Annotated in this window: 59 protein-coding genes (2 of these 59 only partly in view); 26 read left to right on the forward strand and 33 right to left on the reverse strand. The window is 31.1% G+C overall.

Annotated elements, in window-relative coordinates; translation table 11 throughout:
* Positions 1–226, reverse strand: the beginning of a protein-coding gene (gene gcvP / locus ABNT61_RS17680) for an aminomethyl-transferring glycine dehydrogenase (protein ID WP_348744187.1). 2,630 nt of this gene lie to the left of the window's left edge; only the first 226 of its 2,856 coding nucleotides appear in the window; its start codon is at positions 224–226; its stop codon lies off the left edge, out of view.
* A gap of 352 nt (positions 227–578) precedes the next feature.
* On the opposite strand from gcvP, the gene ABNT61_RS17685 reads away from it, so the two are divergent.
* Positions 579–1,163 carry a hypothetical protein gene (locus tag ABNT61_RS17685; protein ID WP_348744188.1) on the forward strand — a complete coding sequence of 195 codons (585 nt, stop codon included), beginning with the start codon at positions 579–581 and terminating at the stop codon, positions 1,161–1,163.
* Positions 1,164–1,211: 48 nt separating this feature from the next.
* Here the strand turns inward: ABNT61_RS17685 and ABNT61_RS17690 are convergent, their stop codons facing one another.
* On the reverse strand, positions 1,212–1,772 hold the full coding sequence (locus ABNT61_RS17690; protein ID WP_348744189.1) for a hypothetical protein: 561 nt from the start codon (positions 1,770–1,772) through the stop codon (positions 1,212–1,214).
* A 100-nt stretch (positions 1,773–1,872) separates the two neighbouring features.
* Complete coding sequence (locus tag ABNT61_RS17695; RefSeq protein ID WP_348744190.1) at positions 1,873–2,607, reverse strand: hypothetical protein; 735 nt, start codon at positions 2,605–2,607, stop codon at positions 1,873–1,875.
* 165 nt (positions 2,608–2,772) lie between these two features.
* On the opposite strand from ABNT61_RS17695, the gene yaaA reads away from it, so the two are divergent.
* Positions 2,773–3,531 (forward strand): peroxide stress protein YaaA, encoded by a 759-nt coding sequence (gene yaaA, locus ABNT61_RS17700; RefSeq protein ID WP_348744191.1) that lies wholly within the window; start codon positions 2,773–2,775, stop codon positions 3,529–3,531.
* 8 nt (positions 3,532–3,539) lie between these two features.
* Here yaaA and ABNT61_RS17705 read toward each other — a convergent pair whose 3' ends face one another.
* Complete coding sequence (locus ABNT61_RS17705) at positions 3,540–4,964, reverse strand: L-serine ammonia-lyase (RefSeq protein ID WP_348744192.1); 1,425 nt, start codon at positions 4,962–4,964, stop codon at positions 3,540–3,542.
* Between the two features lie 92 nt (positions 4,965–5,056).
* A complete protein-coding gene (locus ABNT61_RS17710) occupies positions 5,057–5,398 on the reverse strand; it encodes a DUF2853 family protein (RefSeq protein WP_348713453.1) in 342 nt (113 codons plus the stop codon).
* Positions 5,399–5,615: 217 nt separating this feature from the next.
* On the opposite strand from ABNT61_RS17710, the gene ABNT61_RS17715 reads away from it, so the two are divergent.
* Complete coding sequence (locus ABNT61_RS17715) at positions 5,616–6,974, forward strand: tetratricopeptide repeat protein (protein ID WP_348744193.1); 1,359 nt, start codon at positions 5,616–5,618, stop codon at positions 6,972–6,974.
* A 42-nt stretch (positions 6,975–7,016) separates the two neighbouring features.
* On the opposite strand, the gene ABNT61_RS17720 is transcribed toward ABNT61_RS17715, so the two are convergent.
* The gene (locus tag ABNT61_RS17720) at positions 7,017–8,750 is read right to left on the reverse strand and encodes a sodium:solute symporter family protein (RefSeq protein WP_348744194.1); all 1,734 of its coding nucleotides are present in this window, start codon (positions 8,748–8,750) and stop codon (positions 7,017–7,019) included.
* A gap of 128 nt (positions 8,751–8,878) precedes the next feature.
* Here ABNT61_RS17720 and pfkA point away from each other — a divergent pair, with 128 nt between their 5' ends.
* On the forward strand, positions 8,879–9,865 hold the full coding sequence (pfkA, locus tag ABNT61_RS17725; protein WP_348744195.1) for a 6-phosphofructokinase: 987 nt from the start codon (positions 8,879–8,881) through the stop codon (positions 9,863–9,865).
* A gap of 34 nt (positions 9,866–9,899) precedes the next feature.
* Entirely contained in the window at positions 9,900–10,892 is a 993-nt protein-coding gene (gene gap, locus ABNT61_RS17730; RefSeq protein ID WP_348722080.1) for a type I glyceraldehyde-3-phosphate dehydrogenase, read from the forward strand.
* A gap of 189 nt (positions 10,893–11,081) precedes the next feature.
* Here gap and ABNT61_RS17735 read toward each other — a convergent pair whose 3' ends face one another.
* A complete protein-coding gene (locus tag ABNT61_RS17735) occupies positions 11,082–11,795 on the reverse strand; it encodes a hypothetical protein (RefSeq protein WP_348744196.1) in 714 nt (237 codons plus the stop codon).
* 27 nt (positions 11,796–11,822) lie between these two features.
* Complete coding sequence (locus tag ABNT61_RS17740; protein ID WP_348744197.1) at positions 11,823–12,293, reverse strand: outer membrane beta-barrel protein; 471 nt, start codon at positions 12,291–12,293, stop codon at positions 11,823–11,825.
* Between the two features lie 200 nt (positions 12,294–12,493).
* Between ABNT61_RS17740 and ABNT61_RS17745 the strand changes: the two genes are divergently transcribed.
* Positions 12,494–13,222: a hypothetical protein gene (locus tag ABNT61_RS17745; protein WP_348744198.1), complete on the forward strand. Its 729-nt coding sequence runs from the start codon at positions 12,494–12,496 to the stop codon at positions 13,220–13,222.
* Here the strand turns inward: ABNT61_RS17745 and ABNT61_RS17750 are convergent.
* The 4 genes from ABNT61_RS17750 to ABNT61_RS17765 all read right to left on the reverse strand — a co-directional run bounded on the left by ABNT61_RS17750 (position 13,202) and on the right by ABNT61_RS17765 (position 19,917).
* Entirely contained in the window at positions 13,202–16,000 is a 2,799-nt protein-coding gene (locus tag ABNT61_RS17750; protein ID WP_348744199.1) for a CHAT domain-containing protein, read from the reverse strand. The two genes, ABNT61_RS17745 and ABNT61_RS17750, sit on opposite strands and share 21 nt — an antisense overlap.
* A 55-nt stretch (positions 16,001–16,055) precedes the next feature.
* Positions 16,056–16,706 carry a hypothetical protein gene (locus tag ABNT61_RS17755; protein WP_348744200.1) on the reverse strand — a complete coding sequence of 217 codons (651 nt, stop codon included), beginning with the start codon at positions 16,704–16,706 and terminating at the stop codon, positions 16,056–16,058.
* An 87-nt stretch (positions 16,707–16,793) separates the two neighbouring features.
* Positions 16,794–17,177: a RidA family protein gene (locus tag ABNT61_RS17760; RefSeq protein WP_348722071.1), complete on the reverse strand. Its 384-nt coding sequence runs from the start codon at positions 17,175–17,177 to the stop codon at positions 16,794–16,796.
* 22 nt (positions 17,178–17,199) lie between these two features.
* Complete coding sequence (locus ABNT61_RS17765) at positions 17,200–19,917, reverse strand: putative LPS assembly protein LptD (protein WP_348744201.1); 2,718 nt, start codon at positions 19,915–19,917, stop codon at positions 17,200–17,202.
* Positions 19,918–20,008: 91 nt separating this feature from the next.
* On the opposite strand from ABNT61_RS17765, the gene ABNT61_RS17770 reads away from it, so the two are divergent.
* The 11 genes from ABNT61_RS17770 (at position 20,009) to ABNT61_RS17820 (ending at position 30,572) form a co-directional block, all read left to right on the forward strand.
* Complete coding sequence (locus tag ABNT61_RS17770; protein ID WP_348744202.1) at positions 20,009–21,424, forward strand: N-acetylmuramoyl-L-alanine amidase family protein; 1,416 nt, start codon at positions 20,009–20,011, stop codon at positions 21,422–21,424.
* 66 nt (positions 21,425–21,490) lie between these two features.
* On the forward strand, positions 21,491–22,456 hold the full coding sequence (locus ABNT61_RS17775; RefSeq protein ID WP_348744203.1) for an MlaD family protein: 966 nt from the start codon (positions 21,491–21,493) through the stop codon (positions 22,454–22,456).
* A 74-nt stretch (positions 22,457–22,530) separates the two neighbouring features.
* A complete protein-coding gene (locus ABNT61_RS17780) occupies positions 22,531–23,847 on the forward strand; it encodes a 4Fe-4S dicluster domain-containing protein (RefSeq protein WP_348713473.1) in 1,317 nt (438 codons plus the stop codon).
* Positions 23,848–23,913: 66 nt separating this feature from the next.
* Positions 23,914–24,693: a (Fe-S)-binding protein gene (locus ABNT61_RS17785; RefSeq protein WP_348744204.1), complete on the forward strand. Its 780-nt coding sequence runs from the start codon at positions 23,914–23,916 to the stop codon at positions 24,691–24,693.
* 10 nt (positions 24,694–24,703) lie between these two features.
* A complete protein-coding gene (locus tag ABNT61_RS17790; protein ID WP_348722065.1) occupies positions 24,704–25,324 on the forward strand; it encodes a hypothetical protein in 621 nt (206 codons plus the stop codon).
* 7 nt (positions 25,325–25,331) lie between these two features.
* A complete protein-coding gene (gene menA / locus ABNT61_RS17795) occupies positions 25,332–26,282 on the forward strand; it encodes a 1,4-dihydroxy-2-naphthoate octaprenyltransferase (RefSeq protein WP_348744205.1) in 951 nt (316 codons plus the stop codon).
* Positions 26,283–26,316: 34 nt separating this feature from the next.
* Complete coding sequence (locus ABNT61_RS17800) at positions 26,317–26,994, forward strand: metal-dependent hydrolase (RefSeq protein WP_348744206.1); 678 nt, start codon at positions 26,317–26,319, stop codon at positions 26,992–26,994.
* Positions 26,995–26,996: 2 nt separating this feature from the next.
* Positions 26,997–27,515 carry an SRPBCC family protein gene (locus ABNT61_RS17805; protein WP_348744207.1) on the forward strand — a complete coding sequence of 173 codons (519 nt, stop codon included), beginning with the start codon at positions 26,997–26,999 and terminating at the stop codon, positions 27,513–27,515.
* Between the two features lie 7 nt (positions 27,516–27,522).
* Positions 27,523–28,560 (forward strand): o-succinylbenzoate synthase, encoded by a 1,038-nt coding sequence (locus tag ABNT61_RS17810; protein WP_412766946.1) that lies wholly within the window; start codon positions 27,523–27,525, stop codon positions 28,558–28,560.
* 2 nt (positions 28,561–28,562) lie between these two features.
* Positions 28,563–29,501 carry a CPBP family intramembrane glutamic endopeptidase gene (locus ABNT61_RS17815; protein ID WP_348744209.1) on the forward strand — a complete coding sequence of 313 codons (939 nt, stop codon included), beginning with the start codon at positions 28,563–28,565 and terminating at the stop codon, positions 29,499–29,501.
* Positions 29,502–29,510: 9 nt separating this feature from the next.
* The gene (locus ABNT61_RS17820) at positions 29,511–30,572 is read left to right on the forward strand and encodes an AMP-binding protein (protein WP_348744210.1); all 1,062 of its coding nucleotides are present in this window, start codon (positions 29,511–29,513) and stop codon (positions 30,570–30,572) included.
* Positions 30,573–30,582: 10 nt separating this feature from the next.
* On the opposite strand, the gene ABNT61_RS17825 is transcribed toward ABNT61_RS17820, so the two are convergent.
* Both ABNT61_RS17825 and ABNT61_RS17830 read right to left on the reverse strand, forming a co-directional pair.
* Positions 30,583–31,182, reverse strand: a complete 600-nt coding sequence (locus tag ABNT61_RS17825; RefSeq protein ID WP_348713482.1) for a hypothetical protein — start codon at positions 31,180–31,182, stop codon at positions 30,583–30,585.
* Positions 31,183–31,314: 132 nt separating this feature from the next.
* Entirely contained in the window at positions 31,315–32,535 is a 1,221-nt protein-coding gene (locus tag ABNT61_RS17830) for a cysteine dioxygenase family protein (RefSeq protein WP_348744211.1), read from the reverse strand.
* A gap of 266 nt (positions 32,536–32,801) precedes the next feature.
* On the opposite strand from ABNT61_RS17830, the gene ABNT61_RS17835 reads away from it, so the two are divergent.
* On the forward strand, positions 32,802–34,865 hold the full coding sequence (locus tag ABNT61_RS17835; RefSeq protein WP_348744212.1) for a vWA domain-containing protein: 2,064 nt from the start codon (positions 32,802–32,804) through the stop codon (positions 34,863–34,865).
* 79 nt (positions 34,866–34,944) lie between these two features.
* On the opposite strand, the gene ABNT61_RS17840 is transcribed toward ABNT61_RS17835, so the two are convergent.
* The 19 genes from ABNT61_RS17840 to ABNT61_RS17930 form a co-directional block, all read right to left on the reverse strand.
* Positions 34,945–35,487, reverse strand: a complete 543-nt coding sequence (locus tag ABNT61_RS17840; RefSeq protein ID WP_348744213.1) for a hypothetical protein — start codon at positions 35,485–35,487, stop codon at positions 34,945–34,947.
* Positions 35,488–35,641: 154 nt separating this feature from the next.
* The gene (locus tag ABNT61_RS17845; protein ID WP_348744214.1) at positions 35,642–35,974 is read right to left on the reverse strand and encodes a hypothetical protein; all 333 of its coding nucleotides are present in this window, start codon (positions 35,972–35,974) and stop codon (positions 35,642–35,644) included.
* Positions 35,975–36,157: 183 nt separating this feature from the next.
* On the reverse strand, positions 36,158–36,541 hold the full coding sequence (locus tag ABNT61_RS17850) for a hypothetical protein (protein WP_348744215.1): 384 nt from the start codon (positions 36,539–36,541) through the stop codon (positions 36,158–36,160).
* A gap of 31 nt (positions 36,542–36,572) precedes the next feature.
* Positions 36,573–36,938 carry a hypothetical protein gene (locus ABNT61_RS17855; RefSeq protein WP_348744216.1) on the reverse strand — a complete coding sequence of 122 codons (366 nt, stop codon included), beginning with the start codon at positions 36,936–36,938 and terminating at the stop codon, positions 36,573–36,575.
* 17 nt (positions 36,939–36,955) lie between these two features.
* Positions 36,956–37,111, reverse strand: coding sequence for a hypothetical protein (locus ABNT61_RS17860; protein ID WP_348744217.1), 156 nt, complete (start codon positions 37,109–37,111; stop codon positions 36,956–36,958).
* Positions 37,104–37,358, reverse strand: a complete 255-nt coding sequence (locus tag ABNT61_RS17865; protein WP_348744218.1) for a hypothetical protein — start codon at positions 37,356–37,358, stop codon at positions 37,104–37,106. Before ABNT61_RS17865 ends, ABNT61_RS17860 begins: the two co-directional genes overlap by 8 nt.
* Positions 37,359–37,376: 18 nt before the next feature.
* A complete protein-coding gene (locus ABNT61_RS17870) occupies positions 37,377–38,102 on the reverse strand; it encodes a DUF6794 domain-containing protein (protein ID WP_348744219.1) in 726 nt (241 codons plus the stop codon).
* 16 nt (positions 38,103–38,118) lie between these two features.
* Entirely contained in the window at positions 38,119–38,427 is a 309-nt protein-coding gene (locus tag ABNT61_RS17875; RefSeq protein WP_348744220.1) for a hypothetical protein, read from the reverse strand.
* Entirely contained in the window at positions 38,417–38,797 is a 381-nt protein-coding gene (locus ABNT61_RS17880; protein ID WP_348744221.1) for a hypothetical protein, read from the reverse strand. The genes ABNT61_RS17875 and ABNT61_RS17880 overlap by 11 nt, the downstream gene beginning before the upstream one ends.
* 146 nt (positions 38,798–38,943) lie before the next feature.
* Entirely contained in the window at positions 38,944–39,498 is a 555-nt protein-coding gene (locus tag ABNT61_RS17885; RefSeq protein WP_348744222.1) for a hypothetical protein, read from the reverse strand.
* A 71-nt stretch (positions 39,499–39,569) separates the two neighbouring features.
* Positions 39,570–40,541, reverse strand: a complete 972-nt coding sequence (locus tag ABNT61_RS17890; RefSeq protein WP_348744223.1) for a thioredoxin family protein — start codon at positions 40,539–40,541, stop codon at positions 39,570–39,572.
* 63 nt (positions 40,542–40,604) lie between these two features.
* Positions 40,605–41,051, reverse strand: coding sequence for a hypothetical protein (locus tag ABNT61_RS17895; RefSeq protein WP_348744224.1), 447 nt, complete (start codon positions 41,049–41,051; stop codon positions 40,605–40,607).
* Positions 41,038–41,379, reverse strand: a complete 342-nt coding sequence (locus ABNT61_RS17900) for a hypothetical protein (RefSeq protein ID WP_348744225.1) — start codon at positions 41,377–41,379, stop codon at positions 41,038–41,040. The genes ABNT61_RS17895 and ABNT61_RS17900 overlap by 14 nt, the downstream gene beginning before the upstream one ends.
* A 108-nt stretch (positions 41,380–41,487) precedes the next feature.
* Positions 41,488–42,027: a hypothetical protein gene (locus ABNT61_RS17905; RefSeq protein ID WP_348744226.1), complete on the reverse strand. Its 540-nt coding sequence runs from the start codon at positions 42,025–42,027 to the stop codon at positions 41,488–41,490.
* 107 nt (positions 42,028–42,134) lie between these two features.
* Positions 42,135–42,842, reverse strand: coding sequence for a DUF1963 domain-containing protein (locus ABNT61_RS17910; protein WP_348744227.1), 708 nt, complete (start codon positions 42,840–42,842; stop codon positions 42,135–42,137).
* A gap of 81 nt (positions 42,843–42,923) precedes the next feature.
* A complete protein-coding gene (locus tag ABNT61_RS17915) occupies positions 42,924–43,547 on the reverse strand; it encodes a hypothetical protein (RefSeq protein ID WP_348744228.1) in 624 nt (207 codons plus the stop codon).
* Positions 43,548–43,777: 230 nt separating this feature from the next.
* On the reverse strand, positions 43,778–44,500 hold the full coding sequence (locus ABNT61_RS17920) for a YebC/PmpR family DNA-binding transcriptional regulator (RefSeq protein WP_348744229.1): 723 nt from the start codon (positions 44,498–44,500) through the stop codon (positions 43,778–43,780).
* A gap of 41 nt (positions 44,501–44,541) precedes the next feature.
* Positions 44,542–46,185 carry an acyl-CoA carboxylase subunit beta gene (locus tag ABNT61_RS17925; protein ID WP_348713523.1) on the reverse strand — a complete coding sequence of 548 codons (1,644 nt, stop codon included), beginning with the start codon at positions 46,183–46,185 and terminating at the stop codon, positions 44,542–44,544.
* A 58-nt stretch (positions 46,186–46,243) separates the two neighbouring features.
* Positions 46,244–47,728, reverse strand: coding sequence for a helix-turn-helix domain-containing protein (locus ABNT61_RS17930; protein WP_348744230.1), 1,485 nt, complete (start codon positions 47,726–47,728; stop codon positions 46,244–46,246).
* Between the two features lie 127 nt (positions 47,729–47,855).
* Here ABNT61_RS17930 and aceB point away from each other — a divergent pair, with 127 nt between their 5' ends.
* The 8 genes from aceB to ABNT61_RS17970 form a co-directional block, all read left to right on the forward strand.
* Positions 47,856–49,451 carry a malate synthase A gene (gene aceB, locus ABNT61_RS17935; protein ID WP_348744231.1) on the forward strand — a complete coding sequence of 532 codons (1,596 nt, stop codon included), beginning with the start codon at positions 47,856–47,858 and terminating at the stop codon, positions 49,449–49,451.
* 86 nt (positions 49,452–49,537) lie between these two features.
* Positions 49,538–51,160, forward strand: a complete 1,623-nt coding sequence (locus ABNT61_RS17940; protein ID WP_348744232.1) for an isocitrate lyase — start codon at positions 49,538–49,540, stop codon at positions 51,158–51,160.
* A 227-nt stretch (positions 51,161–51,387) separates the two neighbouring features.
* Complete coding sequence (locus ABNT61_RS17945; protein ID WP_348744233.1) at positions 51,388–52,728, forward strand: microtubule-binding protein; 1,341 nt, start codon at positions 51,388–51,390, stop codon at positions 52,726–52,728.
* A 78-nt stretch (positions 52,729–52,806) separates the two neighbouring features.
* Positions 52,807–53,853: a hypothetical protein gene (locus ABNT61_RS17950; RefSeq protein WP_348744234.1), complete on the forward strand. Its 1,047-nt coding sequence runs from the start codon at positions 52,807–52,809 to the stop codon at positions 53,851–53,853.
* A 6-nt stretch (positions 53,854–53,859) separates the two neighbouring features.
* Complete coding sequence (locus tag ABNT61_RS17955) at positions 53,860–55,815, forward strand: AAA family ATPase (RefSeq protein ID WP_348744235.1); 1,956 nt, start codon at positions 53,860–53,862, stop codon at positions 55,813–55,815.
* Positions 55,816–55,829: 14 nt separating this feature from the next.
* Positions 55,830–56,618 (forward strand): hypothetical protein, encoded by a 789-nt coding sequence (locus ABNT61_RS17960; protein WP_348744236.1) that lies wholly within the window; start codon positions 55,830–55,832, stop codon positions 56,616–56,618.
* An 83-nt stretch (positions 56,619–56,701) separates the two neighbouring features.
* Positions 56,702–57,175 carry an RDD family protein gene (locus ABNT61_RS17965; RefSeq protein ID WP_348744237.1) on the forward strand — a complete coding sequence of 158 codons (474 nt, stop codon included), beginning with the start codon at positions 56,702–56,704 and terminating at the stop codon, positions 57,173–57,175.
* Between the two features lie 77 nt (positions 57,176–57,252).
* Positions 57,253–57,671 carry the 5' end (the start) of an amidohydrolase family protein gene (locus ABNT61_RS17970; RefSeq protein WP_348744238.1) on the forward strand. It continues 1,363 nt past the right edge of the window, so only the first 419 of its 1,782 coding nucleotides appear in the window; the start codon lies at positions 57,253–57,255; its stop codon lies off the right edge, out of view.

A 57,671-nucleotide genomic window follows, 5' to 3' on the forward strand; every position in this document is an offset into this window, starting at 1 on the left:
AACTTTTGAAAACCTTATTTTTTGCACCTAATTCGTTAATATGATTTAAATACTCATATTCACTTAATGCTTCCGGTAAATCAAGTGAGTTTTTCAAACGGATATCGTCTGGAATTGTTTCGTAAATTAATTGGTCTAAACTGTCTACTCCAACAGTTTTTAACATAGTTTCTTGTTCTCTAGTTCTAGGACCAATGTGACGTAATTGAAACGAATTTGTATTCATTAATTGTGTTGTTGTATTTCGGTTAGCAAAAATAACTAAAACTTAAGGATTTTATAACAACTGAATTCTTAAATTATTAACTGAATTTATGGGTTATAAACAATTCAATTACCTTTGTAATGTGAAAGTATTGAAAGTAACTTTTGATTTTTATATCAATTCAAGTTTACACGTTGCGCTCGCCGTATACGCCCTGGTAAGAATTACGGAATTTTATTTTGGGTTATCTTATAATGAACCTCTTTGTTATTTCATTTTTTATGGAACTATAACGGGGTATAATTTTGTTAAATATGCTGGTATTGCCGGGCTACACCATTTGAGTTTAACCAAGAATTTACGGTTAATACAGATGTTTTCTTTTGTAGCTTTCTTATTGATGATGTTTTATGGATATCAATTACATCTAAATACGTTCACTTATTTTATTCCATTTGCTATACTCACTTTTTTTTACGCTGTTCCGGTATTTAAGAAGTTCTCGCTAAATTTAAGAAGCATAGGATCACTTAAAATCGTTGTTATTAGTTTGGTTTGGGGAGGAGTAACATTTTTTGTTCCGTTAATGGAAAGTAAATCAGAAGTAAATTCAGAATTTGTACTTGGTTTTATTCAACGATTTTTATTTATAATTGTTTTGACACTGCCTTTTGATATCAGGGATTTACGTTTTGATAAGAAGCAGTTAAATACGATTCCTCAATTAATTGGTATAGAAAGAACTAAGAAGTTGGGATTCGTATTGCTTTCACTAACAATGGTAATAGAGTTTTTAATTACTCCAAACAGCAGATTTAAGTTTGTGTATTTAGTGGTTTTTATAATGTTGTTGTTATTACTCCAAAGAGCTAAAGGAAAACAATCTAAATATTATGCCTCTTTTTGGGTAGAAGCAATTCCTGTATTTTGGTGGGTTGGTCTTGAGGTAATGCAATAAAAAAAGGCTTTTAAAAAAGCCTTTGAGATATTTTGAAATAGTGAAATTCTAATTATTGTTAATGCTACTTTTAGCTGATTTTAGAACTTTCTTTTTTCCTGATAATTTACATAAAGAAGAATACGTGATTTTATTATTACATGATAATTTTTCACCTTCACTCCAAGCATTTACCTTTTTATTTCCTTTGGTTGCAACAGCTTTAGATAAGATTGAAAGACAATTCATCTTTTTGATTTTACCAAGAGGAATTATATAAGAAAATTCTTTCACCCCAGAATTATGGTTTTTTCTATAAGTTATGGATTTTAAATCCGGACAACCATTTTCTTTTAAAGGTAGTTCACTTAAATCTCCAATAAATACTCTACTTTTTTCCAGCGTCCAACCTTTTTTCATTTTGAACGTAACTAGGAAATTAGTCCTATCTTTCGTAGCTATAGTTAAATTACCAACATGTTTATCTCCTCCGATCAATTTAGATTTAAAAACAACTTTTCCTTTTTTTAAATCAGGATTAGTAAAGACATCGTAATTAAATGGAGTAGTGTAGTTTGAAAAAAGTATAGTTAGACAGAAAATAAATAATAAATTTTTAACTTTTCTCATATTGTATTGATTTAATAACATTTACAAATATAACTTTTTATTACAAAAAATAAGAGTCATAGTAATTAACTATGACTCTTACCTATGCTTTATGAACTAATTAGTTTGTGTCAATCGGATCATCATCTCCTCCGCCATCATTATCACATAATGAAAAATAAGTAGCAGGACATCTTGTTCCTTCAAAATTGTTTCCGTCTCCCCATGCAGAATATACCCAACACCATCCTCTATAATAGATAGATAACTTAGAATGAGCTGCAATTGTAATACACTCAACACCTTTAAGATCTGCTAAAGGAATAGAGTAAGTATATTCACCTATACGAGATGTTCTATGACTTTCTCTGTATGGGAATTTTCTGTAATCAGGGTATCCATAATATAATGGGATACTATCCTTTTGTCCAACAAATAAATTTGTTTTCCAAAGATTCCAGCATCTGTTTGTTTTGTAAGTAACTAATAAATTACTTTTTCCCTCAATACTTACAGTTACAGTACCAGCTTTGTAACTTCTTCCGATAATTAAATCGGTAGTTTTTAAAACAGTTGATTTGTTAGCTGATTCTTTTGAACTAGTCTGTCTTTCTCGACTAGAAGACTCATTTGGTAATTGAATTTGAACTTCGGCAACAATGTCCTGTAATTCCATTTCCTGTTGTGGATTTAGAATAACTTCTGGTTGCTCAATAATTCTTTCTTGTGAATCAACAATTTGTTCTTGTTGTAAATTCGATTCTTGGTTTTCGATTGAAGATACGTCTTCATTATTATTACACCCCACGAAAGCTAATAATAAAGCCGACATAAAAACACAAATCTTTCCCCTCATAATTCTTGTTTTTATGGATTATTAAAAATATTTGACAGCAAATATAATTTATTTTTTTGAAGACAAAACTATTTTTAAAACTTTATGTATTCATAACGAATCACTTAACTTGTTTTATGGTTTCGCAAAACTATTGTAATTTTGTTGTGTAAAATTTAAGCTTTAATGAAGATTATTATTTCTCCTGCAAAATCATTGGATTTTGAATCTAAACCAAATGTAACAGAATTTACTGAACCTCGTTTTTTAGAGCAATCGCAAAAACTGAACAAAAAGTTAAAGACATTATCAAGAAAGAAATTGTCTGAATTAATGAAGATTTCAAATGACTTAGCTTCATTAAACTACGATAGAAATCAATCTTGGGAACTACCTTTTACTTCGGATAATGCTAAACAGGCAGTTTATAGTTTTACTGGTGAAGTATTTAGAGGTATAGATGTAAATACAATAGAAGAGAATAAAGTTTCTGTTTTACAAGATAAACTTCGAATTTTATCGGGTCTTTATGGTTTGTTAAAACCTTTAGATTTAATTCAGCCATATCGTTTGGAAATGGGTACGAGATTAAAGGTAGGAAGAAAAGATAATTTATATCAATTTTGGGGAGATACTCTAGCAAATGCGTTAAACGAAGAATTGAAAGATGATGAATTGTTAATTAATCTGGCGAGTTCAGAGTATTTCAAAGCACTACCAAAAAAGGTTTTGAAGGTTCCAATGATTACTCCTGTTTTTAAAGATTTTAAAAATGGACAATATAAAACCATCATGACCTTTGCTAAAAAGGCCAGAGGTTTAATGGTTCGTTATATTATAGAAAATGATGTCGAAAATCTAGAAGACTTAAAATCATTCGATGTTGATGGCTACAGATTTACTGAAGAGATGTCAACTGAACATGATTTGGTTTTTACTAGATAGTTGTTAGTTTAACAATCAGCTAAACCAACTGTAATAGCTAATCCACCTTCAGAAGTTTCTTTATAATTTCTGTTCATATCTTTAGCTGTTTCCCACATGGTTTCAATAACTTTATCAAGAGGAACAACAGCGTCTTCAGGATTTCGTTCAAGAGCTAACTCAGCAGCGTTAATTGCTTTAATTGCTCCCATTGCGTTCCTTTCGATGCATGGAATTTGAACTAAACCTCCAATGGGATCGCAAGTTAAACCTAAATGGTGTTCCATGGCAATTTCAGAAGCTTCAAGACATTGAGAAGGAGTTCCTCCTAATAATTCTGTTAACGCTGCTGCAGCCATTGCAGAAGACACTCCAATTTCAGCTTGACAACCTCCCATAGCGGCAGAGATAGTAGCATTCTTTTTGAACAGACTTCCAATTTCTCCAGCGGTTAATAGGAACTTTCTAACATGTTCAATTGTAGCGTTATGATTTTCAATAACCATATAGTACATTAAAACAGCAGGTATAACTCCAGCACTTCCATTCGTAGGCGCGGTTACAACTCTTCCTAATGAAGCGTTTACTTCATTTACTGCTAAAGCCAAACAACTTACCCATTTTAAAATTTCTCTGAATTTAACTTCAGTACCACGTATTCCAGAGATCCACTCCTCAATTCCACTATATGTGGTGTCTTTAATCAGTTTTTCATGTGTGGAAAATGCTCTTCTTTTTACATTTAAACCACCTGGTAAAATTCCTTCTGTATGACAACCAATATACATGCATTCTAGCATTGTATTCCAGATGTTATCTAACTTATCATAAATTTCGTCAGGTGAGTTTAAAACGGTTTCATTTTCAAAAACTATTTCAGAAATTGATTTTTGTTGCTCTTTACAGTATCTGTCTAAATCAACAGCTTTATTTATTGGATATGGAAAGGTTTTTTGTGTTTCTTCTAAGTTTTTGTTTTGATTTCCCTCTTGGATAACAAACCCACCTCCAATTGAATAATACGTTTCGGTAGAGATTTCTTTATTGTTTTTATCAAAACCTCTAAAGGTTAATCCATTTGCATGAAAAGGTAAAAATTCTCTATTAAACACAATGGAACTCATTGAGAAATCTAATGATTGAGTTGCGTCAAATTGAAGTTTGTTGTTCTTTTTTATGAGTTCAATTATTCCTTCAATATCATCAATCGGAATGAATTCTGGATCAGTACCACTTAAACCTAAAGCTACCGCTAAATCAGTGGCATGCCCCTTTCCAGTTAAAGATAAAGAACCATATAAATCAACTTTAATTGAATTGACTTCTACGAAAAGGTTTTCGTTCTTTAGTTTTTGAATCCAATTTTGAGCAGCTCTCCAAGGACCTAAAGTATGAGAGCTGGACGGACCAACTCCTATTTTTAGCATGTCAAAGACACTAATAAATTGATGCATAAAGTAATTGTCGTTGTTTGTTTGGTAAGAACAAAAATAAAAAACCTGTATTGAAAACAATACAGGTTTTAAAATTTTATTCTAGTAAGAAATTACTTTCCGTAAACTGATTCTTTACCAAACTTTTTCGCTAAAAGATAGTATACAACCGCACGGTATTTATTTCTTTCCGACTTACCAACTTGTTCGATTACCTCAGCAATCCCTTCATCTAATTTTGGGCCATCTGCTAAACCTAATTTCTTGATTAAGAAGTTTTTCTTAACTGTTTCAAGTTCTTTAGGGTCAGTTCCAGAAACTGTTTCAGCATCTTTTTTGTAGATAGAAGGTCCTAAACCTTTAGTAACTGCTGATAATAAATCTGCATCAAAACTTAATCCTTTGTCATTCATAAATTTTTTGTACAGCTCCACTTTTTCGTCGAATTTGCTCATAATTTTTGTTATTTAGTTAATTTGTATTTCAACTCTTTCCAAATATAGAAAAATAATTAACTATTTCAAATTGAATAGAAACAAATACTTGCTAATGATTTGGTTACGTTTTATCTAGGAAATATTGTTAATTATTTTGTTGAAAACTAAAAGAACTTCTTGTCTAAGAAAATGCTTCTTGTAGTAGATTTATATAAGAAATTCAAATCTGCATCTTATGTCTTTATCAAAGTTTGAATCTATGTTAAAAACTAATGACGTGTATTTTTTTGATGCTACAGAATTTGAACAGATTATACAGCATTATTTAAATATAGGGAAACACGCATTAGCCAAGAAAGCAATCCAGCTTGGATTGAGTCAACATCCACACTCTATTGCTCTTAAATTATTAAAAATTGAAGTTTTTATTTTTGAAGATAATTTTGAGTCAGCTGTAACTTTGATAACAGAAATTGAAGCTGTAGAACCACATAATGACGAGCTTTTTATTCAAAAGGCTGTTATCCTTTCCAAGTATAAGAAGCATAAAGAAGCTATAGAAGTTCTGAAAAAGTCATTGGATTATGTAGAGGATCCAGTTGATATTTGGGCAATGATCGGTATGGAGTATTTGTATCTTGACGATTACGATAATGCCAGATTGAACTTTGCAAAGTGTATAGATGTTGATTTTGAAGATTACTCTTCGTTATACAATATCGTTTATTGCTTTGAGATGCAGGAAGACTTTGAACAATCGATTAAATTCTTAGAAAAGTATATTGATAAAAATCCATACAGCGAGGTGGCTTGGCATCAATTAGGGAAACAATATTTCGAAGTTCAAGATTATGAAAATGCATTGAGAGCCTTTGATTATGCCGTGATTATTGATGAATCTTTTATTGGAGGTTATCTAGAGAAAGCCAAGACTTTGGAACAGTTAGGTTCATATGAAGAGGCAATTGAAAATTACTTGGTGACTCTTGAATTAGATGATCCTACTGCATACGCTTACGTGAGGATAGGACAGTGTTATGAAAAATTGGAATCTCCAGGAACGGCAATCGAATATTACAAAAAAGCCGTTTATGAAGATCCATTGTTAGATAAAGCTTGGTTATTATTGACTAACTTGTATTTCGAGGCAGAGAATTATCAGAAGGCGGTTTATTACATAAATAAAGCATTACAAATTGACGATTCTAATATTATGTATTGGAGAAAGTATGCTGAAATTAATGTGAAATTGAATTTTTTCGAAGAAACCGTTAATGCTTTTCAAAAGTGTATAGAACTTGGTGATATAGATATTGAAATATACATAGCTCTTGCCGATGTTTTGATGTATTTAGGGGAGTTTAAGGATGCACTTCAAATATTAATTAAAGCCAAAAAAACGTACAAAGAATTTGCGGAATTAGAATATCGATTATTCGGTTTGTTTATGATCGATGAAAAAGAAGATTATGCATATATGCATTTAAAGAATGCATTAAGTATAGATTTTGAAGGTCATTCTTTAATTGAAGATTTATTTCCAGTTATTTCAAAAGAAGAAAAAACTAAACATATAATAGCTCAGTATTCTTAAGTTTAGTTTTTATTTAATTTGTTTTCCAATCTTAACCTGTTATTATTCCAATAACTTTCTTTTCCATAATTGTTGAATTATAATCATACAAACTATAGAAACAACTGATAAGATTACAGCTTTAACTGTTTCTCCATAGATCCAATTTCCAGTAGCGAATAAAAAGCAATAAATTCCAATTGTTCCAGTAAAGAAAGCAACTACTTTACTACCGATGTTTTTAAATTTATTTTCTGAACCAAAAATTAGAGTGTTGAAATTCTTTAATGTTTCTTCTTGAGTTGGTTTGGTTAATAGAGTAACTAAAATCCATCCGACTGTAGTTATACTTACACCCAATACTAATTGCATATATCCTGGAATAGAAATAAATGGATCATCTAGTTTTCCATTGATAAAAAAGAAAATGGCTATAGAGAATGATATAATCATTGCTGCAATTTCGCTATATGGGTTAATTCTGTGCCAGAACCATCTTAAAATAAATAATAAACCTGTTCCTGCTCCGATTTGTAATAGTAAGTCAAATACATCTTTGGCAGATTGCAAGTAAAATGAAAATAAGGCAGCACATAACATGAGTAATGCTGTAGTGATTCTTCCAACAACTACTTTTTGTTTTTCTGATGCGTTTGTGTTTACAAAACGCGCATAAAAATCATTAACCACATAAGAACTTCCCCAGTTTAATTGTGTTGAAATTGTACTCATAAATGCCGCTATTAAAGATGTCAAAACTATTCCTAAAAGCCCAGCTGGTAAGTAAGTCATCATTGCTGCATAAGCAACATCTTCTCCTTGCATTTCTTTTGTAATGTTAGGGAAGGTCTCATTTATACTTTGTAAGTCAGGGAATAAAACTAACGACGCCAATCCAACAACAATCCATGGCCATGGACGTAATGCGTAGTGAGCGAAATTAAAAAATAGCGTAGCCCAAGTTGCATTTTTTTCATCTTTAGCAGCTAACATTCTCTGTGCAATATATCCACCTCCTCCTGGTTCTGCACCAGGATACCACGTACTCCACCATTGTACGGCAAATGGAATGATGAATAATGTAATCAGACTTTCAGTATCTGAAAAATCTGGTAGAATATTCAATTTGTTTGATACGTTAGGCTGTGATAGTAATTCACTAATACCACCGATTTCAGGTAAGTTAACAATATAAATTGTTGCCCAAATTGAACCAATCATTGCAATAATGAATTGGACAAAATCTGTTAATAGTACACCTTTTAATCCACCTAATGATGAATAGATGACAACTATAATTGAGGAGTATATTAACATTTCAACTTGTGAAATGCCTAATAGGATAGCCGCTATTTTCGCTCCAGCTAAACACACACCAGCCATTGTAATTATGTTGAATATTACACCTAAATAAATGGCTCTAAAACCTCTTAAAAACCCAGCAATCTTGCCAGAATAACGTAACTCGTAAAATTCAAGGTCGGTTGTTATACCAGATTTTCTCCACAATTTTGCATAGAAAAATACAGTAAGCATACCTGTTAAAAGCATTGCCCACCAAACCCAGTTTCCTGAAACTCCGTTGTTTCTTACCAATTCAGTTACTAATCCAGGGGTATCTGCAGCAAAAGTTGTAGCTACCATTGATACTCCAAGTAACCACCATGGCATGTTTCTTCCAGAAAGGAAAAATTCTGAACTATTTTTCCCAGCTGTTTTTGAAGCTCTAATTCCAATTAATAAAGAGACAATAAAAAAAACAATAATGATGCTGTAATCAAGTAAGGTAAGTTTCATAATTTAGGTTTAAATGCTAATGTAAATAAATAATTTAAAAAGGCTTTAAAATCATTGAAAATCGAAAACGATTTCGCATTTTTATGAATGAATATTGATAATAAGTAAGTAAATTTGACTTCGAACATATGGGAAATAAAATTAAAAAAATAGCAGTAATGACATCAGGAGGAGATTCTCCTGGAATGAACGCAGCAATTAGATCTGTAGTAAGAGCATGTGCATATTACAGAACGGAATGTATTGGTATTTATAGAGGATATCAAGGTATGATTGAAGGTGATTTTGTAAGTCTTTCTGCAAGAAGTGTAAATAATATAATTCATAAAGGAGGAACTATATTAAAATCAGCAAGATCAAATGATTTTAGAACCGAAGAAGGAAGAAAAAAAGCATTTGAGAATTTACAAGAACATGGGATTGACGGGTTGGTTGTTATTGGAGGAGATGGTTCTTTTACAGGAGGTGTAGTATTTAATAGTGAATATGATTTTCCGGTTATAGGAATTCCGGGAACTATTGATAATGACATTTACGGTACATCACATACTTTAGGATATGATACTGCTTTAAATACAGCAATGGAGGCTATCGATAAAATTAGAGATACAGCATCTTCTCATAATAGATTATTCTTCGTAGAAGTAATGGGAAGAGATGCAGGTTTTATCGCATTAAACGCAGGAGTAGGAGCAGGAGCAGAGGAAATACTAGTTCCTGAAGAAGATCTTGGTTTAGAAAGAATGCTAGAGTCTTTAAAGAAAAGTAGACGATCAGGAAAGTCATCTAGTATAGTTGTTGTAGCTGAAGGTGATAAATCTGGTAAGAATGTATACCAATTAGCCGACTATGTAGAAGAAAATATGCCAGAATATGAAGTAAGAGTTTCTGTGTTAGGGCATATGCAAAGAGGTGGATCACCATCTTGTTTTGATCGCGTATTAGCATCTCGATTAGGAGTGAAGGCTGTTGAGTTAATAATTGACGGTAAATCTAACTTAATGGTAGGGTTACGTGATAATAAAGTTGTTGCTACAGATTTAGAAAAAGCAATTAAAGGGCAACATTCAATTGATAAAGAATTGTTAAGAGTGTCGGATATAATGACGACATAAATCATATAAATATATACAAACAAACAATTTAGAAATGATAAAAATAGGAATTAATGGATTTGGGAGAATCGGACGTTTAGCGTTTCGTTCTGCAATGCAAAGAGATAATGTACAAGTAGTAGCTATAAATGATTTATTAGACGTAGAATATTTAGCATACTTATTAAAATATGATTCTGTTCATGGACGTTTCAACGGAACTGTTGAGGTGAAAGATGGAAACTTAGTTGTGAATGGTCAATCAATTAGAATTACTGCAGATAGAAATCCTGAGAATTTAAAATGGGATGAAGCTGGAGCAGATTACGTAATCGAATCTACAGGTTTCTTTTTAACTAAAGAAAAAGCTGGTTTACATATAAAAGGAGGAGCGAAAAAAGTTATTATTTCTGCACCTTCTAAAGATGCCAACATGTATGTTATGGGAGTAAACCATAATGAACTAGGAAAAGATGAAGCTATCTTTTCAAATGCATCATGTACTACAAACTGTTTAGCTCCGTTAGCTAAAGTTGTTCATGATCACTTCGGATTAGAAGAAGGGTTAATGACAACAATTCACTCTGCAACTTCTGGACAAGATGCAGTTGATGGACCAAATTCAAAATGGAGAAGAGGACGTTCGGTATTAAGAAATATGATTCCTACATCTACAGGAGCTGCTGTTGCTGTAACTAAGGTAATTCCAGAATTAGAAGGTAAATTAACTGGAATGGCTGTACGTGTACCTACTGCAGATGTTTCTTTAGTTGATTTAACGTTTAGAACTAAAAAAGCAACTTCTTTAAAAGAGATTTTAGAAAAGTTAGAAGAGGCTTCTAAAGGAGAATTTAAAAATATCATCGGTTATACAGATGAAGAAGTAGTTTCTCAAGATTTCGTATCAGATATTAGAACTTCAATTATTGATGCTGGAGCTAGTATTGAATTAAACGAAAATTTCTTTAAAATCATCTCATGGTATGATAATGAGTATGGTTATGCTACTAAAATAGTGGATTTATTGGAGCATGCTGCTTCTATGTAAATATTTGTTAAGTTTAAATGATGAAAAAACCACATAGTTTCCTATGTGGTTTTTTGTTTTAAGAACTATTTAATTTTTAAGGACAATAAAAATTAAATCTAATGATTCCTCAAATTGGGAAATAAAAGACTCATTTAAATTTAAATGAGTCCCTATTAATTCAAAAAATTGAAATGAAAATTAGAGGGATTACCAAGAGAATGTTTCTCCGGTTTGATAGTTTATTAATGTTCCGTTTCCGCTGGCGTTCCAAGTACATTTTACACTTAAAGAACCATCTTCAAATACTTCTAATGTACCAGAGTTATCACTATTTGCAATTAAAATAAATTGAGATCCTGCATTATCTTTTACATCTAAAGTTGCTGTTCCATTAATGTAAGACCATTTCATAGTAAGTGAAGTTCCTCCTGCATCGTACATATTTAATTCAGCTAAACTTTCATCTTTTAAGCTAAATCCATCCATTACCTTTCCAGTGAAGCTTGGACTTTCAATGGAATAGCTAAAAGTATAACGGTCAACTAATTCAGTAACTGTATAGTTAATTGTAGATTGTCCATCAGACCATGTATAGGTTTGAGTATTTCCAGTAGCAGCGTTCTTAGCAGCTACATTTGGTTTTTGAGCTGTTGCATTACTTGGTACTGTAAAAAAGGCAGAGAAGATTAATCCATAACTTTTAACTACATTAATATAAGTCGCCGTAGTTTGAGCATTTGCATCTGAACTATTTGTTAATCCTGCAGGGATTTGAATGTCATTTATTTTTTCTTGAAATCCTTGCATTACTTCAGATAAATCTCTGTCGTTAAGGTCATCAATATTTTTTTCATCGCTATTGCTACATGCAGATAATACGACTACTCCTAAGATTACTAGTAAATTTTTTAAATTTTTCATGAGTTTTTATTTTAAATTGTTTTGTTATTATAAATTATAAAGTACTCCAACACTGAATATCGCTTGATCAAAAGCGCTTAAAACATACTTAGCCTCGAATACTCCTGTTAGAGATGAAGACAGTTCATAGTTTAAACCACCACCAACGTTAAATCCGATTTCTGTTGAAGAAGCACTGATCCCTAAAACAGTGGCACTAGAACGTGTGAAGTTAATTCCAGCTAAAGGATATAATGATAAACCATTGTTATCTGAGACGATATAATGAGCATCGGCATTTATTCCTAATACCGAAGTGCTAGCTCCTTGAACGCTTTCACCAAAAAAGTAATTAATAGATGGAGAAGCTAAGAATTTGTCAGATATTCCGAAAGATGCTTTAGCTCCAATACCAAAGTCTGTGTTTGTTCCGTAAGCAGCTTGAAGTCCAATTTTTGTTTGAGAATACATTACAGTAGTTGCTACTATAAATAAAAAAGTAAATGTTAATTTTTTCATCTTATTATTTGTTGTTTTACACTTCTTAATGATGAAAAAAATTAAGGGTTAACATTTTTTTTTATTTTTTTTCAAATTTAATTCTGGATTGATGATTTAGAGTTGATTTTAAGTGTCTTGATCGTATTTAAAAAAAAGTGATTACAAAATGTTTACTTTTTTTAGGAAGGAACACTAAAGGATATAAAAACCTAAAATCAATGAATAAGTCCCTCCTAATTGATAAGTATTTAACTAATAAATTATCATCACAAGAACAAAACGTTGTCAATCAATTATTATCTAGAGATCGTGAGTTTCATAAAGAGTTTATGTACATACGAGATGTACAACAGGCTATCTATTTTCTTGAAAGGCGAAGGTTGAAGAAAGAGTTACAAGAAGTTGAAAAGTTAAGATCCAAAACAAGAAGAAGTATTTTCATTCGAAGATGTTCTATAGCTGCTTCTATCGCATTACTTGTCGGGATATTTGGATTGAACTTATTTAAGAATGATTCAATGACAAATTTTGATAGTCTTTACAATACTCATTTTTCTCCTTATGAAAATATTGTTCACCCATTACAAAGAGGTGAATCCAATGATTATTTAAAAAATATAGCTTTTACTGCGTATGAGAAACAACAGTATCAGGAAGCGGCAGATGCATTTTTCAACGCGTATAAAAAGAATGAGGAGTCAGAATTATTATTCTATTTGGGAGTTTCTTTATTGGCCAATAAAGAATATAATGAAGGAAATGCAGTGTTAAAGAAATGTCTTCATTTAAATTCTAAATTCGAATCACAAATTCATTGGTATTTAGGATTATCTCATATGAAATTGAATAAGATTAAAACAGCAAAGCGCCATCTAAAATTTGTTGGGAATACTAAACAAGGCTTTAAACAAGTTGAGGCAAAAATTTTACTTGAAAAGCTGAAATAACTTTTTTCTGAATAGTATCATAAGTCCAACTACAAATACAATTAATAAAACCCAAACATAATTGTTTGAAGATTTTATTGGGTTTGTATCTCCATTAATAACAAATCCGGCCCAATAAAAAGGATGTTGAAGTTCTTTAATAGTTGTATTTAAGTATTCCTTTTTAGCATTTTGTAATGCCGCCTTTTTATTTTCTCCTCTTTTCAATTCTTTGTAAAAAGTGCTCATGATTTCGGATGAAGACCTATCATTTACTTTCCATAAACTCTTAACTAAAGATTTCGCTCCCGCATAAGAGAAAGCCCTAGCTAAACTGATATTTCCTTCTCCGTTTTCTAATTTTCCTATTCCGGTTTGACATGCACTTAAAGCCACCAAATCCGCATTAAGTTTAGTATTATAAATATCCTTTATATACCAAAGATTGCTTTTATTCTCTGTTGGTGTAAATGCTAAATATGAAAAATCAGGATATTCATCATTTGCAGAAGCATGAGTGGCAAAGTGTAAAACTTGAAAATCTTTTAGTTGACCTTCGATATTGTCTAAAGTTGCATTCTTTCCAATGATAGTATCTGTATCAAAAATTGCTGCGATATTTTGAACTTCTTTTGTGTTAAAAATTAAAGGGCTAAAATCAGCTCTTGTTTCCGTACTTTGAGAATTGTAAAATTCGGGAGCTACAGCAAGAATTTTCTTTTTAGTGGATGTCTTGGGTTGAATTTTCTTGATCTCTTCTAATAAAGTAAAAGAATTACCGTAGCTAATGGCTGTTGAGTTTAGCAGATAGTTTACTCCGGAAGAAGAACTTGATAAGGCTTCAAAAGGAATATAGTATAAAAATCCGTCGGGTAATATGGTGATGTCAGATTTATCTTTTAGGGAATCAGGAATTAAACTATTGAATAAATTAAATGCCGTTTCTGCATTGTATTCACTTTTGAAATTCGATACTACTTCATAAAAATTAAAAAGCTCTTTTTGAAAAACATGGCTGTTTTCAAATCTTAGTAAATCAACTTTGTCTTGTGTTATAATAAATTGATAAATGTGATTTTTACCATAAAGGAATGATAATTTACCCTCATTTTCCTTTAGGTCATTTTTAATGTTATTCAAAGAAATTACTTCATAATTATATTTTAGGTTATGGTATTTTGGTTGATTTTGTTTAATAGAGTCTAGAAATGTATTGTAAGATTCTCTGGCTTGAATTAACTCTTGTTGTTTTTCTTTCGATGTTTTTGAAATATAAATATCTGTTTCTATTCTAGAAATGTTTGCTTGAAGTTGTTGCTCTTTATCGATAATTCGTTGAGGAATATTATTGAAATTAACAGCTTTGGTTAAGTTTAATACCTCAAGTAGCTGGGTAGATTTACTTCTTTCTAAAATAGTAAATGCATCATTTAAATATTTCTGTTCCTTGGTAGAATTGTATAATAAAAAACATTGGTTCAGAGCAGTTTCAAAAATTGGATAAACATTATTAATCAAGAATTGTTTATCATTTTTATTTTCTAAAGTTGGTTTGATTACATCCAGAACGTCAAGTGCAAATTTACTAGCTCGTAATGCTTTATCAAGATCTGCATTATTTGTAGTCTTATTATAAAGTTGCGTAAGAATTTTAGATTTTAAATGCAAAATCTCAATTGTATCATCATTGGTAAGTAAATCATTTACGGAATCAATGGTACCCGATGTGTTGTTTAAACTCAGGTTTTGTAAAGATTCATTGATGTAATCTAATGCTTTGTCTAATTTATTAGCGGAATAATAAGTGTTAGATATTTTCTTTAGAATTATAGCAATATCACTGTGCTTTTCATGATTTCGATATAGCTTATACTGTTCATGAGATTGATGATAATATTCTAATGCTTTTGAATATTGTTCTCTCTTGGCATAAACATCTCCATACAATTCTAATAAGATTTTATAGAAAGGATCGTTTTTGCGATACACTTTTTCTGATTTTGATAAAAGTTGAATTGCTTTATCTGTGTTGTTTGAAATAATATAGGAGTTTATTAAAGCTTGATACGATGTGATTAAAGAGTTGGTATAGGATTTCTTCTCATAAAAGTTAACCAGTTCCTCTAAAAGAGCAGTACCGTTTTTATATTGTTTTCTGTTATTGTAGATGGTAGCTAAGTATCCTTTCAAAAGCATTTTTCTCGATTCAACATCATCAAAATATTCTGGATATTGATCTAATAGAATTTCGGCTTTTTCATTAAAACTCGCTGCAAGATTATATTTTCCCTCACTTGTGTAAATACTAGTCAAAAAAGAATAAATACTAGCTAAACTTGTAATGCTTTCTTGAGTTTTTTGAGATTTTAATGAGTTATATAATTCAAGGAATAGTGGCTTAGCTCTCTTGTAATCTTCCAATTTATAATAGTAATTCCCTTTGTTTAATTGAAATAAGGAAAGAGTGGCTGAATAAGATTCGGAACTTAAGGAGTCTTTATAATTAGTTAATAACGATTCAAGATGGTTTAGGTTTTGCTTTAAAACAGGTAAGTTATAGTGATAGTCACTAACATAAATGATGTATGATAAAACATTTGCTTCGTATTCATACCATCTTTGTTTTTTGCTTATATCTAATGCAGTGTTAAAATAATGATATGCACTATCTTGATTCGTATATAAAAATTGATATGCTTGATTTGTATATTCTTGAAACTTAGAATTATTTATAGAATCGTTCTGAGAATAAGAGTAGAAGAATAGGGGGAGGAATAAAAAAAGTAGTTTAGCTTTCATAATCCAATTGATATGATAGCTAAACTACTAATTTTTTTATCAATAAAATAAATTTCTATTCGATATAAGCATTTACCTCATAAGAGATATTTTTTTCAAGATAAGGATCGTACTTACTTATGCTTAATACTACATTACCTTGAAATCCTTTTTTGTTGATTTGAGTTGCTGGAAATCCTTCAAAGTTATCTGCTGCGAATAATTCGCCGTTTTCACTTATTACTTCACCTTTTTCAGTAGTTAATTTAACAACAACTTTTTCGATATTTTTATTAAACAAGATGAAATCATAGTTTGTTAAAGGAATTCTACAGCTCGTAGTTCTTTTAGGACATGGAACTGGTGGAGGTGGAAGTTTAGGCATAACCGGACGAATTTGAACAAACTCTAGTGTTTTTTCGTTCTCCTTAATTTCCTTTTGTAGTTGCTCTAATTTTTCAATTAAATCTTCTTCTCCTTCTTCTATTTTTAGTAAATATTCTTCCTTAAGTTGATATTGTTTGGCAAGAGTAGATTCTAAATAATAGATATACAAATGTTCTTCATAATACGTGTTCTCGACATTTGGTTCTTCTTCAGAAGATCTCTGAGCTTGCTTAAGTTCTGATCTTTGTTGTTCGTTTTCCAATGTTTCTGTGTCAGCGTTGTTAGAGCATGAAAAAATTAACAAAGGAGCAATTAGTAATTTTAATAGTGATGTTTTCATTTTTTCGTTTTATATATTATATGTTCCTATTCGTTAGTGTAAACGAAACTTGAAAGGTTAACAAAAAAACAAAAAAAAAGTAAAATTTTAGCTTTTTACGGCAATCATACTAATTTCAACATTCACAAACTTAGGTAAGTTAGCTACTTCTACAGTTTCTCTTGCAGGTGCATTTTCATCATTAAAATACGAGCCATAAACCTCATTAATTTGAGAAAAATTGTTCATGTCAGAAATGAAAATCGAAGTCTTAATCACATTTTCAAAAGTCATTCCACCTGCATCTAAAACAGCTTTCATGTTTTCCATTACTTGCTTAGTTTCAGTTTTAATATCATCTAAAACTAATTCTCCTGTTTCAGGATTAATAGCGATTTGACCTGAAGTATATAATGTGTTTCCTGATAATACTGCCTGGTTATATGGGCCTATTGGTGCAGGTGCTTTACTTGTGTTGATTATTTTTTTCATCGAAATTAGGTTAGAGTTGTTTTTAAAATAAACGTCTATCTGGTGGTTGGTTTTTATCCCATTTTAAGTCACTTAACATAGATGATTTAATTCCTATGAAGAAGTAGTAAGATGTAAATCTTCCGAAAGGAGTCCAGTTGAAATTGAATCTCCAACTATCTAAGTCTCTAGTAAAATTAAATGTAGCATTTGTAAATGCTCCCTCGGTAAAGTTATATCCAGAGTTTACACCTAATTTCCACTTTGGAGTTAAATCAATACTTCCATTAAATGAAGTAACGTGATTTCTAATACCAGCAGAACTAATACCATTATTATTATAAGCAATACCATAAGTAAAACTTAAGTTCCAAGGCATTTTATTATTGTAGAGTTCGGCGACTTTTTCTTCACGTTTGCCCGATTTACCAGTGGATGCTCTGTTTGCAAAATCACGATTAGGATTAGTATTTGTTCCTAATGGATCTGGTAAATTATTGCTATCGGTATTGTTGTTTTGATCTTCTTTTTTATCGTCGTCCTTCTTTTCAAAATCTTTACTAGATAAAGAATAACCTGTAGTTAGTGATAAGTTTTCCAATCTAAAAAGTCCAGGGTTAAACTTATTTATTCTTTGGCCACTTTCGTTCAGTTGATAAGGATCCATTGTTCCACTGAAATTCAGCATCATTTTATTTTTAAATAATGGAATACCCATGTTGAAATTTACTTTACTCCAACGTACAGAATCAGCAGCAATATTATAACTCGTACTAAAATTCAAGTTATTAATAAGTGTAACTTTTCGATCTTCTTCATCACTATCCTCATCTTTAGGTTTTACCTTAGCTTCTAAAGTATTGTTTACAGCAAAGGTTAATAAGTTAGAAACACCAGATTGTGGAGTTCCATAAATTCCTCCTTCAAATGGAGTATAGGTTAATAAGTCTGTTGGATCATCACTTTGCTGAACGGTAAGTTCGTGTTGCTCCGCGAAATTTGGTCGGAATGACCAAGAAACTGTTGGTATGATGGTATGACGAAGAGCACTTACACGCCCTTTTTTAAACGAAAAGTTACCATAGATTCGCGTGTTAAGAGAAACTCCAAAGTTATATCCGTTGAATCTGTTGAAACCACTAATAGTATCGTTCACAACAGTTCCTGAATTTCCTGCTGCCGTATTTGGAATTGATGTGTCGTATCTTTTACGAATACTATTAAAGTACCATACATCACTATAATTAAAAGAAGGTGTTAATGTGAAATATTTAAAAGCTTTAATATTCGTATTTGCTCTAACTTCATGTCTAATTCCTGATCTAGCTCCTTCGAACATTTTAGAAGTTAAAAAGTCTTCTTCGTTTGTATTAATGTCTAATCTACCTTGAAGGTTATAGTTCGTTCCAATTTTTTGAATTGGATTCTTTTTTACTCCACCTTTTCCTGCAAAAGGATAAATTCTATCCATATTAACCTGTACGGATGGCAAAGTCATTGTAATACTTTCGTTATTTGAGTTTTGTTGATGACTTAATGTAACTGTTGTATTAAATGGAGTACCGACAAAGTTTTTATAATAACTAATAGAAGAGTTAAAACTGTTGTTGAATTGCTGTCCTTGATCAATTTGATTTAAGGATTGCCTAAAGAATTGACTACTACTACTTAAATTAACCGAAGCAGTTAAGTTTGAATTCGGACTCGTTTTTGGATCTTGTCTATGACTCCACGAGATATTATAGTTTGCAGATTTGGAAAAATCACTAAATCCTTTAATTCCATTGGTCAAATTCTGATATCTAAAACTTAGTCTACCAGAATATTTATAACGCGCTCTATAGGATGAGTTCGAATTAATTGCCCAACTCCCGTTAGAATAAATATCTCCCGTTAATTCTAAATCAAAATAGTCATTAACTGCAAAATAGTATCCACCATTTTGTAAAAAGAATCCTTGTTGATTGTTTTCTCCCCAAGTAGGAATTATAAAACCAGAAGTTCTTCCTTTAGTTAAAGGAAAATATGCAAAAGGTAAATATAAAGGTGTAGGTACATCTGCAAGTACTAAATTACTTCCTCCAACTATAATTTTTTTTCCAGGAACTAATTTGGCTTTGTTTGTGGCGATATAATAATCTGGAATTTTTTTCTTTGAAGTGGTAAAACGTAATTTACTCATATATACAGTTGAGTCATTTATACGTTTCGTTTTTTCACCATAAGTAATCATTTCACCTTGAACAGTTTTAATTCCGTAAATAAGAGCTTTCTCACTTTTGAAATTATATAGAATAGAATCTTGTTCTGATTCTTGATTCCCTTGTTTGAAAACAGGTCGTTGTACATATCCTGTACTATCCTTTATTCCTGTTGCATAAACAGTGTTGTTTTTATAATCTATAATTATTTTACCTGCTTTCAAGTTAATGTCACCATAGTCAACTTCAGCTTCATTATATAAAGTAATCGTTTTGTTTTTTGCGTTTTGAATAGTGTAATCTTGAGCATTGTGCAGAATTTTATACTCAATAACTTCCTTTGGTTTAATGATAGAATCAGAACGAGTAGAATCAACTTCTACCGTAGGTTTCTTTCCTTTTTTTAAGTCAACTTGTGCTTTTTTGCTAATTGTTTTGGCTGAATCCTTTTTAATAGCGTCTTGTTTTGGAATCTCATTTTTTCCAAGTTCCTGAGCTATACCTTTTTGAAAACAAAAAAAGGATAAAACTAAAAGTATGTACAATGTATTTGCTTTCAACCCGATAAATGCTATTTTTGTGTGAAATAAAAGTATGGCTCAATATTTGGAGTACCAAATTTCAGAAGCCAAAAATAGTTAAATTTTATTGATGCAATTCTTAAAATTCAGCAAATATAAAAGCAACATATCTTCTTTGTGTTTTGTTTTGTTTTCAATCTTTTTTATTTCAAATCATTTTGAAGTAAATGCACAAAAAAAATATACAGTTGTTTTAGATGCAGGTCATGGGGGAAAAGATCCTGGAAATTTAGGTAACGGTTATAAAGAATCGATTATAGCTCTTAAAGTTGTTCTTGAGGTTGGTAAAAAGCTTAAGAAGAACAAAGAGATCAATGTAATTTTTACGAGAAACAAGGATGTTTTTGTTGAATTACACAATCGAGCTAAAATAGCCAATGATAGTAAGGCAGATTTATTTGTGTCTGTACATTGTGATTCTTATACCAATCCTAGAGCTCATGGAGCAGGTACTTTTGTTTTAGGATTAAGTGGGAATAAACAAAACTTAGAAATTGCTAAAAGAGAGAACTCTGTAATTTTATTAGAGGATAATTATAAACAGAATTATGATTACGATCCGAATTCTCCAGAATCGGTTATCAGTTTATCTATGTTACAAGAGGAAAATCTTGATGAAAGTTTAGAGTTTGCAAGTATCGTTCAGAAAAACTTTAGGACAGCAAAAAGATTTGGACGTAGTGTAAAACAAAACAATTTTCTGGTATTGAGAGAAACGGTTATGCCAAGTGTTTTAATTGAGCTTGGGTTTTTAACGAATAAAGCAGAAGGGAAGTTTTTAAATTCTAGTTCTGGTCAAATAAGAATGGCAGGAGCAATTGCTCAAGGTATAGAAAGATATGTTGAAAGACTTAAGTTAAATACTCTAGAAGATAAAAAAGCTGCCAATAAAGGAAGTGCTGGGAAAAAGAAGAATAACAGTGTAGCTCTTGTAACTGTTGTTGAGAGAAAAAAAACTTATGAGAGAAATACAAAGCCTAAGAGTAATTTAGATAGTAAGGATTTTAAAGTTGTAGTTACTCCTCCAAAGAAAAAAGTTAAAGAAGTTAAGTCGGTTAAGAAACCTGAAACTAAAAAAAGTATACCAAAAGAAAATACTCCTAAAGTAACTCCACCTAAAAAGGAAATTAAAGAGACTGTTGTAGTTAAGAAGGAAGAACCTAAACCAAAAACAACTCCGTCTAAGAAAGTTGCTGAGTCTGTTAAGAAAGTATCTAATAAGCCTGAGCAAATTGAGTTTAAAGTTCAAATTGCAGCTTCTAAGAGATACTTATCTCAGGATAATTTTAATTTCAGAGGGTTAGAAAATGTAGAGGTGCTTGTAATAGACGAATACTACAAATATTATTACGGATCTTCAGAAAGCTTTAAAAAAGCGAAAGTAGCTCTTGTAAAAGCTAGAGAAGCTGGGCATAAAGATGCGTTTATTGTCGCTTTTGCCGATGGAACTAAAATATCGGTGCGAGAAGCCTTAAAAAAACAATAATTTAGAAAAAATCTAATCTATTCTCAAAAAAATAATTAGTAATTTCGTCACTAGCAAACTTTGCTTATGTCGAAAGAACTAAAAACAGGAATAATAGCATTATTAATTATAGCTCTAGGTGTTTGGGGGTATAATTTCATGAAGAGACAAGATTTATTTAGTCCAAACTCACGTTACTTTTTTGTTGAATATAAAAATATTAATGGGTTAAGTGAAGCCAGTGTTGTAACTATAAATGGTTTACAAGTTGGAAAAGTAGATGCGATCAACTTTAATGCAGAACCAGGTAAAAGAGGAACTTTATTAGTAAAATTATCTTTAGAAGATAATTTCGAATTTTCAAAAAAGAGTGTTGCTAAAATTTATTCTGCAGGATTAATGGGCGGTCAAAATTTAGCAATTATTCCTAATTATGAAGGAGAAATGGCCGTTTCAGGTGATTACCTTCAGGGTGAAATAGAGTCAGATTTATTTTCGTCAGTAGGTGAAAAGTTAAATCCAATACAAGCTAAACTAGAGAATGTTTTAGTGGAAGCAGATTCTTTATTGATTGGATTGAATGAGGTTTTAGATAAAAAAGCAAGACAAAGTTTAAATAGAAGCGTTTTAGGTATAGAAAGTACTATTGCTAGTTTAAATAAAACGATGGCAACTTTTAATAATGTACTTGAGGAGAACAAATCTAAAATTGGCGTTACTCTAGATAATACCAAAAAAATCACGGAAGATTTTTCAAAGGTTTCTTCTGATTTGGCGAAAGCAGATTTAGGAGCAACGGTTAAGAAATTAGAATCAACATTATCTAATGTAAATACCTTAATTAAAGGTATTGAAAGTGGTAAAGGAACTGTTGGAAAACTTATGTCAGATGATAAGTTGTATACCAACTTAACTAATGCCACTAAGGAAATGGAAGAATTATTAAGAGAAATGAAGTTAAATCCAAAACGTTTTGTGCACTTCTCTTTATTCGGTAAAAAACCAAAGCCTTACAACGAAGACAATAACAATAAAAATGTAAGTAATCAATAGGTTATTACATTTACTATCATAACAAACAACTATACTGTAATTTTAATTAATTAAATTTTATAATCACTATTTACATGGAAAAATACGTACCAAACATCTTTTTTGCTATTATTTTAATTGCGGGTATAGGGTATTTTGTAATGAATGTTCGAAAACTTATTCGCAACATAAAATTAGGAAAGGATATAGACAGAACTGATAGAAAGCCAGAACGTTGGAAAAATATGGCTAAAATTGCTTTAGGGCAATACAAGATGGTTCGCCGACCTGTATCAGGAATTTTGCATATTGTTGTTTATATCGGTTTCATTCTTATTAATATTGAGATGCTCGAAATCGTTATCGATGGTTTATTCGGGACACACCGTGTCTTCCAACCAATAATTGGTAATGGGTTATACGGTTTCTTAATAGGATCATTTGAAATTTTAGCATTACTAGTTTTAGTTGCTGTAATTATTTTCTGGTTCAGAAGAAATATTGAAAAAATTAAAAGATTCTGGAATCCTGAAATGGAAGGATGGCCGAAAAACGATGGTAATATTATCTTATACTTTGAAATCGTTTTAATGACGCTTTTCTTAGTGATGAATGCGACGGATACACCATTCCAAGAGGCAGGAGCAGGAAATGTAATTTCACAATTTATTGCGCCATGGTTTGATGGTTATTCACATGATGCTCTTCACACGATTGAGAAAACCGCTTGGTGGTTACATATCGTTGGAATTTTAATATTCTTAAATTATTTATACTATTCAAAGCACTTACACATTTTATTAGCTTTCCCAAATACATTCTTTGCGAATTTAAAACCTAAAGGAGAGTTCAATAATTTAGAATCAGTTACGAATGAAGTAAAAATGATGATGGATCCTTCAGCTGATCCTTATGCAATGCCAGAAGATGGAGCAGAGGAAGAGGTTCCGGAAAAATTTGGAGCTTCAGATGTTGCAGATTTAAACTGGGTGCAATTAATGAATGCATATACGTGTACAGAATGTGGACGTTGTACTTCTTCTTGTCCGGCAAATTTAACAGGGAAGAAACTTTCGCCTCGTAAAATTATGATGGATACACGTGATCGTTTAGAAGAAGTTGGAAAAAATATTGATGCTAACGGAGGTGAGTTTAAGCCAGATGGAAAGCAATTATTAGATGATTATATTTCAAGAGAGGAACTTTGGGCATGTACAAGTTGTAATGCTTGTGTTCAAGAATGTCCTGTAAATATCGATCCATTATCTATTATTATGGATATGAGAAGATATTTAGTAATGGAAGAGTCTGCTGCGCCACAAGAATTGAACATGATGATGACAAACATCGAGAACAATGGTGCGCCTTGGCAGTATAGTCAAATGGATAGATTAAACTGGAAAGACGAATAATCTTCAATTTAATTATCAAACTAATTTTTATTTTAATTTAAAGATCAACTTAAACGATACAATATTATGAACGTACCAACAATGGCAGATATGATGGCTCAAGGAAAACAACCAGAAGTGTTGTTTTGGGTAGGAGCTGCAGGTAGTTACGATGATAGAGCCAAAAAAATAACTAAATCTTTCGTTAAGATTTTACACCAAGCTAATGTTGATTTTGCAGTATTAGGTACAGAAGAAAGTTCAACAGGAGATGCTGCTAAAAGAGCTGGAAATGAGTTTTTATTTCAGATGCAAGCAATGACAAATATTGAAATTTTAAATGCTTACGAAGTAAAAACAATTGTTACTTGTGATCCTCACTCTTTCAATACTTTAAAAAACGAATACCCAAGCTTAGGAGGGAAATATAAAGTATATCACCATACGCAATACATTAACAAGTTAATTGCTGATGGTAGATTAAGTATTGAAGGTGAAAACTTAAAAGGAAAACGTTTAACATACCACGATCCTTGTTATTTAGGACGTGCGAATGATGTGTATGAAACACCTCGTGATTTAATTCGCCGATTAGGAGTTAAGTCTACAGAAATGAAACGTAATAAATCTACAGCATTATGTTGTGGAGCTGGAGGAGCGCAAATGTTCAAAGAACCTGAAAAAGGGGATATGGATATTAATATCTTAAGAACAAAAGATGCTTTAGAAACAAATCCAGAAATTATAGCAACAGGTTGTCCTTATTGTAATACGATGATGACGGATGGTGTGAAGTTCCATTTAAAAGAAGATTCTATTGTTGTTAAAGATATCGCAGAACTAATTGCAGAATCAAATAATTTATAAAATAAAAACTATGTTAAAGAAAATTACGGTCTTATTAATCTCATTATTCTCATTTGCAAATGTAATGGCGCAAGATTCGGCATTAGATAAAATGGCAAAAGATATTTGTGAGTATTTTAATAAGAACGAGAAGGAGTTTAAAAATATGTCTACTGATGATTTAACAGCAAAGTTAGGTGTTCAGATGGTGCAGTCTTATTTAAAATATAAAGACGAGTTAGCTAAAGAAGGAATAGTATTTGATTTAACCAAAGGAAGAGCTGAAGGTGAAAAGATGGGAGCGAAAGTAGGATTAGGAATGGTTAAATTTTGTCCTGATGTTTTAATGGCTATCGCCGGAGACGAAATTTATGAAGATGAAGAAGAGACTCCTGCCGAGTCTTATTTAGAAGGAACTTTAAGGAAAGTAAGTGGAGATGATTTGTTTATTGTAGAACTTAAAGATACTGATGGTAAGACACAAAAGTTTGTATGGTTAACAAACTTTGAAGGTTCAGATAAATTAATTGATTTAGGTAAAGATGTAAAAGGAGTTCAAGTAAGAGTAGCGTATACCAACCTTGAATACTTTTCTCCGAAGCTTAAAGAATATATCGTGAGAAAAAAAATCACACGATTAGAATTTTTATAATAGATACATGTTTAAAAATTATATAAAAGCGGCCAGGTTGAGAACCTTGCCGCTTTCTGTTTCAGGAATCATAGTTGGAGCTTATTTAGGTTCATATGATGTGTTTTCAACAATATTAAATCAAAATTTGGAGTCTACAATTGAAGTGATTAGAACGCCACTGTATCAATCACCAATCTTTTGGTTGGCTATTCTAACTACTATTGGATTTCAAGTATTGTCGAATTTTGCTAATGACTATGGAGATGGAATAAAAGGAACAGATAAAAATAGAGAAGGAGAGGAAAGAATGGTAGCATCAGGAGCTATTACTCCGAAGCAAATGAAAAGAGCTATGATTGTCACTACTATTTTCACTTTGGTGGTTGCGATAGCATTAATTTATGTTGCTTTCGGAAAAGATAATTTCGGGTTTTCTCTATTGTTTTTCGGTTTAGGAATTGCCTCGATTGTTGCGGCAATAAAATATACAGTAGGTAATTCTGCTTATGGTTATAGTGGATTTGGTGATTTATTTGTTTTCCTATTTTTTGGTTTACTAGGAGTTGTAGGAACTTATTTTTTATACACAAAGCAAGTTAGCTTTACTATTTTCTTACCAGCATTTACTATTGGTGCATTAAGTACAGCGGTTTTAAATCTTAATAATATGCGAGATCGTGTAAATGATGCGAAAGTTGGGAAAAATACTCTCGTAGTTAAAATAGGAGCTGAATTCGCTAAATACTATCATTATTATTTAATTGCAAGCTCATTTTTATTTGCACTTTTATACGTGGTAATTCACTTTAGAAGTCCATTTCAATTTTTATTTCTAATCGCCTATTTGCCATTAATTAAACATTTGATATTTGTTTACAATAATAAAGAAGAAGCGCTTTTGGATGGAGAACTAAAGAAAGTTGCTTTAAGTACTTTTTTATTTGCCATACTTTTTGGGCTAGGAAACGTTTTGTAACTTTACTAATAACATCAAACAACTAAGTTAATTCATGAAAATAACATTTTACGGGCATGCCTGTTTTGGTATCGAAATAGCCAACACGCACATTTTAATAGATCCTTTTATTACGGGAAACCCGAAAGCTTCACATATAGATATTAATCAAATTAAAGCTGATTATATATTGGTAACTCATGCACACCAAGATCATATTTTAGATGTTGAAGCTGTAGCTAAAAATACTGGAGCTGTAATTGTATCTAATTATGAAATTTATATGCACTATACAGCAAAAGATTTCAAAGCACATCCATTGAATCATGGAGGAACTTTTAGAACAGAATCTTTTTCTGCTAAATATGTAAATGCAATACATACCTCTTCTTTTCCAGATGGAAGCTATGGAGGTCAACCGGGCGGATTTGTAATTACTGCAGGTGATAAATCATTATACGTTGCAGGTGATACTGCAGTTACTATGGATATGAAGTTAATTCCAATGTCTACTCAATTAACAGCATCTATTTTACCAATTGGCGACAATTTTACTATGGGTGTTGAAGATGCAATCATCGCTACGGATTTAGTAGCTTGTGATAAAGTAATTGGTTGTCATTTTAATACATTTCCACCAATTGAAATTAATGTAGATGATGCTAAGAAAAAGTTTACCGAAGCAAACAAAGAATTATTAATCCTAGAAATAGGCACATCTGTAGAAATTTAAGAATGAAGAGAATCAAAATTATATTAGGAATCATAATAGCCTTTGCGGTTATTTTCTTGTCAACGGGATTAATTTTTAAAGAAACAGCTTACACAACACAGGTTGAAGTTCATAAACCATTAGCTGAAGTGTTTTCAGTTTTTAATGACAGTTCAAAAATCAACAACTGGATTCCAGAGTTAAAATCAATTGAACCAATTGATGTAAAACCAGAGAAAACGGGTAGTACGTACAAAATGGTTGTGAGTGATCCAAAGGGACAAGAAATTACATTAAGGGAAAAGATTATGGCTTTTGTTCCGAATGAAAAAGTTACCCTGTTTTTTAATACAGATGTAATGTTTAAAAAAGATGATTACACTTTTAATTTTAATAATGGAGTAACTACTATTACGAATAATTCTATTTGTAGAGGTAACTCATATTTGTTCAGTTGTGTTCTTCCATATTTTAAATCTAAAATAAAAGAACAAGATCAAGAGCATCTAAATAATTTCAAATCATTCATAGAGAAAAATTAAAAGATTGATAAAGGCAAAATTCTACAAGTACGTTTTAAATTTTAAACAACCTAGCGGAACTTCAAGAGGAGTTTTAAGAACTAAAGAAACTTACTTTTTAGTATTAAGTAAGGACGGAAACGAAGGTGTTGGAGAATGTGGATTGTTTAGAGGTTTGAGTATTGATGATACACCAGATTATGAAGAGAAGTTGAACTGGGTATGTGAAAACATTAACTTAGATTTAAAGGAGTTACTTCAGGAAACTATTGAGTATCCTTCAATTCAGTTTGGTTTAGAACAAGCATTTTTATCATTAAAGAGTTCGAATAAATTCGAATTATATCCTTCTGATTTTACGAAAAATCAAAATCCAATTTCAATAAATGGATTGATCTGGATGGGAGATAAGCAATTCATGAAAACCCAAATTCAGGATAAAATTGAACAAGGATTTTCATGTATAAAAATGAAAATCGGAGCTATTGACTTTGAGGAGGAATTGCGATTATTAGAATTTATCAGATCACAATTTTCTGAGAAAGATATAGAATTAAGAGTTGATGCTAATGGCGCTTTTTCTCCGGATACTGCACTGGAAAAGTTAGAAAAATTGTCTAAGTATAAATTACATTCTATAGAACAACCAATTAAACAAGGTCAATGGAATGAAATGGCTAAACTCTGCGAAACTACACCGCTTCCCATTGCTTTAGATGAGGAATTAATTGGTGTTTTTCATAAGACTAAAAAAGAAGAGTTAATAGAAGCAATACAACCACAATATATTATTTTAAAACCAAGCCTAGTTGGAGGAATTGGTGGAAGTAATGAATGGATAGAGATTTCTGAAAATAATAATATTGGTTGGTGGATTACATCTGCTCTTGAGAGTAATATTGGTTTAAATGCCATTGCACAGTGGACTTATACGTTAAAAAGTAACATGCCACAAGGTTTGGGAACTGGAGGATTATTTACAAATAATTTTGATAGCCCTCTTTATGTGGAACGAGGAAGTTTGGTGTATGATCCAAAACTCAATTGGGAATTTAATTTAAGTTAAAAATGAACTACATACAACAAGCATATAAAGGCGATTTAGGATTTTGGAAGTATACCGTTATTCCAGTTTTATTTATTGGAATGGTTGTGCTCAATATGATTGCTATTGAAATGTTTGATATCGATCAAGGTCAAGTAATCAGAGATGAAATAGCAAAAAAAGGAGAAAATTTAATGCTGATTGAATCGTTAGCAACCTTTGTCGTTTTTCTTGCTGTGTTATTATTGTGGGTTAAATTTATTCATAGACAATCCTTAACATCACTAACAACTTCAAGGAGTAAGATAGATTGGAAACGTATTTGGTTCGCTTTTTTTGTCTGGGGTGGAATTACAGCCGCTTATGTTTTTGTAGGCTATTTAATTGATCCAGATGCGCTTCAATGGAATTTTAAACCGAATAAGTTTTTAGGTTTATTAGTAATTGGTGTTTTAATGATTCCGTTACAAACAAGTTTTGAGGAATATTTATTCAGAGGATATCTATTACAAGGAATGGGAGCAAAGCTTAAAAATAGAATGATTCCATTGATTGTTACTTCGGTAATTTTCGGACTTTTACATTTTGCAAATCCAGAAGTTGGTAAATTTGGAAATGTTGTAATGCTTTATTACATAGGGACTGGATTGTTTTTAGGTATTATTACGCTATTAGATGAAGGATTGGAATTGGCTTTAGGATTTCATGCTGCTAATAATTTGATAGGTGCTTTATTGGTAACAGCAGATTGGACAGCCTTCCAAACGAATTCAATATTTAAAGATCTTTCTGAACCAAATGTGTATATAAATATTTTAATTCCAGTATTCATATTCTATCCTTTGTTATTGTTGCTTTTTGCTAAAAAGTATTCTTGGAATAATTGGAAAGAGAAGATAATGGGTAAAGTAGAAAGACCAACTGATATAGATCCAATTAATGAAATAGAAGGTATCGTTTAAAATCTATAAATGGATTTCATAAAAACACATCCTCGTTTTAAATTAAACGGAAATAATTTCCAAACGAAGCATGAGCTTTTAGAATATGCGGATCAATTTTCGTCTTCTGTAAAAGCTTTTTTAGAAGATTGGTTTAATGATGATGCTTTTGTAATAGTTCAAACTTCCGGATCAACGGGAAAGCCGAAACCAATCAAACTACAAAAAGATCATATGATAAACTCTGCTAAAGCAACGGGAGAGTTTTTTAGTTTAAAAGAAAATACCACAGCGTTACTCTGTATGTCTTCGGAGTACATCGCAGGAAAAATGATGTTGGTTAGAGCAATGGTTTTAGGTTGGAATATTGATGTTGTAGAGCCTGTATCTAATCCTTTGAAAGGAGTTGATAAAAATTACGATTTCTCGGCAATGGTTCCAATGCAGCTTCAAAATTCGTTGAAAGAACTGCATAAAGTAAAAAGTTTAATTGTTGGTGGAGGTGTAGTTTCAGAAACATTAAAACAACAAATTTCAGACGTTCAGACTAAAGTGTATGCCACATATGGAATGACGGAAACTATTACTCATATAGCAGTTAAAAAATTAAATCACTTTAATACAGTTCCTGCTTTTTATAAGATTTTACCAAATGTAGATATCAGTGTAGATTCTAGAGGATGCTTAATTATAAACGCTTCGAAAGTTGCTAAGGACCTTGTGGTAACTAATGATGTGGTACAATTAGTTTCTGAAAATGAGTTTGAATGGTTGGGTAGATACGATAACGTGATTAATTCTGGAGGAATTAAATTACATCCTGAGAAAATTGAACATAAACTATCAAAGGTAATTCAGAATCGATTTTTTGTAGCAGGAATTACTGATGAATTGTTAGGAGAGAAGTTAGTCTTAATCATTGAGGATAAAGAAGGTGAAATTAACGTTGAGAAGTTGTTAAATGTTATTTCTAAAAATAAGGATGTAACTAAGTATGAAATTCCTAAAGAAGTTTTTTTTGTTGAGGAATTTATAGAAACGGAAACAAAAAAAATCCAACGTTCGAAAACATTGGATTTAATTATTAAATAATCTTTAACGATTACCTGTCTACATCTAAAAACTCTTTAGTGTCAAACATTTTCTGGTAATCACTCAAAGAAATTCCGTACACTTCTTCAGTGTAATTAGAAGCTTTATCAATTTTATATAACTTGCTCTGTCTTTCTATTTCATAAGTGTTTTGAGCAAAATAAACTGAGTCATTTTCTACACGAGTTATTTTTAAAGTAGAATAAAAGTCTGATGGTTTATATTCAACTATATCTCCAGCTTGTGGCGCTTTAATATATTCTATAACATCTTTTTCGTGCTGGTTCACCGAGTAAATTCCAAAAGCAATTACGGCTAATAAAATTAAAGAACCAATCCAATAGGTGATTGGTGTTTTTGTATCTCTATGAACGTTATCATACTTTAATCGTAAATGATCATCCATTTGTTTAGGCTCTAAAGTAACTTTACAGTTATCGCATTCGGCAACACCTTTTTTGGGTAGTGGGAAAACAGGTATCCAATACAAATAGGCATATCTTCCGAAAATACTTACTGTGTAAGTTGTTTGTTGTTCGCAGTGAGCACACTTTGTCACGCTAACTTTTTCGCTCTTTAAATGAGCGCCTTTAGTTCCATAAAAAATCATGATTATCTTTTTTGTTAGTTTTTCTTTCTCGTAAATCTAAAAAAAAAATGTCACTTATTCTTTTTGGGGTTAAGTATAACTAAAACAAGATGTTATTAGTAGTAAAAATAACTACGTAATGTTAATACATATCTAGTTTTGATATGCTAAAAGAGGTTGAGTCACATGTTGATTTTTATTATTCCATTCTTCTTTTATAATGTTTTTAAATACTAAATAATCAGCATCACTATTCGGGGTGAACTGTTCAATATTTGTGTTTTCTAAATAATCAAAATACTCGTAATGTTTTGTGTTTGCTTCTCCATACATATAACATTGAATGGTAATACAAGATGGTCCGCCTATATTTTTATTATGTAACTGATGAATTTGGTTATATCTAGGACTAATCCATGTGATCTCATCTTTTCTAAATGTTGCAGATTTAAAAGGTGTTTTATGATATTCTGATAACATAGGGAATAAAGAAACGTTTATTTCTCCGTGTAGAACTCTAATTACGGCATTGGCATCACCATGATTGTGAATTGGAGAATAATGATTTGGCGGCCATATTTCAATAACATACGGTATTCCAGGAGAATCACCTTGATTCGCTCCTAAAGTAATTCTTAAGTAGGTTTCATCAGGATTTTCCTCTCCGAATTCATCAGCTTTTTCCTTTAATGTTTCATAACACCAGCATCCAGGAGTTTTAATACTATATTCAATGGCATCAGTAAAATCAGGAAAGTCTGAAGTATTTAACTTAAAGTTTTTACCTGAGATGTTATTATATAATTTTTGACAGCTTTCGGTTAAATCTGTAGGAACAACATAATTATTTAAAGCAATGTCTTCAATAGTTATTTCATCCGTTGAAATAATTTTTAAAGAAGGATCATATACTATCGGATCTCTATATAGTGTCACAGGTTCCGTATTGTCAGATGGTTCAATAGTATCAATATTATGAACCCATTTTAAGTTGGTTTCAAATTCAAATTGAGTTAAATCATTTCTAACTTCTCCAATTCCGAATTTAAAAACTCCATTTAGTCCATTTAAACTTACCCAGTATGTAGCGTCTATATCTTGATCAAGAATAACCTGATTAGATTCAGTCAGTAATTCTTTTTTACCATCAATTACACTAAATAATTGAGAGTTGTGCTTGTTAATTGAGAACAATAAAGCGTTTTCCTTTGCAACGAGTTTAATTTCGAATCCGTCGGAATTAGTTGTTTTTAAGGCAAAAGTTCCTTGGCCAATAACAATTAACTTGATGTTGTTTGAATTGGAACGATCCTGACTTTTATTAAATGTTAATAGTTGTGGCGATCTTAAAAAAGATTCATTTGCATGTGACATGGGATGTTATTTTAGTTAGTAAATTTTCTAATAAATTTAAAAGACTATATAAAGAGAATAAGAACAATAACCTTAAGCGTAACAAATTTGAGTATAGGTGATTTAGGTTATGAGATGTTTAAATAGAATTGTAAGATTTGAATATTTCAGTTTCACTTTAACTCATTCTACAATAGAGTTTACTGAAAGAATAATTCCGTTAACTAATTCCCGATTTCCTAAAAACATATATATCAATAGTTTTATCATCAATAAACTAATAGACTATGATAAAAAAAATGGTATTCGTATTACTGATAAGTAGCTTATCGTTAATACAAGCGCAACAAAAAACAATTACGGGAATAGTTTCAGATGAAAGTGGTCCGTTACCAGGAGTACAAGTTTTAGTAAAAGGAACTACTAACGGAGCAGAAACCGATTTTGATGGTAAATATGTTATAAAGGCTTCTAACACAGATATTTTGGTGTTTTTCTTTGTAGGGATGAAAACCGAAGAACGAAAAGTTGGAAGTAAAAAAACAATTGATGTCTTATTAAAACCTGATGATAATGTTTTGGATGAAGTTGTAGTTACGGCATATGGATCAACTAAAAAATCAGCGTATACTACATCCAGTAGTTTTGTTTCTCGACCTAGGAAAGTGAATAAACTTCATCAGAAAATAGCAAGTCAACTGCAAAGTGTAAAAGGAGTTGGAACAGGAAAGCCTAATACAAAAGTTAATATGTACAATGCAAAAGATCCGTTGTATATCGTAGATGGAAAACCTGTTAATCCACAATACAACTTTGTGGTTAAAGATTTAGACAAAAAAGAAATTGAAAGTGTAAATGTGTACAAGCCATATAAGGCAAAACAATTGTTTGGAAAATCAGCGAAGAATGGATGTATTGTTATTACAACTAAAAGAGGAAGCTATCAAGTAGAAAATCAAGATGCGTATGCTGCAATTCAAGAAAATCAATTTGAACATGTGTCTGCTTCTCCATTATCTACCTTTTCTATTGATGTTGATAAAGCATCGTATAGTAATATCAGAAGAATGATTAATAATGGTCAAGAAATAGCTGCTGATGCTGTTAAGATTGAAGAAATGATTAATTATTTTGATTATGATTATCCTCAACCTCAAGGAAAAGATCCTTTTTCTATCAATACAGAAGTAGTAAAAACACCATGGAATTCAGATACAAAATTGGTAAAGATTGGGTTACAAGGGAAAACCTACGAAAATGAAGATTTACCGCCTTCAAATCTGACCTTTTTAATTGATGTTTCTGGATCAATGAGTTCAAGTAACAAATTACCACTATTAAAAAAGGCATTTAAGTTACTAGTAAATCAATTAAGACAAGAAGATCGAGTTTCAATTGTAGTTTATGCTGGAGCGGCTGGAGTTGTATTAAAGCCAACTTCGGGAAGCAATAAAGAAAAGATTTTAGCAGCTTTAGATAATTTGGAAGCTGGTGGTTCTACGGCAGGAGGAGAAGGAATTGAATTGGCTTATAAATTGGCTCAAAAGAATTTTAGAAAAAGAGGAAATAATAGAGTGATTTTAGCAACTGATGGAGATTTTAATGTTGGAAGAACTTCAAATAAAGCTATGGAAGAGTTAATTGAAGAAAAACGAAAATCAGGAGTGTTTTTATCGGTTTTAGGATTTGGATACGGAAACTATAAAGATGATAAATTAGAAATTTTAGCAGATAAAGGAAATGGAAATCATGCTTATATTGATACTATGCAAGAAGCTCAAAAAGTATTCGTAAAAGAGTTTGGAGGAACATTACATACTATTGCTAAAGATGTGAAAATTCAAGTAGAATTTAATCCTGAAAAAGTACAAGCATATCGTTTAATTGGATATGAAAATAGAATGTTAAATGCCGAAGATTTTATTGATGATACAAAAGATGCGGGAGAGTTAGGAAGTGGACATACGGTAACTGCTTTGTATGAAGTAATTCCAGTAGGAGTTAAGAGTGAGTTTTTAAGTGAAGTGTACGATTTGAAGTATACGAAAAAGACAAAGTCGAGTTATGATGATGAATTACTAACAGTAAAATTCAGATATAAAAAGCCGGATGGTAAAAAGAGTATAGAAATGGTAAGCGTTGTTAAAGATCAGATTACTATTCCAAGTACAGATATGAATTTTGCATCGTCGGTTGCTTTGTTTGGAATGCAATTAAGAAATTCAAAATTTAAAAATACAGGAACTTTAGAAGATGTAGTTGAATTAGCTTTAAAAGGAAAGGGAATTGATAAAGATGGATATCGAAGTGAGTTTGTTCGGTTAGTTAGGGCTTACAATGATGTCAATTAAATGAAAAGCACCGTTTTAAACGGTGCTTTTTTATTTTGTACATGTTTGCCATTTCTAATTCCAATTAGAACTTCATAACTTATTTCGGAATTTTAATTGTAACTCTATTACTTTCCAAGTTTAGGTCTGATAGTTTTTCAAATTGCTTGATGCTAGCACTATCATTATCATAAACTCTTTTTAAGTAATTGATGTATTCTTCGTTTGACGAATCAAACTGATAGGATACTTGGAAATCTATAGATTTTCCACTGATCTCTTCACAAGCTCCTGAAAAAGCTTCTTTGTAGGTAAAGCTTTTTTTAGTATTTGCTTTAATTTCAATAATATGAGTCAAAGGTTTTACTTCCGTTTCACTGATTTCACATTGTTCTATATTTGGAAAGGTTTGAGTATTAAAAAATTCAGGAGTTCCATGTGTTCCATCATTTGGAATGATAATAAAAATTGATTTATCCGAATTATTTTTTAATTGTAAATCTAAATCCAGACTTCCGTATTTATAGGAGTATGAAGTGATAGATAGTTCAAGAGTATTAGTATCTTTTCCTTTTTGAGCGTTTAAAGTTGAGGTAAAACTAAACATAAAAAATGCTAGTACACAAAGCAGTGTTTTTTTCATAGTGTTTTAATTTTTAAAATTTGATTTAATCTTTGAGATAAACTGATAGCTACAGATTTTCTCAGGCTGGCAAATTTGATAAAACAATTTGAATTAGTAAAAGATTGGAGGTAAGTTTTTATGTAAAAAGAGGTGAATAATAGAGATGAAGATTTTATTGCAATTCAAGATCTCCTATTTCTAAGGTTTTATAATTGTCCAAGTTTGGATTTCTTAAATCATTTAAGTGTTTCTCTTCTATCCATATTCCCTCCAAGAAAATAAGATTTAGATATTCATCTTCATTTTTTTGATTTGTTATATTTAGATAATCTTTTTCAAATGGAATATAATCGAAATCAAATACATTGCAAGAATTCAATTTAGTTATAATCTCAGTTTTTAATGTTTGAATTAAGCCATTTTCAGAAGAAGAAGGGAAATAATCTATTTCTATTGTATTAGAATTATTTGTACTAATAATTCTTTCCAACGTCCATTTATACAATTTTCTGTTTTTATTCTTTCGAGAGTTTTTGTTGTGCGTAATTCTCTTTATAGAAATTAGTTTTAATTCTTTGATTGCAGAACGTTTTTTAATTAATGATTGTGTTTTTATGTTTTACCTTTTCTAAGATAATTAATAAGATTTTAGGTAGGGAAGTTAGTAATAATTGATTATACATTTACTTCAACTATTGCGTTTTTGCTCTATATCAATATCTTTAATTAGCATGTATTTGTATTGTTTTACTATTTTTTCTGTCAATTCTATTTGATCTGATTCAAGAATCATCTCTATCATTAAATTTTTAAAGCCTTCACTCCACTTAAGTTTTTCTTTTCTAATGTATAAATCAATTTGATAAGACCATCCTAAAGCTTTTCCATTAATGCCATGTTTTTTTGTTATAAAATCGTTTAAGGATTTAGTCCATAAGGGACCATCAAGCTTTCCTATATCAACGCCGTGCACAAAAGAAACAATGTTTTCTTTGTTGATATTTACGATATACATATTCATTCTGTATAGAAAATGTATCATTCTTTCAATTTCAATTTCAATTTCTTTCATTTTTATAGATTAGGATTCTATTTAGTTTCATTTAATAACAAAGCAGAATGAAATTTTCATTTTCTTTAAATTTTTGCATAAAATTCTCTTCAAAAGATTTTAGATGTTCTTTGTCAATGCAATCTCTTAGCTTTAATAATTGGTCAAAAGAGAAAATAAAGTCATCAGTTTTGAATAACTTAAAAAATTTTGAGGTTACTCCTTTTCGTTGGTAAGCAATATCTAAGGTATGATATCCTATTTCAAATTCAACTTCACCATTTTCCAATTCAATTTTACGAGTTGATAAGAACTTCGAAAAATAAGCTCTTAATTCAGGGTTTTCTTTATCGGTTAACCAATCGTATTTTGACTTTGGTTCTGGTACAATTTTTATTAAGTAAATATCTAATCCCATTCAATTTTTCAAATTAACTATAATGTTTTGTTGATGAATTTATTTGGAGAAATGTCCAGTTCTAAATCATACTTGAATTCAGGTTTTAAATCATTTTTTACAAATTCTTTTGCGAACTTGATTGAAGCATAACTTGCTCCAAGTAGTAAGAATAAGAAATTAGGTTTATTCATTAATTATTTTTTCTAATTCGAATTTAAAATCTTCCCACTCATTAAATGTCTTGTCGGGTATCGTGTTAAAATCAATTTCTTCTGTTACTTTACTTATACCAAATTTGTAATCAAATAATTGTATACAATAAAATCCATTATTTATCCAAATGTCTATTATATAAGCGTTAGAATCAAAAGAATGAATTTCATATCGAATATTTTTATTTTCGATTAGATCAGATATTTCTTCAATGTGTTGTTTCATCTAATGTTACACGTAGGTTTATTCTATTCTCCAAAAGGTCGAAAGCGTAAAATTGAATTCATCTCCAATATTTACTTCTTCCATCATGATTTTAGTTTCTGGATGATTCTTATTTAAAATTTTAACTTTAAAAAACACATTTGTATCACTGTTAATATTATACTTATCAGTAATTACTCCCCTTATAAAAAGGTCTTTTGATTCATTAAATATCCACTCTAAAGTTCCGTTTGAGCAAGGATAATCTATAACGCTATTATTCTCGCCAACAGGCATTTTTATGCTTAAAGTGTCTCCAGTTTTATATTTGTTATAAAGCTTAACTGCTTTTAATTTCATATTCTTTTGACATTCAATTATTGGTTTCCAATATTCCACATATTTATCGACTTGTGATTGTAATTCTATATCTTGATTATTTAAATATCTGTGATAAGAAGTCAGAATTATTGAGGACATATCATCGTAATGACGAATTCCGATGGAGTTGAAAAAATTGGTTAGATTTTTTGATTGTTCATTATGTCTCAAGAGATTATTTCTTAAGTGCATTCCAATACCAAAGTGATATTTTCTAGGTGTGGTAGAATCATTTTCTGTAATATTCTTAAAAATTTCAATTTCTTTCTTCTCCCAATTTTTATCAAGATATTCAAATGAGTATTTCAGCTCTTTTGGAATCCTTTCTTGAGCTTTACAACAAATAATAGAAATAAAAATAAATATAAAAAGTAGGTTTTTCATAAACAGTTTAGTTGTTTCATTCAGTTAACATTCTTTTGTTTCCACAAGCTGCACATAATTTAGCTTTGGGAGTTCTGTATGGTTTTCCGCATTTTTCACAGTCAGGTCCAATTTGTTCAAGTGAGTGATGCATAATTGCATTCGGTTCAGTTTCTTTAAATCCAGTTAGGTTATTATAGTAATCTAATAATTCTTTAAATCTTTCTTGTCTGTCTTTTTTCAGTACTCGAAAACCTTTTTGATATAGTGCAGAGGCAATTTCGAATTCTTCCTTATTGAGCATAGGAACTTCCATTTTACACCTCCAACAGTTTTTAATCTCCATTTAATAAACCTTTGTTTTCATCAGAATCAGGACTGAAGAATTTGAATTCATTTGTCTGTCCAATTTCAATCGCAATTCTACCACAATTTTCACATTCAAAAATTACCTGAGTTTTATCTATTATATTAAGTGAATCGTGAATCATTGAAGATTCTTTTAGATTCGTTGGATATGAAGGAACATCAAAGTTGTTTTTAATCCATTCTAATCTTTTTCCGTTTTTAATTGCTGTTAGTAAAGAGTCTATGTTATTAGTCAAGTTGTCTGAAACTTCATCAACATAAATATCTGGCAAAATATACCCTTTGTATTTAAGATTGTCGGTCTGATCTACAATTATATGTCCGCACTTGCACTTTAGTTTCCCCATTAACTTTTTCTAGTTTGTCACATTGTATTTGTGTGTGTTCTTTTCCTTTGTTGTTGAAAGATAATTTATAAGATTGAATTTCTTCTGAGGTCCCGAAACTTCGTAACAAACGTAATTAACTATAGGTTTTGTAAGCTTTTGTTTTTTTACTTAACAATTTTTTCGATCTCAGATATCTTATCATCAAACTTGGTTTTATCAAATTCCTCTATCTCTTTTTTTAATCCATGTTCTTGGCAAAATTCTAATAAACTATCATTCATTTTCTGGGAAGTTTCAAGACCTGATTGTATAAAAACAAACATTTCTCTTAACAACTTTGTGTTATTACTTAAATTTTGCATACTAGTTTCAATTATGGGTTTGAAAAATTTTGTTAATCCATTTTCGCAGAATTTTATATAAGATAGCCCTTCTTTCTGTAAGTCAATTTTAGAATCTATATTTTCTAAATCTTCAATTAATTTTCTACAAGCTTTGATAGTTATATAGGATTTATCATAAAGATCTTTTAATTCATTTGTATTGTCAATCCCTTTCAATTTTTTCTCATTAATTGCGCGAATCATTTTATTAACGCAAGAAGAACTTCTTTTTATTGATAATTCGATTGTTTTTTTTACATTTTCTATTTTTTCTTTTTGCTCTACATTAGAGCAATTTATAAATACTAGAAAAGATAATAATATGGTATTTTTCATATTCAAATTAGATACAACTCTGAATTAAAGGCAAAGGAAGTATTAATTGTAGTCAATTTTATTGTAAGTAGTTATTCAATAAATTTAGTAAAAGTATCTAAATCTGAATATCCTTGACTTTTTATAATTTCTCCGTTTCCATCTATGATCACAAAGTAAGGTTGAATTCCTGATTTAAATTTAGTTATTTGTAATTCATAGTTTTTTCTACCTACCGTTTTTATAAGTTTGCCTTTTCTCGATGTAACCCATTTCTTTTCAGGTAGAGGTTTATTATCATCAACATAAACACTAACAAAATTGAAGTCGGTTTTTAACTTATCAATTATTTGTTTTTGTGATAATACCCTTTGTTCCATTTTAACTGCATTTACACAAGCGTAACCTGTGAAATATAGTAAAATTGGTTTTTTATTTGTTTTACTTTTTTCTAAAATCTTTTCATAATCTATTTCACCATAGTTTTCAAAAATTTTGTCCTGATTGTATTCAACAGGTTGAAACTCTATATTGTTTTTTGGGGTATTGTTGGTCTCAATTCTTTCGAGTATTTGTTTATAGGTTTGGTCTTTATCAGAGCTGTTTTTTAATTCATTGAATAGTTTCTCGATATATTTTTCTGGTATTTCTAACTTTTTAAGTGTTAGTTTATCCGATTCCCAATTTTTAATATGAGCCTTTTTTTTAGTGAAACCAATTAATGTTTTATATCTAGGCTTGATGTTTTTTTGATAATTTTCTGTTTCTGTAATTAATAATAGTTTATCTAATATTGTTTGGTATGTATAAGGTTCGGTATTTTCCTTAGCCAATATGTCCATCATAATACTAGTCATAATAGGACTATTATTAAATATTTCTAAATCTGTTTTATCTAACCCGCACCTTTCAAGTGAATTCAGTTTTTGAGCAAATGTTAATAAGCTTTCTTTATCATTAGGGGTTATTTGAACTTTCTCATTCAGAATTTCAGTATTACAATCATCCTGACAAAAAATGAGTTGAGTAGATAAGAGTATTGTTATTAAGAGTAGTTTTTTCATTCTTTTAATTTGTTCTAATGCGCAGTATAAAATTGGAACATTTCGATGAGAGGCTGTTATTTATTATGCAGTTTTAGTTGGTTGACTAGATTTATAATTATTGTCTTTTAGTTTCAATCGCAATCTCGTAATTCCTTTTAATATTTCATTGCGGTTCTTTTTATTTTTAATCCATTGAGGAAGTCGACTAGCTAAACTTTTATTGATGTTTGGAATCCGTTCTCTTAAATCAGATTCGACATATCTTTCAAGAAAATCTAAATGCTCTAGGTTTATTGCCCATAGAGTATTTCCGCAACAAGGTGTTTTTAGAAAAATTTCCATGTCCACTGTTAAAGGAGCGAGTTTAGAGGAAGAATCCATAGGTTTTAATTCTTTATTGTAACCACAATGAGTACAAGTGACTTTCAAGTTTGAAAAATCAACTGGTTTAGTACATTTTGGACATGTAACAATTCTATAATTATAAAAATGACTTAATAGTTCTCCTTTATCATCAAATTTTTTCATAGCTATCCAATAATTGACTTAACCAATATAAATCTAGAATGTCTGGTTCAATTTGATGTCTTTTACCATAATTGTCAATAAATGTTACCTGAGATGTACCTACAATAATATCTTCACCAATATGGAGACTGAAATCAGGATCCGCAATTAACTCTTTAGCATAAAACCAACTATCTCCATCAGTTGTTAAGGATAAACCTATAGGGTTTTCATCTCTTGGATACGTAACATCAAGTAATTCTGGGAATTTTGCTCCTTTTTTTACGAGGTTTTCAAATTCTATCCAAAGTTCCTCTCTTAAGGATATGTATTTATTAAAATATTTCATTTTTCAATTGTAGCTAACTATTTGTGTATGATTTTTTGTGGGCAAAGTACACGAATCATTTCCATTGTTACGTAAAGATAATTATTGCGGTATTGTGTGTTCGTTTTGTTATTCTTTCTTTAATTCTATCATATTATATACTTTTCCTTTACTTGCAATTGGTGTGTTACAAACATACTTTTCAGCCTCTTCTATTTTTAGCATTTTCCTTTCAAATTTCATTCCGTCTTTTCCTTTGATTTCTACTCTCAAGACAATGTCATTGACTTGTTTTGAAATTCTAAAATCATATATGTGCTGATGCTTTCTATTAAACTTGAATTGACGAAATGAATAATAAAATTCGTTATCATAAGTTATAAGGAAATCATTTTCACCATATTCATTTATAATTTCATTCAACTGTTTTCCATCGTAGATTGTTGTATACCTTTCTCTATCAGAGAATAAAACCATATCATTTGTTCTGCTAATGGTATTAACACTAATTCCGAATTCAATCTTTACTTTTTCTGATGTCAACGGACTTTCAGTTTCAACATTTACCTCGTTGGTATTCCATAGCATCAAAAAGTCATTATTTATTTTTAGAAATGATAAAATTCCAATGGCTATAAATCCAATTATGATTAATGACTTTTTATTCAAAATAATGAGTTTTTCTTAATGATTAACAACGTTTATTGTATTAAGTTTAGCTTGCCGTTAGGTGTCGATGATTTGTTATACATTGTTGCCTGTAGTTTATTATTCGTTTAATAAAAATCATAATATAAACTCCATTCATTAGTCTGTTCGTTTTTAGCAAACATTAGACTTCCATTGTCGATTACATTAAGGTTTATTTTTTCGTCAGATGTAATTTGAAATACAAACTCAAATCCATCACCAAATCCATCGTAAATTCCAATTCCAGATTGGCAATAGGAAGGAAATCCACCTATTTTATGCTCATACTGATGAAAGTCAGCTATATCATAATAATCTTCAATTTCTCCATTATTTTCCAGTTCGAGTATTTCATCTTCTAATTCTTCTGATAAACCACCACCATCCCAAATTGGACAATCTTGTCTTTTTTCTGCTTTTAGAGGAAACGGCTTTATATAAGACTTAGAGTTTGATAAATCTTTAATTTTAATTTCGTCTAAACTTTTGTATTCTCTTATTACCCAATTTTCTCCCATTTTTTCCAAACATTCTGGATATTCATTTGAGATAAAAACAGTCAATATTTTTGTACTTGATATTTTCGGATGAATGAATGGTAAATTCGGGATATAAATTTGAGCTAAAGGAAGCATCAATTCTCCCTTCTTGTCAATTGGAATAGTTTCCTCAGCTTTGTAAGCTGAAACTTTTCCAATCCAACTTTCTTGAATAGTATTTTTAGGTCTAAATCCACCAACAGTAAAAACAGTAGTGTCTTTTGAAATTTTATCTTTTACTTTTTTAATTGTCAATTTCGTTCTATTTTTAAATTAATGGCAACGTTTTGGCTAAGCTGCGTTTTAATGCAGTTTAGGTGTTATTGTAAGTAGTTTTTATTCAAGCCATTCAATTTTCAGACTAGTTCTATTTTTAATTTCTTTTAAACTTTTCTCTGTCTCAAAACCTATAACTGCATTTTGTCCTCCAGTATCAAAATATGTATATCTTCCTTTAGATTTCACTTTTTCTGTTAGCTCAACTACTTTTGAAAATAAATCAGTATCAACCCAATCATCATCAACTTCCAAATTCCATTTATAATCTTTTCCACTAAATGTAAATGAAACCCAAGCCTTTCCTTCTTCGATGTTAACATAGTCTTTTACGTTTTCAAATTTTAATTTTCCTCTTGTAATTCGTTCAAGATTTTCAAAAATTTCAATATAAGAACCGTGGTCTTCAATCGCTTCAGTGTCAAAGTCCCAGCATTTATTTGTTAGAGGTGTCCAAGGCTCTCTCTCGATTGTCTGTCCAAGTGTTATATACATTAGAGTAAAAGGTTCATCGAGGAATTCTTGTTTTTCCCAACGCTCAATATCAGATTTATTAGTTCCATTATTCAATTCGAAGCCTAATTCTTTAAATACCTCTAATTGCTGTTCAAAAGTAGGATTCTTTGGAATCGAATTATTAAATCCAAATAGCGATAAAATTCCCATAAATATCAACTTTTTCATTTTATGCGTTAAATTACTTACAACTAGTTATATCAAAACAAATATACCTGTTTCTCAGTTTAATATTCCGGATAACAGGAACTTTAGTTCTAATTCATGTTCTGTGATGTAGTACCATAAGATGAACAACAAACAAAGAAAAAATCATAAGCTTTTTTAAGATTGATCATAAAAAATAAAACCCGCTAGTTTACTAGCGGGTTTTATTAAAAATAGTATGTTTTCTATGTTTACATCTCCATCGAGTGATAAACTTGATTTACATCGTCATCTTCTTCTAAACGCTCTAAAAGTTTCTCTACGTCAGCTTGTTGTTCTTCTCCAAGCTTAGTTGTTGTTGTAGGTATTCTTTCAAATTCAGACGAAATAATTTCAATATTGTTCTCTTCTAAGTATCCTTGAATTGCACCGAATTGTCCAAATGGAGCATACAACATGACGCTGTTATCTTCGTCATCTGTAAAAACCTCTTCAACTTCGAAATCGATCATTTCCATTTCGAATTCTTCCAAGTCCATTCCTAAAGATTCTTCTTTCACTTTAAAGTTTACTACATGATCAAACATAAATACAACCGATCCAGAAGTTCCTAAGTTTCCGTTACATTTATTAAATGCCGCTCTTACGTTAGCAACTGTTCTGTTGTTATTGTTTGTTGCAGTTTCTACTACAATGGCAATTCCATGAGGAGCATATCCTTCAAATAAAACTTCCTTATAGTTTGCAGTATCTTTGTCTGATGCTTTTTTAATTGCACGAGCTACGTTATCCTTAGGCATGTTTGCAGCCTTTGCATTTTGGATAACTACACGTAGACGAGAATTGGTTTCAGGATTCGGTCCACCTTCTTTTACCGCCATAACTATGTCTTTACCAATTCTGGTAAAAGTTTTAGCCATTGCAGACCAACGTTTCATTTTTCTTGCTTTCCTAAATTCAAATGCTCTTCCCATTTCCTGATTTTATATGTTGTAAAAAATTCCTGTAAAAATAATTAAACTTGAATAACTCCCAAATTAAATGGCTTTTCAATTGGAGCATGGTTTGCTGCTTCAATTCCCATTGAAATCCATTTTCTTGTATCTAACGGATTAATAACTGCATCTGTCCAAATTCGAGCAGCAGCATAATACGGAGAAATTTGTTCGTCGTATCTAGATTTAATTTTATTAAATAATTCTTCTTCCTTCTCTTTGGTAATCTCTTCACCTTTCTTCTTTAAGGCAGCAGTTTCTATTTGTAATAAAACTTTTGCAGCAGAAGCGCCACTCATAACGGCTAATTCGGCACTTGGCCAAGCAGCGATTAATCTTGGATCATACGCTTTTCCACACATTGCATAGTTTCCTGCTCCATAAGAATTTCCAACTACAATAGTAAACTTAGGAACTACTGAATTACTAACAGCATTTACCATTTTAGCTCCGTCTTTAATAATTCCACCATGTTCAGATTTACTTCCTACCATAAATCCAGTAACATCTTGTAAGAATACTAAAGGAATTTTCTTCTGATTACAGTTTGCAATAAAACGAGTGGCTTTATCGGCAGAATCTGAATAAATTACTCCACCAAATTGCATTTCACTAGGCTTAGTTTTAGCGCCTTTTGATTTTACAATTTTTCTTTGGTTTGCTACAATTCCAACTGCCCATCCATCAATTCTTGCATAACCAGTAATAATAGTTTGACCATAACCAGCTTTATATTCGTCAAATTCAGAATTATCCACTAAGCGATCGATGATTTCCATCATGTCGTATTGTTCGTGACGCGCTTTTGGTAAAATTCCAAAGATTTCATTCTCATCTTTTGCAGGAGCTTTGCTTTCTGATCTGTTGTATCCAGCTTTTTCAAAGTCTCCAATCTTATCCATTACATTTTTAATACGATCTAAAGCGTCTTTGTCATCTTTAGCTTTGTAATCAGTAACTCCAGAAATTTCACAGTGTGTTGTTGCTCCACCTAAAGTTTCATTGTCAATAGCTTCACCAATAGCGGCTTTTACTAAATAACTTCCTGCTAAAAATATACTTCCAGTTTTATCTACAATTAAAGCTTCATCACTCATAATTGGTAAATACGCTCCACCAGCAACGCAACTTCCCATAACAGCGGCAATTTGTGTAATTCCCATACTGCTCATTACGGCATTATTTCTGAAAATTCGTCCGAAATGTTCCTTGTCTGGGAATATTTCATCTTGCATCGGAAGGTAAACTCCAGCAGAATCCACTAAATAAATAATTGGTAATCTGTTTTCAATGGCAATTTCTTGAGCTCTTAAATTCTTTTTTCCTGTGATAGGAAACCAAGCTCCAGCTTTTACAGTGGCATCATTTGCTACTACAATACATTGCTTACCTTTTACATATCCTATTTTAATGACTACACCACCGGAAGGACATCCACCATGCTCTTTATACATTCCTTCTCCAGCAAAAGCACCAATTTCAATTGATTCAGAATCGTTATCAAGTAAATAATCAATTCGTTCTCTTGCTGTTAATTTACCTTTTTCGTGATGTTTTTGAATTCTTTTTTCTCCTCCTCCTAATTTAATTTTGGCTAAGCGCTGTTTTAAATCCGAAGCTAATAATTTATTGTGGTCTTCGTTTTTATTGAAGTTAATGTCCATAGATATTTGTTTGTTTGCGAGTGCTAAAATAAGAAAATACGAGCATATGTAAAGGCTATTACTCGTATGATTCTATGATGTTTTTAATAGAGTTTTCTATCTCTTTATAACGTGCTTTCTTTTCTAAGATCCAAGGTTCTGCAACACGTTCCATACAGTCTTTTACAGAGCATGATTCACAAGTGACTCCAACAACATTTTTCTCAAAAGTATCTTCTTTAAAAAACTTTACTTTTCGTTTTAAATGTGGTGATAATAACATTCCAATACTGATGCTTCTGTAAATGTCTTTTTTAAACGGATCTTTATTTGCAGAAGACAGCACTAAATACTCATTCGTTGAATTTTCATACGAAGATATTTGAATTCCTGATGAAGATTTTTTCTGGTTTGAATTTTCAAAATCTTGAATGGTTTTTATTGAAACCCATCGTCGACAATAATGTTCTTGATTTCTATTGGCGTGCGGAGCTTGTTGTTGTGTTATGTGAAGCTCTTTGCTTAATCTGTATGTTGGTGAATCTTTTTTATGTGTAAATCGTAAGAAGAATAAATTCTTAATATTAAATGACGTTGGTAAAATATTGGTTAAACGCTGATAAAAAGTTTCATCAGAGCAATTATAGCTTGTTAATATTTTATGTAATCTTAGTGGATTCCAATCTTTTTTCTCGAATAAATCCTTTAATTGCTTGACTAGTTTTTTCTTCGGAATAATTAAAGCTCCGGCAAAATAAGAAGCAATAAAGTTGTTTAATACTTGGTCGAAACTTTCAAATTTAATCCATGGGAAAGTGTATAACCTATCCTTAATCTCTAAGAAATTATAGGCAATCTCCTTTGCAAAAATAAATGTCTTTTGTGCTTCTGATATTTCTTTACTTAAGATTAAGGTATTCTTTTTAGGAATATATATATTTCTTATGTCTGTAAGATTCTTGTGTTTAGAAAGTTCTTTGGTGTCAATTTTATAATTGAATTCCTCGATTAAAATTTCTTTTAAATCCTCAGAAGTAATTTTCTCATCAAGATTAATCTGGTAAGCCTTTGCGAATTTCTCAACGCTAGTTTCTATATCGTCAAAATAATTATTGTGCGCTTCCTGATAAGAACGTAAAGAAGCTAAAAAGAAACTTTCTCGTGTTAAATTATAATTCTGCGATATTTTAATAATAGTACTTATAAAGGCATTGACCTTAGCAGGTGCATTCGCTACAATATCAATTAGATTGTTTTCTTGGATTCCAAATAAGTCTAAAGGAATTTCTTTAAGAATTTTGGATTGTAGGATTTCACCAATAGGAGCTAAGTTTTTATCTAGTTTTAAAGAAACCAAGTGATCGTAAGGTACTTCAAGGTTTTCTGCTAAAATTGCGATTTTATCTGTTTTAGGATATTTCTTTCCTTTTTCAATTTCATTTAAGTAAGATTTCGATAATCCTGTCAGTTTTGCCAAACCAAAAAGAGATAGGTTTTTCTCGGTTCTTATTTGCTTCAGTTTAAGCCCAAAAATCAGGCGAATATATTGTTCTTCTAATAACATAAAACCAAATTTATGAATAATAGCGAACTTATAAAAATTAAGTTTTTTTAAAATTTAGCGAACGTTCGCTTGGAGAGTTCGAAAATATTTTATAACATTGTAGTGTAATTATTTAAAAAAGAATAAAATGGAAACTAAAGCAATTCTTAAAGAGATTCAGTTCAAAGGGTTTGAAGCTGATTCTTACAAGTCAATTTTAACGCCAGAGGCGAAGGCTTTTTTAATTGAGTTACACGTCAAGTTTAATAATAAACGTTTGGAGTTGCTTAAAGAAAGAGTCAAAACACAAGCGTATTTTGATGAAGGTAACTTTCCTTCTTTTCCAGAAGAGACAAAAGCAATAAGAAATTCTGACTGGGTGTGTAAGCCATTACCTCAAGATTTATTAGATAGGAGAGTGGAGATTACTGGTCCTGTGGATAGAAAGATGGTGATTAATGCTTTGAATTCAGGTGCAAAAACATTTATGGCGGATTTTGAAGATAGTAATTCTCCAACAATCTCTAATATATTAAACGGTCAACAAAATTTATTTGACGCAAATACGAAAACGATTTCGTTCTATAACGAAAAGAAAGATAAAACCTATAGTTTAAATGATGAAACAGCTGTTTTATTAGTGAGACCAAGAGGTTTGCATTTAAATGAAAGACATTTTGTGCTAGATGGAGAAGAAATGTCAGGATCATTAGTGGATTTTGGATTGTACTTCTTCCATAACATTAAGGTGTTGTTAGAGCAAGGAACGGCAACGTATTTTTATTTACCAAAATTAGAGCATTATTTAGAAGCAAGATGGTGGAATGAGGTTTTTGTTTTTGCGCAAGAATATTTAGGTGTTGCTCAAGATACAATTAAAGCTACTGTACTTATTGAGACAATAACAGCTAGTTTTCAATTAGACGAAATTATTTACGAATTAAAAGATCATATGGCGGGTCTTAATTGTGGGAGATGGGATTACATTTTCTCGTACATAAAGAAGTTTAGAAATCATGAAGGGTTTTTAGTGCCAAACCGTGCGCAAGTAACAATGAGCTCGCCATTTATGAAAGCATATTCTCAAAGAGTAGTTCAACGTTGTCATGTTCGTCGTGTTCACGCAATGGGAGGAATGGCTGCTCAAATTCCTGTTAAAAATGATGAAGAAGCGAATAAGACAGCTTATGCTAAAGTAGAAGGTGATAAGTTACAAGAAGTTAAAAATGGTCACGACGGAACTTGGGTTGCGCATCCAGGGTTAGTTAAGGTTGCGATGGATGTGTTTAATGAGCACATGCCAACTGCAAATCAAATCGATAATAAACGTGAAGATTTAACGGTTACAGAAGAAGAATTAGTTGAAATGCCAGTTGGTACAGTTACGGAAACTGGAATTCGTGATAATATAAATGTTGGGATTCTTTACATAGAAAGTTGGTTAGCAGGAAACGGTGCTGCTGCTCTCTATAACCTTATGGAAGATGCAGCTACTGCGGAAATTTCTAGAACTCAAATTTGGCAATGGTTACATAAGGGAGTTCGCTTAGAAAGTGAAGAGCAATTTGATATTGAAATGTATCAAGATTTAAAAGCTCAGGAAATCGAGAAGATTAAAGAATTAGTAGGAGAGGAGTCATTTAGTAATAGAAGATTTGATTTAGCGATTCAATTGTTTGATGATTTAGTCTTGTCAGAAGACTTCGAAGAGTTCTTAACACTTCCAGCTTATCAATACATTTAAAATTTAAAACAAAAAAGCCCCAAAATGCGGCAACATTTAAAGGGCAAGTCATTATTATAAACAACTTATTTTAGAAATACAATATTATGAAAAATTTACCACAAGGAAGTTACAATTCTGCATTAGAAACGGTAAGAAACTTAAAAGAAAAGTTCGGTAAATCTTGGAACGCGATTAGTCCAGAAAGTGCTGCTAGAATGGCGACACAAAACCGTTTTAGAACTGGTTTAGATATTGCTAAATATACAGCTTCAATCATGAGAAAAGATATGGCAGATTATGATGCTGATTCTTCTCAATATACTCAGTCTTTAGGATGTTGGCATGGATTTGTTGCTCAACAAAAGATGATTGCGGTTAAAAAACATAATAAAACTACAGATAAAAAATATTTATACTTATCAGGTTGGATGGTAGCGGCATTACGTTCTGAATTCGGGCCATTACCAGATCAGTCTATGCACGAGAAAACTGCAGTTGCAGGATTAATTGAAGAGATTTATGATTTCTTACGTCAAGCAGATGCTATCGAATTGAATGATTTATTCAGAAGGTTAGAGGCTGGAGAAGATGTGCAAGATCAAATCGATAATTTCGAAACACATATTGTTCCGATTATTGCTGATATCGATGCTGGTTTTGGAAATGAAGAAGCTACTTATTTATTAGCTAAAAAAATGATCCAAGCTGGTGCTTGTGCAATCCAAATTGAAAATCAAGTATCAGATGCGAAGCAATGTGGACACCAAGATGGAAAAGTAACTGTTCCGCATGAAGATTTTATTGCAAAGTTAAATGCTGTTCGTTATGCATTCTTAGAATTAGGAGTTGAAGATGGAGTTATTGTTGCAAGAACAGATTCGGAAGGAGCTGGATTAACTCAAAAATTACCTGTAAGTCAAGAGCCAGGAGATTTAGCTTCTCAATATTTAGATTTCGTTGAATGTGAAGAGGTTTCTTTAGATCAAGTTACAAATAACGAAGTATTATTAAAAAGAGATGGGAAATTAGTTCGTCCAGTAAGATTAGCTAATGGATTATATAAGTTTAGAGAAGGAACAAATATCGATAGAGTTGTTTTAGACTGTGTTACAAGTTTACAAAATGGAGCTGATTTATTATGGATTGAAACGCCAACGCCGCACGTAGGTCAAATTGCAGCAATGGTAAACAGAGTAAAAGAAGTTGTTCCAAATGCAAAATTAGTTTACAACAATTCACCATCATTTAACTGGACTTTAAATTTCCGTACACAAGTGTATGACGCAATGGTTGAAGCTGGAGAGGACGTGTCTGGTTATGATAGAGGGAACTTAATGGATGCTAAATATGATGGTTCTGAATTATGTAATAGAGCAGATGAGAAAATTAGAACATTCCAATTAGATGGTGCTAGAGAAGCTGGAATTTTCCACCACTTAATTACATTACCGACGTACCACACAACTGCACTTCATATGAATGATTTAGCAGAAGGATATTTCGGAGAGAAAGGAATGTTAGCTTACGTTAAAGGAGTACAACGTCAAGAGATCAGAAAAGGAGTTTCTTGTGTGAAACACCAAAGAATGGCAGGATCTGATTTAGGAGATGATCACAAAACATTCTTCTCAGGAGATAATGCTTTAAAAGCTGGTGGATCTAAGAATACATCTAATCAGTTTGATTCAAAAGCAACAGAAGAAGAAGTTGCAACAGCAACGGTATAAAATACTAGAACTTTTCAAGTTTTAGTTAGTTGTTTGTTTACATATATTTCTAGTTTGAAGTAGAAACCGCTTTTACCCAAAAGCGGTTTTTTTATTTGCCTGTAAAATTGTTGTAACGTTTTAAGGTAAATAGCTACATATAATTGTTGAATAATTATTTTAAATAATTTTTTTTAACGAAATTGCTAACTTTAAAAATTGTACAACTATAAAAAACGTATACAAACATGTCTGATGATTTTGATTTATTAGAAACTAATTCTAACGAGAAAACAGAAAAAGTTGATGTTAATTGGGGGAAAGCTATCGATAGCATGAAATCTAAATTAGCTCAAGAAGATGATCCACAAGTAAGACAGAAAATATTAAATGCAACATTAGATGATGTTGTGAATATGGCAGAAAAAGATAGAACTACACTTTTAGATGCTATTAAAGATTTAACAGATTACCAAGATGAAGTAGGAATAATTTTTGAGAAGTTTTCTTCTTTAAATGCAGATGAGCAAAAAATTATTGATGATGCTCAGAAAGCGTTAGAAAGAGCAAGAATTGAACTTGAAGATGCTCAAAATAAGCCAGATACTTGGTGGAATAATTTATGGGGAAGAAAAAGTAAGATAGCGAAGGCAGAGCAAGAGTTAAAAGACGCTGAAAAAGTTCGTGCTGGTGCTGATAATAAAGCAAAGGCAATGTTCCAAGAGCGTATTGAAAGTGCTGACGTACAAACGTTATTATCAGAGTTGTCTTACAAATCTCAAGCTGCTGTTACTCGTTTAAAAGAGCGTGAAGTAGAGATTAAAGAAGTAGAAGATAAGTTGCAAGTTGCAATTGTAGAAGCTACTAAAAATCATACGAAGGCATTAGAGAAAAAGAAAGAGATTGAAGGTCAGTTAGAAGAGCAATACGCTTTACTAAAACAAGCTCGTCAGGAATTAGAAGAAATTGCTGATAAGCAGTCTGCTGAATATGCTCAAGCTATTGGAAAAGTAACGAAATTAGAACAAAAAGTAGAAGAACTTGAAGGGTTAAAGAACGCGTATACAACTTTAGCTGCAAGTAAAGATAGTTTCGTTCATAAGCATAACTTAACAATTAAAGTATTAACTTCTTTACGTAGTAACTTACAAACGCATAGAGCTAAATTAAAGTCAGATACGGAAGAGCGTTTAAAGTATTATGATGGTTATATCGTAGCATTAAAAGCAAGAACTGATCAAGAATTTGCGGCTATTTTAGAACATTTAGGAGTTAAAACAGATGAGCATATCGGAGAAACTTTAGCTGCGATGCATACTGCAAGTGCTAAAGCTCGTCAAGAAATGATGGATAATATTCCAGTTCATGAAAAAGTAATGCAAGGAGTGTACAGTTCTTATGCAGAAGCTTTACAAGAAATTCGTGAGAAGGATTCTGAAATTCAAAAGAATTTTGCGGATCGTTACGGAATTGACATGAAGGAATTATTCGAAGATTATTACAAAGCAGATGGTAGCGCTCCAACTGGAGATGATACTCCTGCTAATGATCCAGAGCCAGAGTCAAACGACGACGATTTATTATCATAAAAATATAAACATAAGACGGTACATGTACCGTCTTTTTAATCTGTAATAAAAAGGAACTTTTAGTACGTATAATTTAATATGATTGTAACTCCTTTAGATTCTGCTGTATTAGATTCAAAAGAACAATACGTGTTTTATCATAAAATGGTAGACTTTGTTCTTAAAGAGTTAATTGTTAACATTCAGAAGCAAAATTTATGCAGTAGTCAAGAGCTTGTAATTTTTAAACAGTATACTGATTTGTTATTATATTCTATCGAAGCAATGCGTGTAAAATACATGTATGATGAAGATGATAACATGAAGATTGATTTAACAGAGTCTGGATTTCCAAATTATTTGGAGTTTAGATATTTGTACAATGATCTAGAGTTGAAAAATGAATATATAAGTAAGCTTGAAAATGTTGAAGATTTAAAAGAAGAGTTCTTAGACACCTTACTTAGAAAGAAAAAGCATGTAAAACGTAGACGATTATTTCAGGCTTCGTCAATAGTATATTATAATTCTGTTAATCAACAATACATCTTCAACAGATTTGTTCAGGGTAAAATTTTAGAAGCACCAGAAAATAGTCCAGCTGAATTTTTAACAAGCTGGAGTTTTTATGATGTAACAGATAATCGACCATATGTTTGCTTCATCTACTTTAACTATGAAGGTAAACGCATAAATGATTATAAAGAAAAGTTATATGCTGTTCTAAGAGAAAGCGGAGATCGAAATATGGCCTTAGATACGTTGGCTTATAATATTGATCGAAAACTTCCAGATATTCATCCAAAATATATTAAAAGAATTGACTTAGGTCCGTTACATAATGTATTTGCTAAGGATGAAAACCTAATTACTCATGCTATTTTAGAGGGAATAGCTAAGAAAGAAATTCCATTAGAATCTTATGCGTTGTCTTTTAAAACCGATGAGGTCTTTTCAGGAGGTTCATTTAAAGAAGGCGGGTTCTTTTCAAAGCAGATTTTACAAAAATGGAACGATGTAGAGCATAGAAAGTATGTGTTTGCTCCTCATCGAATTATCCAGTTATTACACAACAAAACACCTGAGGTTTTAAATAAGTTGGCAAAAGAACCAATTCAAACTTCAGACTTAAAAATTGATATTTAAAAAGATATGGAACACAATTCAACATTTCCAATAAAGAAAAATGAATTAGATATGCTTCGTGATGAAGCTAGTGGATATTTAAAAAGTATTCAGTGGGAGCAAAGTCAACGAGCTAAAAATAAAGATAAGGATGCCAAAGACGAATCGATTTTATTGTTTTTGTCTAAAGCTAAAGGAGGTGGAGCCTCAGAAATAACTTCTGTTTCAAAAACAATTTTAGCTTTAAAGAAACGATTATTACCAGATTCAGTTGCCATTCCAGTGTTTTTGAATCAAACATTATACGCTGTTCAAGAAGGATTAACTTTAGGGATTTGGATTAAGGATAGTTATACTGATGCATCTGGTTTATCGAGTTTAGCTGAGAAAAGATCTGCCTTAGATGCTAATGGAAAAAGAGAGTTTGAAAGTAAAATGCAAACAGCTACAGCGTTTCAATTATTCGCTACAGCTTATAAAATATTGCATGACTTAAAACCTCATGCTTCTGATGACTTATCTGTGATGAAACAGAAATTTGCAGGAATTCCAGAGGTCTCATTCTTTTCGCCTTTAAAAGGAATTTCTTGCTGCTTATTTTATTATGATAAGTATTTGTCTCATCCAGATATTATTGGATCAGACAAAGATGTTATTGATTTCACTGTAGTGTATTTTGAAGCTTTAATAGATGAAATAAATCTTCGAAAGAGTAGTTTAGAGTACACCGAAACAATTACTGATAGAACGTATAAATTAGAAAACACAGATTTTGCAGTTTCAGGATGGGAAAATACATTTAGCGGAACAGCAAAAAGTGTTGAGTTTAATAAAATTCAATTTGAGCAAATTGTAGGAAACAAAGATGCAAAACACTTTGCTCGTCGTTTAACAGAAAGGTTATTAAGTTACGATTTCGATGCTCAAAAGAATCCATTCCAAGAATTAGGTGGTTTTATGCCTGTGTTTATGGGATATGGAATTCCAGGAACTGGAAAAAGTATGTTAATCGCAGCAATTGCAACCCGATTAAAAGAATATTCTGATAATCTGGATATTCCATTTTTATTTCACCCAATGCCAGATACATTAATCTCTACGTTCCAAGGAGGATCGGCAGAGAAAATGGTAGAATGGATGAAACCAATGCAAGATCCAACTAAGTTAATTTTCGCACCAATTGATGATGCGGAGAATAATTTACAGGAACGAACAGCTCAAGGTGTTTCTGCCGGTGTAAAGGAGGTTATTGGAGTTTTCTTGCGTTATACAGAAGGGGCGTATGCAGTGAATTATGGAAATAGTTCTATAGGATTATTTACCAACCTTCCAGAAATGTTAGATAAGGCTGTTATTTCACGTGTACAAGGGCGATTTAAAATTGACGGAGCAAGAACTGAAAATGACTTTTTAGATCAAGATTATATTTGGTGGAGAAAGTTTGAGAAAACAATGCCTGAGTTTGTGAATATGTCTGGACCATCGAGTTATGATTATTTAACAGACCAAGGTTTTGTAAAGAGTATGGGAGAAGTTTTAAATAGTATAGAAAAACCAACTGAAGATCGAGTTCATGATGTGTACGATAGAGTTGAAAAGCAATACAAAACGAATGAACATATGTTTTTTGCGAGTTTGTATAAAGAGATTCAGAAAATATTTCCATTCTTTTCGTCAAGGGATGTTCGTAACATTCAGTCTGCGATTTCATTACGTTTAACAGATTTTGATTTAGAGCAAGATTGGTTTGAAAATCCTGAAATTTATTTCAAGAAAGATTATGAGACAAAATTCAATATGTTACAAGAATTAATGAAAGTGAATATGAAAGGATTAAACTTCTCTGAAATAAGAAGACAAGAGGTGGTTCGTTATTTAGATAATGTTGCTACAATTGCGGATACAGACTTTAAACGTAAAGTTGATGCACGAATTAATCAAATGAATATCGAATTAGAAGCAAGAGAACAGTTTAATAAATAAATAAATAAATAAAAATGAAAAAAAAATGGTTTAGTTGCTTATTAGCTTTAGGATTATTAATAAGTTGTAGTGAAGATAATTCATCCGGTGTAGTTAGTGGCGGAGATGGTCAAACGGGAGGAAATGGATCAACAGATAAAATTTTTTATGGAAATGTTTTAATACAAACCCAAAATGAATTAGAAAGTTTTGCAGAGAATAATTATACAAAAATTTACGGAGAACTTTGGATAGAGGGAGAGGAGATAAACGATATCAGTAATTTAAGTAGTTTAAAAGAAATACAAGGAGATTTAAGAATTCGTAATACGAGTATAGTTAACTTGGACGGATTGGCAAATCTTGAGCTTAATAATATTTCTGAAAATTTACTTCTTTCAATTAGATATAATGATAAGCTGGAAAGTATTGGAGCCTTAAAGAAAGTGGAAAAAGTAACAGATTTCCTTCTCTCAAATAATAATAATCTTTTAAATATAAATGGCTTAGGGAATTTTAAAGAACTCAGAGGTTTATTTATTGATGCTAATCCTAAATTAGAAAGTGTAGAAGGATTGTATGGGTTAGAGGTGTGTAATGAATTAACTTTTCAAGATAACCCTAAACTCATAACACTTGATGGATTAGAAAAACTGAAATATGTCAATTTTGCTTCTGTAAGGATTACAGGTAACACCGCTTTGAGAGATTTTTGTAGTTTAACATTACTTTCTAATACCACAGATATGCCAGGGTATAATATTCGAGATAATTATTATAATCCAGAGAAACAGGATATAATTAATGGTGATTGCAGTATTTAAAGAAATAGATAAATTCATATAACCGACATGTGTAAAGCTAAAATAGGTCGGAATTTGAAAATTAAAGAAGCTCAAGACAATTTATGTTTCAAGATAAATTAGATGTACAATTTGAGGAGTTCGAGAATATTTACAAAGAACCTGAATTAGCTTCTATTTTTACAAGGCTTATTGCTGCAATTATCGACATCATTATATATTGGATGCTCTGTGTGGCAATGAGTCTAGTTGCAGGAGAAAATAACGGATTGCTAAATTATTCTGTAGAAGGATTTCCAGCTTTAATACTTTTTGGAATAGCTTTCTTTTTATGGCCAATAAGCGAAGGTGTTTATGGCCAAACTATTGGGAAAAGATTGTTAGACATAAAAGTAATGGCCAATAATGAAAAGGAAATGACAATTGCAAAAGGGTTTATTCGATATTTCCTGGGTATTATAGATTGGTTTTTTTGCGTCGGAATTATAATCGCACTTATTGATAAGAAAAACCAAAGACTGGGAGATATAATTGCAGATACAATAGTTGTTAAATCAGAATATAAGCCAAGAAATTAGAATAACTCCATAAAACAAAACGATCAATTAGCGCATAAAAATAATTGATTGAACCAAAGAAACCATTAAAAACCATTATGAAAAAAGCCGTAACAGCTGCATTGCTAATATGTACAGTATTGTCATATAGTCAAGTGAAAACAAAAGGAGTTAATTTATATCCTGATGTTGTTGTAAAGAGTGAAAAAATTAATGCTAAAGGAGAAACTGTTCTCATTGATAATATTCAGTTAATCGATATAAATACAGGAAAGATCTCTACTAGAGATGTATTAATTGAATCGAAAAAAATAGCTAAAATCTCTAAGAAAATAAGGATTGATGAAAATTATAAAGTTATCAATGGAGAAGGAAAGTGGATGATTCCTGGTTTAATTGATAGTCATATTCATCTTTTTCAATCGGGAGGTTTGTATACAAGGCCAGATGTGGCAAATTTAAATAAATTTAAAGCTTATGAAGAAGAAAGACAATGGCTAAAACGAAATGCTGCCGA

Source organism: Tenacibaculum sp. 190524A05c, assembly GCF_964036595.1.
In the GTDB taxonomy this organism is placed as follows: Bacteria; Bacteroidota; Bacteroidia; order Flavobacteriales; family Flavobacteriaceae; genus Polaribacter; species Polaribacter platacis.

Coding starts and splice junctions, on each gene's coding strand:
- ABNT61_RS17685 (WP_348744188.1), top strand. CDS start 579: ATGTTTTCTTTTGTAGCTTTCTTATTGATGATGTTTTATGGATATCAA.
- ABNT61_RS17690 (WP_348744189.1), bottom strand. CDS start 1,772: ATGAGAAAAGTTAAAAATTTATTATTTATTTTCTGTCTAACTATACTT.
- ABNT61_RS17695 (WP_348744190.1), bottom strand. CDS start 2,607: ATGAGGGGAAAGATTTGTGTTTTTATGTCGGCTTTATTATTAGCTTTC.
- yaaA (WP_348744191.1), top strand. CDS start 2,773: ATGAAGATTATTATTTCTCCTGCAAAATCATTGGATTTTGAATCTAAA.
- ABNT61_RS17705 (WP_348744192.1), bottom strand. CDS start 4,964: ATGCATCAATTTATTAGTGTCTTTGACATGCTAAAAATAGGAGTTGGT.
- ABNT61_RS17710 (WP_348713453.1), bottom strand. CDS start 5,398: ATGAGCAAATTCGACGAAAAAGTGGAGCTGTACAAAAAATTTATGAAT.
- ABNT61_RS17715 (WP_348744193.1), top strand. CDS start 5,616: ATGTCTTTATCAAAGTTTGAATCTATGTTAAAAACTAATGACGTGTAT.
- ABNT61_RS17720 (WP_348744194.1), bottom strand. CDS start 8,750: ATGAAACTTACCTTACTTGATTACAGCATCATTATTGTTTTTTTTATT.
- pfkA (WP_348744195.1), top strand. CDS start 8,879: ATGGGAAATAAAATTAAAAAAATAGCAGTAATGACATCAGGAGGAGAT.
- gap (WP_348722080.1), top strand. CDS start 9,900: ATGATAAAAATAGGAATTAATGGATTTGGGAGAATCGGACGTTTAGCG.
- ABNT61_RS17735 (WP_348744196.1), bottom strand. CDS start 11,795: ATGAAAAATTTAAAAAATTTACTAGTAATCTTAGGAGTAGTCGTATTA.
- ABNT61_RS17740 (WP_348744197.1), bottom strand. CDS start 12,293: ATGAAAAAATTAACATTTACTTTTTTATTTATAGTAGCAACTACTGTA.
- ABNT61_RS17745 (WP_348744198.1), top strand. CDS start 12,494: ATGAATAAGTCCCTCCTAATTGATAAGTATTTAACTAATAAATTATCA.
- ABNT61_RS17750 (WP_348744199.1), bottom strand. CDS start 16,000: ATGAAAGCTAAACTACTTTTTTTATTCCTCCCCCTATTCTTCTACTCT.
- ABNT61_RS17755 (WP_348744200.1), bottom strand. CDS start 16,706: ATGAAAACATCACTATTAAAATTACTAATTGCTCCTTTGTTAATTTTT.
- ABNT61_RS17760 (WP_348722071.1), bottom strand. CDS start 17,177: ATGAAAAAAATAATCAACACAAGTAAAGCACCTGCACCAATAGGCCCA.
- ABNT61_RS17770 (WP_348744202.1), top strand. CDS start 20,009: ATGCAATTCTTAAAATTCAGCAAATATAAAAGCAACATATCTTCTTTG.
- ABNT61_RS17775 (WP_348744203.1), top strand. CDS start 21,491: ATGTCGAAAGAACTAAAAACAGGAATAATAGCATTATTAATTATAGCT.
- ABNT61_RS17780 (WP_348713473.1), top strand. CDS start 22,531: ATGGAAAAATACGTACCAAACATCTTTTTTGCTATTATTTTAATTGCG.
- ABNT61_RS17785 (WP_348744204.1), top strand. CDS start 23,914: ATGAACGTACCAACAATGGCAGATATGATGGCTCAAGGAAAACAACCA.
- ABNT61_RS17790 (WP_348722065.1), top strand. CDS start 24,704: ATGTTAAAGAAAATTACGGTCTTATTAATCTCATTATTCTCATTTGCA.
- menA (WP_348744205.1), top strand. CDS start 25,332: ATGTTTAAAAATTATATAAAAGCGGCCAGGTTGAGAACCTTGCCGCTT.
- ABNT61_RS17800 (WP_348744206.1), top strand. CDS start 26,317: ATGAAAATAACATTTTACGGGCATGCCTGTTTTGGTATCGAAATAGCC.
- ABNT61_RS17805 (WP_348744207.1), top strand. CDS start 26,997: ATGAAGAGAATCAAAATTATATTAGGAATCATAATAGCCTTTGCGGTT.
- ABNT61_RS17815 (WP_348744209.1), top strand. CDS start 28,563: ATGAACTACATACAACAAGCATATAAAGGCGATTTAGGATTTTGGAAG.
- ABNT61_RS17820 (WP_348744210.1), top strand. CDS start 29,511: ATGGATTTCATAAAAACACATCCTCGTTTTAAATTAAACGGAAATAAT.
- ABNT61_RS17825 (WP_348713482.1), bottom strand. CDS start 31,182: ATGATTTTTTATGGAACTAAAGGCGCTCATTTAAAGAGCGAAAAAGTT.
- ABNT61_RS17830 (WP_348744211.1), bottom strand. CDS start 32,535: ATGTCACATGCAAATGAATCTTTTTTAAGATCGCCACAACTATTAACA.
- ABNT61_RS17835 (WP_348744212.1), top strand. CDS start 32,802: ATGATAAAAAAAATGGTATTCGTATTACTGATAAGTAGCTTATCGTTA.
- ABNT61_RS17840 (WP_348744213.1), bottom strand. CDS start 35,487: ATGAAAAAAACACTGCTTTGTGTACTAGCATTTTTTATGTTTAGTTTT.
- ABNT61_RS17850 (WP_348744215.1), bottom strand. CDS start 36,541: ATGAAAGAAATTGAAATTGAAATTGAAAGAATGATACATTTTCTATAC.
- ABNT61_RS17855 (WP_348744216.1), bottom strand. CDS start 36,938: ATGGGATTAGATATTTACTTAATAAAAATTGTACCAGAACCAAAGTCA.
- ABNT61_RS17860 (WP_348744217.1), bottom strand. CDS start 37,111: ATGAATAAACCTAATTTCTTATTCTTACTACTTGGAGCAAGTTATGCT.
- ABNT61_RS17865 (WP_348744218.1), bottom strand. CDS start 37,358: ATGAAACAACACATTGAAGAAATATCTGATCTAATCGAAAATAAAAAT.
- ABNT61_RS17870 (WP_348744219.1), bottom strand. CDS start 38,102: ATGAAAAACCTACTTTTTATATTTATTTTTATTTCTATTATTTGTTGT.
- ABNT61_RS17875 (WP_348744220.1), bottom strand. CDS start 38,427: ATGGAGATTAAAAACTGTTGGAGGTGTAAAATGGAAGTTCCTATGCTC.
- ABNT61_RS17880 (WP_348744221.1), bottom strand. CDS start 38,797: ATGGGGAAACTAAAGTGCAAGTGCGGACATATAATTGTAGATCAGACC.
- ABNT61_RS17885 (WP_348744222.1), bottom strand. CDS start 39,498: ATGAAAAATACCATATTATTATCTTTTCTAGTATTTATAAATTGCTCT.
- ABNT61_RS17890 (WP_348744223.1), bottom strand. CDS start 40,541: ATGAAAAAACTACTCTTAATAACAATACTCTTATCTACTCAACTCATT.
- ABNT61_RS17895 (WP_348744224.1), bottom strand. CDS start 41,051: ATGAAAAAATTTGATGATAAAGGAGAACTATTAAGTCATTTTTATAAT.
- ABNT61_RS17900 (WP_348744225.1), bottom strand. CDS start 41,379: ATGAAATATTTTAATAAATACATATCCTTAAGAGAGGAACTTTGGATA.
- ABNT61_RS17915 (WP_348744228.1), bottom strand. CDS start 43,547: ATGAAAAAGTTGATATTTATGGGAATTTTATCGCTATTTGGATTTAAT.
- ABNT61_RS17920 (WP_348744229.1), bottom strand. CDS start 44,500: ATGGGAAGAGCATTTGAATTTAGGAAAGCAAGAAAAATGAAACGTTGG.
- ABNT61_RS17925 (WP_348713523.1), bottom strand. CDS start 46,185: ATGGACATTAACTTCAATAAAAACGAAGACCACAATAAATTATTAGCT.
- ABNT61_RS17930 (WP_348744230.1), bottom strand. CDS start 47,728: ATGTTATTAGAAGAACAATATATTCGCCTGATTTTTGGGCTTAAACTG.
- aceB (WP_348744231.1), top strand. CDS start 47,856: ATGGAAACTAAAGCAATTCTTAAAGAGATTCAGTTCAAAGGGTTTGAA.
- ABNT61_RS17940 (WP_348744232.1), top strand. CDS start 49,538: ATGAAAAATTTACCACAAGGAAGTTACAATTCTGCATTAGAAACGGTA.
- ABNT61_RS17945 (WP_348744233.1), top strand. CDS start 51,388: ATGTCTGATGATTTTGATTTATTAGAAACTAATTCTAACGAGAAAACA.
- ABNT61_RS17950 (WP_348744234.1), top strand. CDS start 52,807: ATGATTGTAACTCCTTTAGATTCTGCTGTATTAGATTCAAAAGAACAA.
- ABNT61_RS17955 (WP_348744235.1), top strand. CDS start 53,860: ATGGAACACAATTCAACATTTCCAATAAAGAAAAATGAATTAGATATG.
- ABNT61_RS17960 (WP_348744236.1), top strand. CDS start 55,830: ATGAAAAAAAAATGGTTTAGTTGCTTATTAGCTTTAGGATTATTAATA.
- ABNT61_RS17965 (WP_348744237.1), top strand. CDS start 56,702: ATGTTTCAAGATAAATTAGATGTACAATTTGAGGAGTTCGAGAATATT.